At 72.8% G+C, this 55761-nt stretch carries 56 protein-coding genes (1 of these 56 only partly in view); 23 read left to right on the plus strand and 33 right to left on the minus strand.

Annotated elements, in window-relative coordinates; all coding sequences use genetic code 11:
• Window positions 1-109 precede the first annotated feature (109 nt).
• Window positions 110-3685: an NACHT domain-containing protein gene (locus ACFSHS_RS18465; RefSeq protein ID WP_376879247.1), complete on the plus strand. Its 3576-nt coding sequence runs from the start codon at window positions 110-112 to the stop codon at window positions 3683-3685.
• Window positions 3686-4642: 957 nt separating this feature from the next.
• Here the strand turns inward: ACFSHS_RS18465 and ACFSHS_RS18470 are convergent.
• From ACFSHS_RS18470 to ACFSHS_RS18480, 3 genes are all read right to left on the minus strand, one after another.
• A complete protein-coding gene (locus tag ACFSHS_RS18470) occupies window positions 4643-4981 on the minus strand; it encodes a hypothetical protein (RefSeq protein ID WP_376879249.1) in 339 nt (112 codons plus the stop codon).
• Window positions 4982-5005: 24 nt separating this feature from the next.
• Window positions 5006-5764, minus strand: coding sequence for a GAF domain-containing protein (locus tag ACFSHS_RS18475; RefSeq protein ID WP_376879251.1), 759 nt, complete (start codon window positions 5762-5764; stop codon window positions 5006-5008).
• A gap of 61 nt (window positions 5765-5825) precedes the next feature.
• Window positions 5826-6554 carry an ANTAR domain-containing protein gene (locus ACFSHS_RS18480; RefSeq protein ID WP_376879253.1) on the minus strand — a complete coding sequence of 243 codons (729 nt, stop codon included), beginning with the start codon at window positions 6552-6554 and terminating at the stop codon, window positions 5826-5828.
• A 226-nt stretch (window positions 6555-6780) separates the two neighbouring features.
• Between ACFSHS_RS18480 and ACFSHS_RS18485 the strand changes: the two genes are divergently transcribed.
• Window positions 6781-6909 carry a hypothetical protein gene (locus ACFSHS_RS18485; protein WP_376879255.1) on the plus strand — a complete coding sequence of 43 codons (129 nt, stop codon included), beginning with the start codon at window positions 6781-6783 and terminating at the stop codon, window positions 6907-6909.
• Window positions 6910-6953: 44 nt separating this feature from the next.
• Here the strand turns inward: ACFSHS_RS18485 and ACFSHS_RS18490 are convergent, their stop codons facing one another.
• Both ACFSHS_RS18490 and ACFSHS_RS18495 read right to left on the minus strand, forming a co-directional pair.
• On the minus strand, window positions 6954-7220 hold the full coding sequence (locus tag ACFSHS_RS18490; RefSeq protein ID WP_376879257.1) for a hypothetical protein: 267 nt from the start codon (window positions 7218-7220) through the stop codon (window positions 6954-6956).
• A 176-nt stretch (window positions 7221-7396) separates the two neighbouring features.
• Window positions 7397-8152 carry an ANTAR domain-containing protein gene (locus tag ACFSHS_RS18495; protein ID WP_376879259.1) on the minus strand — a complete coding sequence of 252 codons (756 nt, stop codon included), beginning with the start codon at window positions 8150-8152 and terminating at the stop codon, window positions 7397-7399.
• Window positions 8153-8680: 528 nt separating this feature from the next.
• Between ACFSHS_RS18495 and ACFSHS_RS18500 the strand changes: the two genes are divergently transcribed.
• Window positions 8681-10522, plus strand: a complete 1842-nt coding sequence (locus tag ACFSHS_RS18500) for a GMC family oxidoreductase (RefSeq protein ID WP_376879261.1) — start codon at window positions 8681-8683, stop codon at window positions 10520-10522.
• 395 nt (window positions 10523-10917) lie between these two features.
• Here ACFSHS_RS18500 and ACFSHS_RS18505 read toward each other — a convergent pair whose 3' ends face one another.
• The 4 genes from ACFSHS_RS18505 to ACFSHS_RS18520 form a co-directional block, all read right to left on the minus strand.
• Window positions 10918-12828, minus strand: coding sequence for a tetratricopeptide repeat protein (locus tag ACFSHS_RS18505; RefSeq protein ID WP_376879264.1), 1911 nt, complete (start codon window positions 12826-12828; stop codon window positions 10918-10920).
• Window positions 12829-13080: 252 nt separating this feature from the next.
• Entirely contained in the window at window positions 13081-14460 is a 1380-nt protein-coding gene (locus ACFSHS_RS18510) for a TRAFs-binding domain-containing protein (RefSeq protein WP_376879266.1), read from the minus strand.
• Window positions 14461-14467: 7 nt separating this feature from the next.
• Window positions 14468-14941 carry an SLATT domain-containing protein gene (locus ACFSHS_RS18515; RefSeq protein ID WP_376879269.1) on the minus strand — a complete coding sequence of 158 codons (474 nt, stop codon included), beginning with the start codon at window positions 14939-14941 and terminating at the stop codon, window positions 14468-14470.
• A complete protein-coding gene (locus ACFSHS_RS18520) occupies window positions 14938-15468 on the minus strand; it encodes a DUF4231 domain-containing protein (RefSeq protein WP_376879272.1) in 531 nt (176 codons plus the stop codon). Before ACFSHS_RS18520 ends, ACFSHS_RS18515 begins: the two co-directional genes overlap by 4 nt.
• Window positions 15469-15811: 343 nt before the next feature.
• Between ACFSHS_RS18520 and ACFSHS_RS18525 the strand changes: the two genes are divergently transcribed.
• The 3 genes from ACFSHS_RS18525 to ACFSHS_RS18535 all read left to right on the plus strand — a co-directional run bounded on the left by ACFSHS_RS18525 (window position 15812) and on the right by ACFSHS_RS18535 (window position 18716).
• Window positions 15812-16372 carry a gluconokinase gene (locus tag ACFSHS_RS18525; RefSeq protein ID WP_376879274.1) on the plus strand — a complete coding sequence of 187 codons (561 nt, stop codon included), beginning with the start codon at window positions 15812-15814 and terminating at the stop codon, window positions 16370-16372.
• Between the two features lie 89 nt (window positions 16373-16461).
• Window positions 16462-17886 carry a protein kinase domain-containing protein gene (locus ACFSHS_RS18530; RefSeq protein WP_376879277.1) on the plus strand — a complete coding sequence of 475 codons (1425 nt, stop codon included), beginning with the start codon at window positions 16462-16464 and terminating at the stop codon, window positions 17884-17886.
• A gap of 80 nt (window positions 17887-17966) precedes the next feature.
• Entirely contained in the window at window positions 17967-18716 is a 750-nt protein-coding gene (locus ACFSHS_RS18535; RefSeq protein ID WP_376879279.1) for an MIP/aquaporin family protein, read from the plus strand.
• Window positions 18717-18731: 15 nt separating this feature from the next.
• Here the strand turns inward: ACFSHS_RS18535 and ACFSHS_RS18540 are convergent, their stop codons facing one another.
• The 4 genes from ACFSHS_RS18540 to ACFSHS_RS18555 form a co-directional block, all read right to left on the minus strand.
• On the minus strand, window positions 18732-19064 hold the full coding sequence (locus tag ACFSHS_RS18540) for a flagellar FlbD family protein (RefSeq protein ID WP_376879281.1): 333 nt from the start codon (window positions 19062-19064) through the stop codon (window positions 18732-18734).
• A gap of 134 nt (window positions 19065-19198) precedes the next feature.
• The gene (locus tag ACFSHS_RS18545; protein ID WP_376879283.1) at window positions 19199-20500 is read right to left on the minus strand and encodes a hypothetical protein; all 1302 of its coding nucleotides are present in this window, start codon (window positions 20498-20500) and stop codon (window positions 19199-19201) included.
• Window positions 20497-20943 carry a cupredoxin domain-containing protein gene (locus tag ACFSHS_RS18550; RefSeq protein WP_376879286.1) on the minus strand — a complete coding sequence of 149 codons (447 nt, stop codon included), beginning with the start codon at window positions 20941-20943 and terminating at the stop codon, window positions 20497-20499. Before ACFSHS_RS18550 ends, ACFSHS_RS18545 begins: the two co-directional genes overlap by 4 nt.
• 32 nt (window positions 20944-20975) lie before the next feature.
• On the minus strand, window positions 20976-22817 hold the full coding sequence (locus tag ACFSHS_RS18555; RefSeq protein WP_376879288.1) for a hypothetical protein: 1842 nt from the start codon (window positions 22815-22817) through the stop codon (window positions 20976-20978).
• Window positions 22818-22834: 17 nt separating this feature from the next.
• On the opposite strand from ACFSHS_RS18555, the gene ACFSHS_RS18560 reads away from it, so the two are divergent.
• Window positions 22835-23752: a MerR family transcriptional regulator gene (locus ACFSHS_RS18560; RefSeq protein ID WP_376879291.1), complete on the plus strand. Its 918-nt coding sequence runs from the start codon at window positions 22835-22837 to the stop codon at window positions 23750-23752.
• Here ACFSHS_RS18560 and ACFSHS_RS18565 read toward each other — a convergent pair.
• Together ACFSHS_RS18565 and ACFSHS_RS18570 are read right to left on the minus strand one after the other, a co-directional pair.
• The gene (locus ACFSHS_RS18565) at window positions 23676-23876 is read right to left on the minus strand and encodes a hypothetical protein (protein ID WP_376879293.1); all 201 of its coding nucleotides are present in this window, start codon (window positions 23874-23876) and stop codon (window positions 23676-23678) included. The two genes, ACFSHS_RS18560 and ACFSHS_RS18565, sit on opposite strands and share 77 nt — an antisense overlap.
• Window positions 23877-24014: 138 nt before the next feature.
• A complete protein-coding gene (locus ACFSHS_RS18570; RefSeq protein WP_376879296.1) occupies window positions 24015-24953 on the minus strand; it encodes a siderophore-interacting protein in 939 nt (312 codons plus the stop codon).
• Between the two features lie 145 nt (window positions 24954-25098).
• On the opposite strand from ACFSHS_RS18570, the gene ACFSHS_RS18575 reads away from it, so the two are divergent.
• Window positions 25099-26055: an ABC transporter substrate-binding protein gene (locus ACFSHS_RS18575; RefSeq protein ID WP_376879298.1), complete on the plus strand. Its 957-nt coding sequence runs from the start codon at window positions 25099-25101 to the stop codon at window positions 26053-26055.
• Between the two features lie 70 nt (window positions 26056-26125).
• Here ACFSHS_RS18575 and bfr read toward each other — a convergent pair whose 3' ends face one another.
• Window positions 26126-26590, minus strand: a complete 465-nt coding sequence (gene bfr / locus ACFSHS_RS18580) for a bacterioferritin (protein WP_376879300.1) — start codon at window positions 26588-26590, stop codon at window positions 26126-26128.
• 7 nt (window positions 26591-26597) lie between these two features.
• Complete coding sequence (locus ACFSHS_RS18585; protein ID WP_376879302.1) at window positions 26598-26831, minus strand: (2Fe-2S)-binding protein; 234 nt, start codon at window positions 26829-26831, stop codon at window positions 26598-26600.
• A gap of 141 nt (window positions 26832-26972) precedes the next feature.
• On the opposite strand from ACFSHS_RS18585, the gene ACFSHS_RS18590 reads away from it, so the two are divergent.
• Window positions 26973-27755 carry an isocitrate lyase/PEP mutase family protein gene (locus ACFSHS_RS18590; protein ID WP_376879304.1) on the plus strand — a complete coding sequence of 261 codons (783 nt, stop codon included), beginning with the start codon at window positions 26973-26975 and terminating at the stop codon, window positions 27753-27755.
• 139 nt (window positions 27756-27894) lie between these two features.
• On the plus strand, window positions 27895-28596 hold the full coding sequence (locus tag ACFSHS_RS18595; RefSeq protein ID WP_376879306.1) for a response regulator transcription factor: 702 nt from the start codon (window positions 27895-27897) through the stop codon (window positions 28594-28596).
• 57 nt (window positions 28597-28653) lie between these two features.
• On the opposite strand, the gene ACFSHS_RS18600 is transcribed toward ACFSHS_RS18595, so the two are convergent.
• The 11 genes from ACFSHS_RS18600 to ACFSHS_RS18650 all read right to left on the minus strand — a co-directional run bounded on the left by ACFSHS_RS18600 (window position 28654) and on the right by ACFSHS_RS18650 (window position 37973).
• Window positions 28654-29328, minus strand: coding sequence for a response regulator (locus ACFSHS_RS18600; RefSeq protein WP_376879309.1), 675 nt, complete (start codon window positions 29326-29328; stop codon window positions 28654-28656).
• The gene (locus ACFSHS_RS18605; protein ID WP_376879311.1) at window positions 29322-29795 is read right to left on the minus strand and encodes a hypothetical protein; all 474 of its coding nucleotides are present in this window, start codon (window positions 29793-29795) and stop codon (window positions 29322-29324) included. The genes ACFSHS_RS18600 and ACFSHS_RS18605 overlap by 7 nt, the downstream gene beginning before the upstream one ends.
• Window positions 29792-30421: a signal peptidase I gene (locus ACFSHS_RS18610; protein ID WP_376879314.1), complete on the minus strand. Its 630-nt coding sequence runs from the start codon at window positions 30419-30421 to the stop codon at window positions 29792-29794. Before ACFSHS_RS18610 ends, ACFSHS_RS18605 begins: the two co-directional genes overlap by 4 nt.
• A gap of 32 nt (window positions 30422-30453) precedes the next feature.
• A complete protein-coding gene (locus ACFSHS_RS18615) occupies window positions 30454-31077 on the minus strand; it encodes a TasA family protein (protein ID WP_376879317.1) in 624 nt (207 codons plus the stop codon).
• A 280-nt stretch (window positions 31078-31357) separates the two neighbouring features.
• The gene (locus tag ACFSHS_RS18620; RefSeq protein WP_376879320.1) at window positions 31358-33142 is read right to left on the minus strand and encodes a sensor histidine kinase; all 1785 of its coding nucleotides are present in this window, start codon (window positions 33140-33142) and stop codon (window positions 31358-31360) included.
• Window positions 33139-33567, minus strand: coding sequence for a response regulator transcription factor (locus tag ACFSHS_RS18625; RefSeq protein WP_376879322.1), 429 nt, complete (start codon window positions 33565-33567; stop codon window positions 33139-33141). Before ACFSHS_RS18625 ends, ACFSHS_RS18620 begins: the two co-directional genes overlap by 4 nt.
• A gap of 202 nt (window positions 33568-33769) precedes the next feature.
• The gene (locus tag ACFSHS_RS18630; RefSeq protein ID WP_376879324.1) at window positions 33770-34474 is read right to left on the minus strand and encodes a DUF3618 domain-containing protein; all 705 of its coding nucleotides are present in this window, start codon (window positions 34472-34474) and stop codon (window positions 33770-33772) included.
• 37 nt (window positions 34475-34511) lie between these two features.
• Complete coding sequence (locus ACFSHS_RS18635) at window positions 34512-35018, minus strand: phage holin family protein (RefSeq protein WP_376879327.1); 507 nt, start codon at window positions 35016-35018, stop codon at window positions 34512-34514.
• A gap of 3 nt (window positions 35019-35021) precedes the next feature.
• Entirely contained in the window at window positions 35022-35870 is an 849-nt protein-coding gene (locus ACFSHS_RS18640; RefSeq protein WP_376879329.1) for a hypothetical protein, read from the minus strand.
• Window positions 35871-36387: 517 nt separating this feature from the next.
• The gene (gene ypfJ, locus ACFSHS_RS18645; RefSeq protein ID WP_376879331.1) at window positions 36388-37305 is read right to left on the minus strand and encodes a KPN_02809 family neutral zinc metallopeptidase; all 918 of its coding nucleotides are present in this window, start codon (window positions 37303-37305) and stop codon (window positions 36388-36390) included.
• Window positions 37302-37973 carry an SIMPL domain-containing protein gene (locus ACFSHS_RS18650; protein ID WP_376879334.1) on the minus strand — a complete coding sequence of 224 codons (672 nt, stop codon included), beginning with the start codon at window positions 37971-37973 and terminating at the stop codon, window positions 37302-37304. Before ACFSHS_RS18650 ends, ypfJ begins: the two co-directional genes overlap by 4 nt.
• Before the next feature lie 125 nt (window positions 37974-38098).
• Here ACFSHS_RS18650 and ACFSHS_RS18655 point away from each other — a divergent pair, with 125 nt between their 5' ends.
• Both ACFSHS_RS18655 and ACFSHS_RS18660 read left to right on the plus strand, forming a co-directional pair.
• The gene (locus tag ACFSHS_RS18655; RefSeq protein WP_376879336.1) at window positions 38099-38509 is read left to right on the plus strand and encodes a hypothetical protein; all 411 of its coding nucleotides are present in this window, start codon (window positions 38099-38101) and stop codon (window positions 38507-38509) included.
• A 26-nt stretch (window positions 38510-38535) separates the two neighbouring features.
• On the plus strand, window positions 38536-39780 hold the full coding sequence (locus ACFSHS_RS18660) for a glutathionylspermidine synthase family protein (protein WP_376879338.1): 1245 nt from the start codon (window positions 38536-38538) through the stop codon (window positions 39778-39780).
• A 59-nt stretch (window positions 39781-39839) separates the two neighbouring features.
• Here ACFSHS_RS18660 and ACFSHS_RS18665 read toward each other — a convergent pair whose 3' ends face one another.
• Window positions 39840-40676 (minus strand): alpha/beta fold hydrolase, encoded by an 837-nt coding sequence (locus ACFSHS_RS18665; RefSeq protein WP_376879340.1) that lies wholly within the window; start codon window positions 40674-40676, stop codon window positions 39840-39842.
• Between the two features lie 196 nt (window positions 40677-40872).
• On the opposite strand from ACFSHS_RS18665, the gene ACFSHS_RS18670 reads away from it, so the two are divergent.
• Window positions 40873-41313 (plus strand): VOC family protein, encoded by a 441-nt coding sequence (locus tag ACFSHS_RS18670; protein ID WP_376879342.1) that lies wholly within the window; start codon window positions 40873-40875, stop codon window positions 41311-41313.
• Between the two features lie 227 nt (window positions 41314-41540).
• Here ACFSHS_RS18670 and ACFSHS_RS18675 read toward each other — a convergent pair whose 3' ends face one another.
• Complete coding sequence (locus tag ACFSHS_RS18675) at window positions 41541-42605, minus strand: winged helix DNA-binding domain-containing protein (RefSeq protein ID WP_376879344.1); 1065 nt, start codon at window positions 42603-42605, stop codon at window positions 41541-41543.
• Between the two features lie 39 nt (window positions 42606-42644).
• Here ACFSHS_RS18675 and ACFSHS_RS18680 point away from each other — a divergent pair, with 39 nt between their 5' ends.
• The 4 genes from ACFSHS_RS18680 (at window position 42645) to ACFSHS_RS18695 (ending at window position 45925) form a co-directional block, all read left to right on the plus strand.
• Window positions 42645-43256 (plus strand): class I SAM-dependent methyltransferase, encoded by a 612-nt coding sequence (locus ACFSHS_RS18680; protein WP_376879346.1) that lies wholly within the window; start codon window positions 42645-42647, stop codon window positions 43254-43256.
• 127 nt (window positions 43257-43383) lie between these two features.
• Window positions 43384-43809: a DUF1801 domain-containing protein gene (locus ACFSHS_RS18685; protein WP_376879348.1), complete on the plus strand. Its 426-nt coding sequence runs from the start codon at window positions 43384-43386 to the stop codon at window positions 43807-43809.
• 165 nt (window positions 43810-43974) lie between these two features.
• Window positions 43975-44184: a three-helix bundle dimerization domain-containing protein gene (locus ACFSHS_RS18690; RefSeq protein WP_376879350.1), complete on the plus strand. Its 210-nt coding sequence runs from the start codon at window positions 43975-43977 to the stop codon at window positions 44182-44184.
• A 121-nt stretch (window positions 44185-44305) separates the two neighbouring features.
• Complete coding sequence (locus ACFSHS_RS18695; protein WP_376879352.1) at window positions 44306-45925, plus strand: ABC-F family ATP-binding cassette domain-containing protein; 1620 nt, start codon at window positions 44306-44308, stop codon at window positions 45923-45925.
• Window positions 45926-46064: 139 nt separating this feature from the next.
• Here ACFSHS_RS18695 and ACFSHS_RS18700 read toward each other — a convergent pair whose 3' ends face one another.
• Both ACFSHS_RS18700 and ACFSHS_RS18705 read right to left on the minus strand, forming a co-directional pair.
• On the minus strand, window positions 46065-47282 hold the full coding sequence (locus ACFSHS_RS18700) for an MFS transporter (RefSeq protein WP_376879354.1): 1218 nt from the start codon (window positions 47280-47282) through the stop codon (window positions 46065-46067).
• Between the two features lie 211 nt (window positions 47283-47493).
• A complete protein-coding gene (locus ACFSHS_RS18705) occupies window positions 47494-48675 on the minus strand; it encodes a zinc-dependent alcohol dehydrogenase (protein WP_376879357.1) in 1182 nt (393 codons plus the stop codon).
• Between the two features lie 288 nt (window positions 48676-48963).
• On the opposite strand from ACFSHS_RS18705, the gene ACFSHS_RS18710 reads away from it, so the two are divergent.
• The 5 genes from ACFSHS_RS18710 (at window position 48964) to ACFSHS_RS18730 (ending at window position 54116) form a co-directional block, all read left to right on the plus strand.
• Window positions 48964-50577 carry a M23 family metallopeptidase gene (locus ACFSHS_RS18710; protein ID WP_376879359.1) on the plus strand — a complete coding sequence of 538 codons (1614 nt, stop codon included), beginning with the start codon at window positions 48964-48966 and terminating at the stop codon, window positions 50575-50577.
• A gap of 103 nt (window positions 50578-50680) precedes the next feature.
• Window positions 50681-51598: a cation diffusion facilitator family transporter gene (locus ACFSHS_RS18715; RefSeq protein ID WP_376879361.1), complete on the plus strand. Its 918-nt coding sequence runs from the start codon at window positions 50681-50683 to the stop codon at window positions 51596-51598.
• Between the two features lie 115 nt (window positions 51599-51713).
• Entirely contained in the window at window positions 51714-52697 is a 984-nt protein-coding gene (locus ACFSHS_RS18720; RefSeq protein WP_376879364.1) for a cytochrome c oxidase assembly protein, read from the plus strand.
• A gap of 61 nt (window positions 52698-52758) precedes the next feature.
• Window positions 52759-53268, plus strand: a complete 510-nt coding sequence (locus tag ACFSHS_RS18725; RefSeq protein ID WP_376879367.1) for a metallophosphoesterase family protein — start codon at window positions 52759-52761, stop codon at window positions 53266-53268.
• On the plus strand, window positions 53265-54116 hold the full coding sequence (locus tag ACFSHS_RS18730) for a putative RNA methyltransferase (protein WP_376879370.1): 852 nt from the start codon (window positions 53265-53267) through the stop codon (window positions 54114-54116). The genes ACFSHS_RS18725 and ACFSHS_RS18730 overlap by 4 nt, the downstream gene beginning before the upstream one ends.
• Here ACFSHS_RS18730 and ACFSHS_RS18735 read toward each other — a convergent pair whose 3' ends face one another.
• A complete protein-coding gene (locus tag ACFSHS_RS18735) occupies window positions 54117-54395 on the minus strand; it encodes a GlsB/YeaQ/YmgE family stress response membrane protein (protein WP_376879373.1) in 279 nt (92 codons plus the stop codon).
• 227 nt (window positions 54396-54622) lie between these two features.
• On the opposite strand from ACFSHS_RS18735, the gene ctaD reads away from it, so the two are divergent.
• On the plus strand, window positions 54623-55761 hold the 5' portion of the coding sequence (gene ctaD / locus ACFSHS_RS18740; RefSeq protein WP_376879376.1) for an aa3-type cytochrome oxidase subunit I. 619 nt of this gene lie beyond the right edge of the window; only the first 1139 of its 1758 coding nucleotides appear in the window; it begins with the start codon at window positions 54623-54625; its stop codon lies beyond the right edge, outside the window.

The raw sequence follows: 55761 nt of genomic DNA on the forward strand, positions 1-55761 counted from the left end.
CGCTGGCCAGGATCCCAACCACCGCAACCAGCCGGTGCGGTGCCAGCACCCTGACACTGAGCGGAGTCTGCTGACCTCCGACGCGGCGCGGGCCGCGGCGGAGGCGGCGTTGCTCTTCACCGGTCCCGCGGGCTGCGGCAAGAGCCACTTGGTCGCCGACGGCGCCCGCCGACGCGTCGACCGCGGACGTCCCACTCTTCTGTTGCTGGGACAGCACCTGGGAGCCGGGAACGTCTGGTCTCAGCTGCTCGGCCAGCTCGACCTCGCCCTCAGCGGACGTGACCTGCTCGCCACGCTCAGCGTCGCCGCGCGGGTGCGCGGAGAGGGCCGCGCCCTGCTGATCGTCGACGCGATCAACGAAGGCGCCGGCGCGGACCTGTGGCGGGACCAGCTGGCTGGCTTCCTCGCCGACTTCGCCGCTTACCCGTGGGTCGCGGTGGTACTTACCGTCCGCGACACCTACCGCCGCGAGGTCCTACCGACAGCGGAGTTGCGGGTCACCGAGGTGATTCACCGGGGACTGGCCGGCCACGAGGAGGAGGCGCTGCACCGGTACGCCGCCCACTACGGGCTGCGCCTGCCGGACTTCCCACCGATGCTGCCTGAGCTGACCAACCCGCTGCTCCTCCGAAGCCTGTGCCGGTCGGTCCGAGCCCGTGGGCACGACGCCATCCCGCGGGAGGCGGTCAGCCTCAGCTGGGTCTTCGACGGGTTGCTGACGGCGGCCAATGCGGCTGTGTCCCGCCGCCAGCGACTCGACCGGGACCTCAGCGATCAGATCGTGCAGCGCGCGGTCACCGCCCTCGCCGAAGCACTTCTCGAGGCAGACGACGAGCACCTGTCGTACGAAACGGCTCGGGACCTCTGCCAGACCATCCACCCCGAGGTCCGGGCCAGCCGCTCGCTGCTCAACGCGATGGTCGCCGAGGGCCTCCTGCTCCGGGAACGGGTCAGCCACGGAGCTCAGGCTGAGCCAACGGATCGGGTCCGCTTTACCTACCAGCGCATGGCCGACCACGTCAGAGCCGAGGCCCTGCTCGCGCGGCATCCCGACGACGTCGATCTGCGCGCCGCCGTACTGGACCTGTGCGCGGGTGGGGTCCCGTGGCGCCGCCGAGGCCTGCTGGAAGCGCTCGTGTTGCTCACCGGGGAGCGACGCGACGTCGAGCTGGCGGTGTTGCTGGAGCTGGACCCGTCCCGCGACCCGGGAACGGATGAACAGCGACTGCTGTCGGGCCTCCTTGCCGACGCCTTCTTCGCCACCCTCGTGTGGCGCGACCCGGCCACGCTCGACGACGGCGCGCTCGAACTGCTGCAGGGCTACCTCGACGCCCGCGCCATCGACGGCATCCAGTGGCTCACCCTGTTGCTGACGGTCGCCTGCGTCCCTGGCCATCCGCTCAACGTGCACCGACTCGACAAGGCCCTGCGCAGCATGCGCCTCGCCGAGCGCGACCTGCATTGGTCCCGCGACGTCCTGTTCATCGCCGACGAGGACGGCAACCCCGTCTCCCGCACGATTGACTGGGCATGGTCGTGCCCCTCGACGGTCGGCGCCGACGTCGTCGAGCTCACCGCCGCCCTGCTGTCCTGGCTGCTGACCAGCCCGAACCGACGCTTGAGGGACACCGCCACGAAGGCGCTGCTGCACGTGACCAGTGGTCACCCGATGGTGCTGACCCGCCTGGTCCGCGGTCTCGACGGCGTAGATGACCCGTATGTCATCGAGCGTGTGATCGCCGTCGCCTGCGGCCACGCCGTGCGCCACGCCCACGACCGGCTCGACACGGAGGCGCGGGGCGGGCTGCTCGAGCTCGGGCGCGCGGTCTTCGACGTCGTCTTCGGCTCGGCGGTCCCGACTCACCTGCTGACGCGGCACTACGCCCGAACCGCCGTCGAGGTCATCGACGCGACGCTTCGCGGCACCGGCGAAAGCCTTGACCGGGACCTGACGGCGGCGCGGCCTCCGTATTCCACCCCGTGGCCGCTCGTCGCTCCGTCACACCGTGCCCTGGCCAACGCGTACGAGCGCCGGCCAAGCCGGTACCTGAGCGCCGTGAGCGAGTTCGGCATGGACTTCGAGGAGAAGACTATCCGGCACCTGGTGGACGACTTCGTCCTGCCGGACCAGGGTCGCTTGCGGGCCGCGCGGCGCGCCGGACTGACCCGTCGCCGCAACCGCACTTTGGAGCAGCTCAACCCCGCGCTGAGGCAGCACACGGACCTGGCGCGCCGGGTCGACGCGGCGCTGGACGAGGCCGACGCCCGGCGGCAGATCCGCGGCTGGCAGGAGCTCATCCCGCTGGCCCCCGAGGAGCTGCGGCCCCAGCTGCAGGACCTGGAGCGCCTGGGGCGGCAGGCGGCCGGCGCCCGGGACAAACCGGTGCGGCCCGATGCCGACCTTGTCGGCCGGTGGATCGCTCGCCGTGTGCTGGAGCTGGGCTGGAACCGGCAGGAGTTCGGCAGGATCGACCGGAACCTCGCAGCGGTCGGCAGCAGGCGTGCCGCAGAGGTCGAGCGGTACGCCGAGAAGTACGCGTGGATCGCCCTCTTCGAGTTCGCCGGTCACCTCGCCGACCACTGCACGGTGCAGCAGTTCTGGTCTGACACCCCCGTTGCGTACGACGGCCCCTGGCAGCTCGGCTACGTCGAGGACCTGGACCCCACCAGCACGTTGCGGGGGGACCAGCCGCCGGACGACAGTGCGGCCGGTCGCCTGCGCGCGCAGCAACTCAGCACTGTCCGGCGCGAGGCCTGGTGGCTTGCGGGAGACCGCCACGAACTGCACGTGGGGGGAGTGGACGAGGACTGGCTCCGCGACACCACCGACATGCCGGACCCCATGTCGCTGGCGTCGGTCACCGACGGTTTTGGCGATGCCTGGACTGTCCTCGAGTTCGCGACCACCTGGCGGGTACCGATGCAGCCGGGGGCGCCGGGATCCTCGTGGCACCAGGACCGCAGGCAGTTGCCCGTCCACTTGAAGTCGATGCTGGTGCCTGCGTCCCAGGTCGACCTCGTGCTGGGCTGGGCGGCGCGGCAGCGCTGGGACAACGTCCGGCAACCGGAGTCGGTTCATCCGCACGCGCCCTTCCTGAAGGGCTACCCCGACATCGAGCGGTGGCCGCGCCTGCTGCAGCAGGTCTTCGACGAGTACGGCACGCCGGGCGGCTGGACGACGCTGGACGTCGGCGGGGCAACGGTCGAGGTCGCGCCAGCCACGGTGTCCTGCGCCAACCGGGCGGACAACGACTTCTCCAACCGGGACTACGGGGCCGTGCTCTTGCCGGCCCTACAACTATGCACGGCGCTGCGGGCCGGATGGTGCGCGAGTCCCGGCGCCGACGCGGATCGACTGCGCCTCGGCGTCTACGAGGCCGAGCACGCGTGGTGCGCCGATGGGCAGGTCGTGGCTTTCGCCTCCGATACGCCCAGCTTCAGAGGCACGGCGGGCATCTTCGTCCGGCAGGGCGCGCTGCAGGCCGCGCTGGCCGCAATGGACGCCGCGCTGGTGACAACCATCTACGCCGAGAAGATCTTCTGGCGCGGCCACGACCCGAGCCATGATCGCGGGGAGCTGCACGCCGTTCTTGCGCACACGTCGATGGGTCCGCGAGTGATCTCCGTCGCTCGGGTGGCGCAGGTGTGGCGTGACCACGAACGGGTCGAGGAGTCGATCGGGTAGGGCAGGGTCCCTGCAGCTGCGTCGTCAAGGCGGTGCGCAGGTTGTCCGCGGTAGTGCGGATCCCGCTCAGCGCGCGCTCGGCGGCACCGGTGTGCTTCGTGACCTCGTCGAAAGCTGGACCCCATTACCGATCGCGGTCTGGGCCCGACCCAGATCGACGGCCGGATCACCGTCGCTCTGTGCGGTCGCCAGGAGGGTGAGCTCCCGGACGACGGCGAGCACCAGCCGCAGCAGCTCCGGATCGTCGGCGGAGACGCCCCAGGCGTTCGGCTCGACCCGGTGGAACGGCCCGGCTCCGGCATCTGGTCCGGCGTCGGAACGACCGCACGGGATGCCCGCACGTGGCGGACTCGCAAGCCTCGGCCGGACCCTCCCGTTGCTATCGCGCCGCGAGAGCCTTCGCCCGCCGTGTTCGACAGTCGCCGGTGGGCTTCGCCCACTCCTCGACGATTTCGGCGACGGCGTCCTCCAAGTCCTTTCGCCGCCACGCTGCACGTGCTCCTCGCCGCGCGGCGCGGGCCTGATCGGCCTGAACCCGCTGGCTCCGACCCAGCGCGGTCCGACGGCAGCTGGACAGGTCGGCATGGTTGCAAATCTGGTTGCAGTTCGCCGCGTTCGCGGTCATTCATAGACGTACGCGGCCGTATTTATCCGCTGGTCGCGCGACTTATGGAACTGTAACGAACCGCCGTGAACGCGATCATGACGGCCTGGCAGTGTGCGTGGCGGAGCGGGACGTTCTGACGGGCGCGGATTGCAGCGACTCTTGCTACGGGCAACCACCGCAGACCGGATTCGTCCGGGAGTGGCTTTTAATCTTCAACTAGTGGATCCTCGGTTTCAGGCCGTCGGGGTTCCCGGGGATCACAGCGACTTAGGCGCCGCCAGTTCACGCTCGAGCTGGCGGCGTTGTCGCATCCTCAGCGGCTTACGTGCGAGGTGTCCAGTGGGCCGTGGTCAATCAGGTTCTCCGGTGGCACCGGAGCTCGACTGGTACCTGTCGAGTAGCTCCTCGATGAGTCCTGGTGACGGGTTGGTGCCGGAGGCGTCGGGCATGGCGCTCGCGACGGGCCCCCGGGCGGCCCGGTAGATCTCGTCGAGTCGCTCGTTCAGAGCGACGGCGAGGATGTCCTGCTCGAGCGTATTCAGGGGGAGGACGCCCTGGAGGTAGCCGTCGACGTCGAACTCGTCGTGGAGACCGCCGAGCGCCAGGTAGCGCAGCCAGAGCTCCTGCACGGTCAGTTCCCCCCGCACTCGTGCGTTCTCGCAGAGGCGGTGCCGGTCGTCGGTGTCCATGGCGATGGGAGCGCCTGCTTGCCGTCAGGCTCGGGAGCGGTCGGCGTCATCGGAGGCCGTCGCGGTCAGGACTTCGCGCGCGACCTCCTCGACGGTCCGTCCCGACCGGCCGGCGGTGTCGGCGAGCAGCATGAACGCGGCGTGCCCGTCGGCCGCTCCCCGTGCCATAAGGATGCCCGTCGCCCGGCTGATGGCGTCTCGGCTGCCCAGCGCATGGGTGAGCTGGCGGCTGAGCTGGCGGGCATGCTGGAGGCTCTGGGTGTTCGTGAGGAGGATCGCCGCCTGCTGGGCGAAGAGGCTCATCACGCGCTCGGCGTGCGCGTCGTAATTGTCCGGCCGGTCGGAGTAGACCTTGATGGCGCCGATGGCTTCGTCGTCGACGACGAGGGCGGCACTCAGCACCGAGCGCACGACCGTGGGGTTGACCGCGCTGGTCCACGCGGGCCATCGGGTGTCGGTGGTGGTGTCGTCGAGTCGCACCAGATGCCGTGAGCGCCACGCGGTCAGACACGGTCCCTCATCGAGTTTGTACTGGAGGCCGTCGGCCTCTTCCACGGCATGGTTGGAGGACGCTCGCGAGCGCTTGCCGTGCTCGTCGACGAGGGTGACGCCGGCGCCGATCGTCCCGGGGATGGTGGCCTGGGCGAGCGTCGTGACCAGCCGAAGGGCGCTGTCGACCGTCTCCCGGGACAGGACCAGACCGGCCATCTGCCTCAGGGCGGGCGACAGTTCGGCAGGCTCCGCCTCGAAGCGGTCAGCAGGTCGGCCGGCAGGGTCGGTCATGACGTTCCCCTCAGGAATGGGATCGGCGTCCGTGAGAAACGAGAGCCTCGGCTCGGCCGCATCACTGGGGCCGTTCCGTGACACCGGCGACGATCGCGGCGGCGATCTCCCGAAGCTTGCGGTTGGCGCGTTGGGAGGCCGCGGCGAGGATGTTGAAGGCCTCGGCCGCGTCGCAGCGCCGTTGGGCCATCAGGATGCCTTTGGCCTGCTCGATGACGGCACGGTTCTGCATGGCGATCTCGAGGTTCTCGGCTCGCTGGCGCGTGGTCTCGTAGAGATGCATGTTGCCCACGGCCACGGCGGCGTAGGAGGCGAACTCGCGGGCGACGTCTGCGGCCTCGGGGCCGAAGGCGTGCGCTTGGACGGCGTAGAGGTTCAGGGCGGCATGGACGGTCTGGTGGACCGGGATGGGGACCGACATGGAACTCAGCGAGCCGCGCTGGACGCAGACCTCGGCGTAGTCCGGCCAGCGGGTCTCGCTGCGGGCGTCGCTGATCTCCCGGAGTTCTTCCCCGACCGCGGCCTCCAGGCAGGGGCCGTAGCCACGGCCGTACTGCGTCTCGTCTAGTTGCAAGGCCAGTGCGCCGGTGTAGACGGCAGTCGTGGCTTTGTCGTTGACGACCACGCTGACGGAGGACTCCGCGACGCCGGGTATGGCCTGCTTGGCGAGCTCGGCGACGCGCTGCAGTACCGACTGAATCGATTCCTGGCCGAAATCGACTCGGGCCAACTGAGCGAATGCCTGCTGGGGATTGGTGACGGGTGCGGCCGATGGTTGATCGGTGCTCACGGCGGTCCGGCCTGTCTACTGGGCCGAGGGCGAGAGGGGGGTCTCGTCGACGACGGAGATTGCGCTGGGCGCATCTCCCGTGGTCGCGAGGCCGCTGCATGACGCCGCGATCGCCGCTCGTCGCAGCGTGGGGCCAACCGTACGCCACGGCGCTGCATCTTCTGAGGCCCGTGACCGCGAAGAGGTGACCGCTGACCCGCAACAGCGACCTCGACGCCCTGACCTGATGGCCCGCCGGCCTGGGGCGATCACCGACGAGCCTGGGCGGATCGGACTCCTGTTCGCCAGCCACGCGGCCATCGCGGTAACCGACGCCCGGGACCTCCACCACGTCACCGCCGCTCTGGCCAGCTGAGACGTCATCGCCACGGGGTGGAAGCGGTGGAGCAACTGTCGCTGCTACGTCGCAGCGGGATCGTCGAGGCCGTACCGGATCGGGACGAGGCTCGGGCTGCCGACGTCCCACAAGGCTTCGTTCAAGGCCTGGGACAGGGCGTTGTGCTCCCCGTCCGGCCAGAGAGCGGTGCCGCCGAGGTAACCGTCCATGTCGATGCGGGAACGGTTTCCGCCGCACTCGAGATAGGCCCACCACAGCGCGTTCGACGACAGGTCTCCGAGCCGATGGGCGACGAGGGTCAAGGGGCAGGCGACGGCGGTGCCGGTCATGTGAGTCCGTTCGGGAAGGACGATGGGTTGCAAGACGCAACCGGGGCTCCGGTGACGCGTGGAACGGGAGGGCGCCCCGTTTCCGGGGGGCGGTGGGGACGTGACCGTCGCGGTGGACGGGCCGGCGATGACGGTTACCGTGCTGCGGCTCTCCTCCGCGGAGCAGCCGCCTCGGCTCAGGGACGACCGCGGTCGTCGGACCGGGGAGCACCAAGCAGCTCGCCGGTGCGCACGAGGTGATCGGCGATGTCGCGGACTTTCCGGTTGCTGTGCATCGATGCGCGAGCCAGCAGCTGGAACGCCTGGTCGGGTGTCAGCTTGTACCGCTCGATGAGCACGCCCTTGGCCTGGTCGATGACCGCGCGGGACTCCAGGGCGAGCTGCAGGTGGTCGGCCATGTCGCGGGCGTTCCGGTAGGCGTGCAGGTTCCCGACGGCGACTGCGGCGTACGGGCCGAACCGGGTGGCGGCCGATCGGCTGTCCTCGTCGAAGGCGTGGCTGCTGCGGGCGTAGATGTTCAAGGCCCCGGTCACCTGTGCGTCCCCGTCGATGAGCAGAGGGACGGACAGGGAGCTGAGGCACCCTTGTTCGGCCGCGCGACGCGTGTACTCCGGCCAGCGGGTGTCGGTACGCGTGTCGGGGATCTCGATCAGCTCGCCGGTCCCCGCCGCGTGCAGGCAGGGGCCGTGGTCGCGCTCGTACTGCGTCTCGTCGAGGGTCATGGCGAGCTGCCCCGTGGACACGACCGTGGTGGGCCGGCCCTTGATCAGCAGCGTCACCGAGGTTTCGGGGTTCCCGGGCATGACCCCTGTGGTGAACTCGGCCACCGTCTGCAGCAGGCTCTCCATCGACAGCTCGCGCAGGCACAGCTGCCCGAGATGCTCCAGCGCCTCGGTAGCGGTCGCCGGGCGAGGGGTGTGCTTGCCGTTCACGGCAGGGCCTCCGGTAGTGACACCGGGGGTGGGTGGCCTCGGCAGCGGGACCCGTTCAAGAGGCTCGCATCGCGGGTGCGCCGTTGCTGGACGCAGTGTCGACGCACGTGCACATCGCCGCTGGACGCGACAGTACGCGCCCGTGGGGCATCAGGACAGCGGGAGCGTGGCTGCAGCGGGTGAACGCATCGCCGGCCACTTCTGGTTGCAGTTCTGGTTGCAGTTGGCCCAGATCGATCTTGGTTCGGGGTCGTTCGCCATTGTCCGGTAGGGAGGCGAACGCGCTGCTCAACGGGCCTTTTTCGAACATCGGCGAACGGTGGCGAACGCCGTCAGGTCGGCCTGGCAGTGTGGGGGTCAGGGGTTCGAGTCCCCTCAGCTCCACCCATCGGGCGAGGGCCTTCATCAGGATGGCGGGCCCGAATCGTCGCTAGCAACGAGGGACCTGGCGGCCGTCGGTCACCGTGACCGTCTGTCCCGCCGCTTGGCCTGTTCCGTTCGTGACCAACCGCCACTACGTTCCCGCCCGTGGCGACCAACGTGGACTTCGTCGTGGTCGGGGCCGGCTCCGCGGGGGCGGTGATCGCTGCGCGGCTGTCGGAGGACCCGGACGTCCGCGTCGCGTTGATCGAGGCGGGCGGCCGGCCGCCCGCGGCTGAGCTGATGCCCGCCGCCTGCCCGGTCCTGCAAGCGGACCCCGAGACCGACTGGATGCTGACCGCCGACGCGGGCGGCTGCGGGAAGGGCCTACGCAACGGCCGGATGATGGTGCCGCGCGGCCGGATGCTCGGTGGCTCGTCCGGCATCAATTACATGGCCTACGTGCGGGGGCACCCGAGCGACTTCGACGCCTGGGCTGCCGGTGGTGCGAGCGGCTGGAGTTACGGCGAAGTCCTGCCCTACTTCAAGAAGAGCGAGGGCCTGGTGCCAACCGCGACCATCCCGCTCGACCTGTCCGCACACGGCATGGACGGGCCGCTCGGCGTTTCCGTACGGTCCCCGGTCCTCCCTGGTGCACAGGCCTTCGTCGACGCCGCGGTCGCCACCGGCATCCCGCTCGGCGACTACAACGGCCACGACCGGGGTGGCCCGGCAGGTGTCGTCTCGCTGTTCCAGACGACAACCAAGCAGGGCAAGCGCTCGAGCACCTACCACGCGTTCCTCGAGGGTGAGGTCGAGCAGCGGCCGAACCTGACGGTGATCACGCACGCCCAGGCCCGGCGGGTACTCCTCTCGGGCGAGCCCGGCGCTCTCCGGGCGACCGGCGTCGAGTACGTCGACGCCGACGGCGCCACCGAGGTGATCGAAGCCGACCGCGAGGTGATCCTCAGCGCCGGCGCAGTCGGGTCGCCGCAGCTCCTCATGCTCTCGGGCGTCGGGCCGCGTGAGCACCTGGAGTCGCTCGGCATCCCGTGCTCGCTCGACGCCCCCGAGGTCGGCCGTCATCTCAAGGACCATCTGCATCTGGGCCTGATGTTCCCGGCACCGGGGCTCGGTGTCTCGATGGCCAGCATGGGTGTGGCCATGGGGCCGGACGCGCTGCGGGCGCCGGCCGGTCCGCTGCCGGCCGACCCGGCCGACGACGCGTCGCTGCCGCCAGAACTGCAGGCGCTCAAGGCCGAGGCCGAGCGACAGCTCGCCGAGTGGTTCACGACGGGCAGCGGGCTGGTGTCGTCGTCCCTCTACGACGCCGGCGCCTGGTTGTCGACGGGGCTCGGCGACGAGCACACGCACGATGCGCAGATCGCGATCTTCGTCTGCGGCTACAACGTCGACATCTGGAACTCCTGCCTGCACGTGGACGCAGCGGAGTACTTCGACGACCCGGCCGTCGACCTGTCGCCGACGGCCGAGAACATCTTCGTGCTGGCGAACCCGGTGCAGCCGCACAGCGAGGGCGAGATCCGCCTGGCCAGCGCCGATCCGCTGGCGGCCCCGGACATCCGGATGAACTACTTCGCCGACCCGCACGACATGGCCGTGATGACGGCGGTGGTGCGCCGCGCGCTCGACATCGTGACCGAGATGGGGCGCAAGCACGAGATCGGCGACCTCATGGTCCCGCGGCGGCTGGCCGAGAAGCACGGCTTCACGCGCGGCGACGTTCCGAGCGACGAGCTGATCGCCGATCTGGCGCGTCACTACGCGTTCACCGTCTACCACCTCACGAGCACCTGCCGGATCGGATCGGTCGTCGACCCCCAGCTGCGCGTCCTCGGTGTCGGCGGGCTGCGCGTCGCCGACGCGAGCGTCATGCCGAACGTGGTCAGTGGCAACACCAACGCCGCCTCGATCATGATCGGCGAGAAGGCGGCCGAGTTGGTCGCGGCGGACCACGGCGTCACGCTGGCGGAGTTCGTCGGCACGTGAGGCGGCGGGTCGCGGTTCGACCGATTGCGGCTCGACCAAGTGCACAGGCAAGTTCCGGTGTCTCGCGCTGGAGCCCGCGATCCTGGTCTCACTGTCAGACCGGTGAGTACCGCCTGTGGTTCCCGTGCACTGGTTGAAGTTGTGGCTGCAGTTCATGGCGTTCCCGCTCGTGCGTCGACGTCCCTCCCGTCCCAGACCGCCAGGTCACCTGCTTGCAGGAGGACAGTGGACCGCCACGAGACGCGGTGATCAGGGCCTGGCAGCGCGGGGGTCAGGGGTTCGAGTCCGCTCAGCTCCACCCTCGCAGCCAGGCCGTCCTCCCTGCGGGAGGGCGGCCTGAGTCATGCTCTGTGCCATCGTGGTGGCCATCGGGGTCCGGTCGCCGACGGGCGTCCTCAGCGGCGTTCCTCGAACACGGCGCGGGACACGGCCTGGAGGACCTGTGCGGCGTCAGCGACGCCCTCGATGACGTCCCAGGGAATGGCCGCCTCGGTGATCACGAGGGGGAAGCCGGCGAGCTCGGGACTGTGCCTGCTCAGCCGTGGAAGCGCATCCTGCTGCACCCCGAACCACGCACCGATCGAGTCGCTCAGCCCCGAGTCGGGAACGGTCAGGACGACGACGGTCTCCTTCTCGCGTAGCTGTGCACGGATCACCTCGAGTTCCGCGTGCAGGCCCGGCGTCAGGTGGTGTGCCGCAACGACGACGAGCGCAGCGTGCGTCACCAGGTCGGTCACGCGGTCCAGCCACTCCTCGCCGGCGATCTCGAGGCGGGGCATGATGTCGGCCTCGAAGCCGAGCTGCCGGTCCAGGAGGTGCTCGGGGTTGGACACCCCGAGAAGAGGCAGGCGCGGGGCCAGGCGCCGCATGAGATGCGTCTCCACGGTGGAGGGTCCCTGCCCACCGAGCGCCAGCAACCGGCCCTCGCCGCCCTCGGCGACGTAGCTCTCGAGATCGAAGTTCCTCAGGAGGAGCCCGAAGGGGCGGCCCCGGTCGCGGAAGTCCCACAGGACGGCGACCGCGGCGTCGTGTGCGGCTTCGTTCACCTCGTCGTACTCGTGGAGCAGCCGCCGTTGGACGGCGATGTACTCCTCGGCTACCTCCCTCGAGACCTGCTCCCCCGACTCGGGGTCGATGCCGGTATCGAGCCACGTCCCGTAGAGCGCGGCGAGCGAGCGTTCGAAGGCGTTCGACCGGACGTGCCCGGGGCGGAGCCGCATGGCCTCGATCCAGTCCACCTCCTCCTGTGCCGCGGCCGCGACCTGGTCCATCGGTGCCCCTCCGGTGATGTCCGCCTGCGCCAGTGAGCGCCACGTGGTGAGGGCCTCCTCGAGGACGCCCAGGCGGACCTGTGCGCGTGCCACGTTGAACGACGACCGCGCCACCCAGCCGGCGATCTGCTGGTCGTCCGACTCCGCGAACCGCTGACGGACCGCGGTGAAGCACGCGACTGCGTCCTCGACCCGGTCGATGTCGTAGAGCACGACGCCCTTGTTGAACAGGATCCGCGCGACCATCGCCGGCAGGGGTGGTTCGTCGTCCTCACGCAGGAGGGCGAGCGCCCCGTCGAACTCCGCCAGGGCCTCCTCGGTCCGTCCGCCGTCCCGGAAGGCGACGGCCCGGTTGTAGTGGGCGACCGCGACCCGGTACCGCGACGTCACGTCCTCGAAGCCGCTCCACACACGGATCGACTCGCCGAACACGGACACCAGGTCCTCCGTCCGGCCCTGTTCGGCCAGGGTCGTCCCGCACCGGGTCACCGTCTCCTGTGTCAGGTCGACGATCGACCGGTCACGGTCGTCGCCGAAGCGCGAGACGAGCTCACGGACGGCCTGTGCGGCGGCGGTCGGACGTTGGTCGCAGAGGACGTCGACCTTGTCGGCGAGTGCCTGGGCGGACCGCCATCGCAGCGCCGGATCGTCCTCGTCACGGGCATGTGCGACGACCTGGTCGAAGGCGGCTACCGCCTCGTCGAGCCGCCCGGCGGTCGCGAGCAGCACGGCCTTGTTCTGCAGTGCGATCGCCACCTCACCGCGGACCCACGGATGCTCGTCCGCGCCGAACCGCTCCACGACCTCGTCCAGCGCCTCCATGGCGCTGCGCGGATCGCCGAGGGCGTGATGGGCGAGTCCCTTGTTGAGGACTGCGGCGGCCACACCGGTGCGGGCCTCGGGTGAGGGATCTCCGGAGAACCGCCGGGCCGCCTCGTCGAAGGCGGCGATGGCTTCGGTCAGCCGGCCTTGCTGGCCGAGCCGGACGGCCTCGTCGATCGCGCTCCGAACAGAGGTCAGGGTGTCGTCGGCCATCGCTCGTCGCTCCAGCGTCCGGTCATCACCAGGCCGTCATGCTGTGGACCCGGGCTCCCGGCTACCGAGTCGTCACGTCCCGGCGCCGAGGCTACGTCCGACGGGAGCCGCGGGGAACCGTTCTCGCTCCCTGTACGTGCCGTCCCGGTCCGCCGGCTGCGGCACGGTCCCCCGGCACGGCCGGCGTTCTGCAGCCGGACCGCAGGTCCGGGACCACGACCGGGAGGCCGACCTCCCGGGCCGCGTGGCGCGTCAACCGGCGGACGACCGGCCTGCCCGCCGGAGGAGCTCCTGTTCCGCCGCCTCCGCCCAGGGCACGTCGTCCCCCCGGCGGCTGCGGGCCTCGCGGATGAGCCGCAGATTGCCCGCGGTGGACTCGGGCTCCCAGTTCTCGCGGACCATGGCGAGCGCCCGTCCCAGGGCGCGTCGCGTCGCGGCCTCGTCCTTGGCGAGGACGGCCAGCTCGAGGCGGGTGGCATGGTCCCAGTAATCGGACTGGCCCGAGTCGAGCCGGCGGTCCACCGCGTAGGCCACGACGGGCAGCAGTTGCTCCCGGCGGGGGTCGGGGGGCTCCTGGAACTCCATGAGGCTGACGGCGTTGATCCCGGGGTACGCGTCGCGCCAGTCGGCTTCGAACCCGGCGAGGTAGGCCTCGACAGCCTTCTCCAGCAGACCCTCCGCGAGGAGCTCCTCGCCGGCCTCCCGTGCGTCGCTCCACATGTCCTTGTAGACCCGGCCGAGGAGCCCGTACGTCTCGCTGCTCGGGCCGCGCTCCCCGATCAGCGCCAGCAGCACCCGTTCGGCTTCCTCCCGGCGACCCAGCCGGTTCAGCGCGAAACCCAGCTGCTCACGGACGAGGGGCGTCCTGGCCAAGGGGCGCGGCAAGCGAGCGGCCAGGGAGACCATCTCTTCGTGGCCGTTGACGGCGCGGTAGGACAGGTAGACGTCGACGAGGATGCCCGCCTCGACGTTCCGCAGGTCACCGAGCTCCCGCTCCGCCGCGCGGACCGCCTGCAGGCCCTGTCTGCGTGCCCGTTCGAGCCGCTCCTTCCACATCGTCGAGTACCGCACCTGGTCCCGGAAGACGTCGGTTTTCAGCCGGTCGATCTCCGGGAACCCCTCGATGAGCTGGAACACCGGACTGTCCACGGAGGCGTCCCGTGCGGCCATGAGCCGCTCGGACAGACGTCTCCGGGCCGCGTCGAGATCGGCCGGCGCGCCCGTCGGAGTGAGCGCGTAGGGGATTCCCCGGTCGAGTTCGACGTCGAAGGGCAGCCGCGTTCCGGCGGCGAACAAGAGCACGGTCGAATACGGCCGGACGGCGTGGCGCACGCCCAGTTCGTAGAAGACGTTGGCGTTGGCGAAGGTCAGATCGGCGACGGCGAACTCGCAGAGGATCAAGCGCTCGAACATGGGCTTGTGCACGATGCCGCCGGTCACCTCCTCGTCGGCGCGGAGGGGCTCCAGGTCGGCCGCGCGGACGGCCGGCGCGATGAGCTCGCGGTAGACCGCATCGAAGTCGATCGTCGCACCGGTCACGTCGGACTTCCGCCCGAACGGCATCAGCACGAAGCACAACGGGTCGGGTGCGCCGGCCGCCCCGGCGTCCCGTACCGCGTCGAGTTCACTCATGTCGTCCTCACCTCCCGTTGTCTTCGGGGAACCGGATCTGCGACGTCAGCTGCCCCCACTGGGCCTGTTCCTGGCGGAACACGGCCTCTGATCGCTGCACCCACTCGGCGGCATCCTTCTCCGCGGACCGCGCTGCGGCGGATGTCGCGGGATCGGGACGAGCCGCCGCTCGTACGGCACGGATGGCATCCGCGTAGATCTTCGACTGCTGCTCGAACGCGTAGAGCGTGCTGTATGCGGTCACGGCGGCGGCCGCCGCAGGGAGCACCGTTGCCAGCACCGGCCAGAGCCACGTGGGTCCCACGTCGGTGCCGCCCAGGGCTCCCGCCGCGGTCGCGCTGCCGAGGATGACCGCTGCCAGCGCCATCACCTGACCGGTGGCGCGGTCGAACAACGTCCGTCTGCTGCTGTAGAAGCGGAGCTGGTCAGCGATCCGGTGCTCCCCGTAGAACGCCCGCAGTTCCTCGGTCCGCTCGCTCACCGGGCCCCCTCCACGTCCGCGATGTCGTCCACCGTGAGCCGCAGACGGTCCAGCCCGTCGGCGCCCGCGTAGTCGCCTGCTCTCGCGAGGTACAGGAAGAACTCGCTCTTGATGCGCTCCGCCCTCAGCCGGGCGTCCAGGTAGCCCTCCTGCGCCCGACTTCCGCCCAGCAGAGCCGCCACCCCGGTCAGCAGTCCGGTGACCAGCGCCTGGGCGGCGGCGAGGTACTCGTTGCCCCCTCCCTGGGCAGTCTGGACTGCGCCGAGTGTGGTGGCCACCAGCCCGCCGAGGATGAGCGTCGTGCGCTGCCGCCAGAATCGCTGCTGGAGCAGCTCCGCCCGGTGGTCCAGCCGCCGGAACCGGTGCTCCAGTTCCTGCTGCCACACGCGGAGGTCAGGGGCGAGTCGCGGGTACAGCGTCTCCGCGTCCGTGGGGACGACCGGCCAGTCCTCAGGCCAGGGGGTGTCCGGGTCGGGGCGCCACCAGAAGGGCTTGGGGAACCTGACGAGCAGCGCCGGGCGGGCCATGGAGGGATCCTGCACCGCGCGCGACCGGACAGGACCCTTCCAGTTGCCGGCCCGTCGTGCCCGCCGGACGGCGACCGCGGGACGCGATGGCTGGTGCGGCAGTGGGTCGCCCCGTGCAGGCCGGGGGACATCTCCCGCCGTGGTGGGGTCGGGCCCGGTGACCTGCCACCGACCGGTCTGCCGACGTACTCCTGCGGCTCGACGCCGTCCCGCCCGGTCCACCCACTGGTGCCGCCGAGCACGGCCTCGGGACGTGCGCGGCCGTGCGCCCTGTGTCGTTGCGGGCGGGCTCGCGATCCGCGGGGAACGTGTCCCGGCCCGGCGCCCGGGTTATGGGTCCGGCATGGCTGCCGACGACTCACCGAGGACCACGTCGATCGTCGTCATGGGGGTGTCGGGCTCCGGGAAGTCGACGGTCGCCGCGGGCCTGGTGGACCGGCTCGGCTGGGACTTCGCCGAGGGCGACGAGTTCCACCCGCCGGCGAACGTCGAGAAGATGCGCAGCGGCCGGCCGCTGGACGACGAGGACCGGTGGCCGTGGCTGCGCAGGCTGGCCGGCTGGATCGGGGAGCACGAGCAGGCGGGACGATCCGTCGTCGTCACCTGCTCGGCCCTGAGGCGCAGCTACCGCGACCTGCTGCGCGACGGGCACCCGTCGGTGTGGTTCGCCCACGTCACGGCCGACGCCGACCTCATCCGCGACCGGATGGAGCGGCGCACCGGCCACTACATGCCCGCGTCGCTCCTCGACAGCCAGCTGGCGGCGCTCGAACCGCTGCAGCCGGACGAGCCCGGAGCGAGCATCTCAGGCGCCGGCCAGCCCGACCAGGTGGTCGCCGAGCTGCTGTCGACCCTGGAGAAGGAGCGGGGCTCCGCCGCCCGCCCGTCACCCGAACGGGGCTGACGGCGGTCGCCCGCGGTTGCCGTGGGCGGCACCTGGCAACCTGGTGGGGTCGCGCCCGTGTCGGGGCGTGCGGACAGTGGGGAGCGTGCGTGGAAGGGCGAGGCCGCCTGCTCGGCAACCGGTACGAGCTGCTCGTGCCCCTCGCCAGCGGCGGGATGGGCCGGGTGTGGCGAGCCCGCGACACGCTTCTCGAACGACCCGTCGCGGTGAAGGTGCTGCGCAGCGAGTTCACCGGCGACGCCACCTTCCGGGCCCGGTTCCGGGCCGAGGCGCAGCACACCGCGGCGCTGCACCATCCCAACATCGCCTCCGTCTTCGACTACGGCGAGCTCGAGGAGGACGGCGAGCAGCACGCCTATCTGGTCATGGAGCTGGTCGAGGGCGAGACGCTCGCCGCCCTGCTGGAGCGGGAGGGGCGCCTCGACGCGGCGCGCACCCTCGACGTGCTGCGGCAGACCTCCGCCGCCTTGGCCGCCGCCCACGCCGCCGGCGTCGTCCACCGCGACATCAAGCCCGGCAACGTGCTGGTGGGCACCGACGGGGTCGTCAAGATCACCGACTTCGGCATCGCCTGGTCGGCGTCGAGCGTGCCGCTCACCGGCACCGGCCAGGTGGTCGGCACCGCCCACTACCTCTCACCGGAGCAGGCGGGAGGCGGCAAGGCCACGCCCGCCAGCGACGTCTACGCCCTCGGCACCGTGGCCTACGAGTGCCTGACCGGCCGGAGGGTCTTCGACGGCGAGAACCCGGTGCAGATCGCCCTCAAGCAGCTGCGGGAGGAGCCGGCGCCGCTGCCCCCCGACGTGCCCGCCGGGCTCCGCGCCGTGGTGGAGCGGGCGATGGCCAAGGACCCCGCGGCCCGGTTCCCCGACGGCGCCGCGCTGCGCGCCGCCCTCGACGCGGTGCCCGAGGTCCGCTCCACCGCGCCGATCGGCACGGTCGGGCGGAACGGGACCGCCGTCCTCCCGCTTCCGCTCGCACCGGCCGCACCCGGCGCGGAACCCGCACCGGCATCGGTCGGGCGGTCGCGGCGGGTGCCGATCCCGCTGCTCCTCGGCGCGCTGGCCGCTCTGCTAGTCATCGCCGTCGTCGTCGCGCTGGCGCCGAGTGGTTCCGGGACGGCGGTGGGCGACCCGACGGCCACCGAGACCCCGACCACGACACCGGCGACCCCGACCGCGCCGCCCACCGTGGCGGTCGTCGCCGACGACCTGCTCGGGCGCCCCGTCGAGGAGGTGCAGGCCGAGCTCGTCGCCAGGGGACTCCAGGTGCAGCTCACGCCCGTCGAGACCGCCGACGTCCCGGCCGGTCAGGTGACGGCCGTGTCGCCGGAGGGCGAGCTGTCCCCGGGCGCGGTCGTCACCGTCTCCCATGCCGTCGCGCCGCCGCCACCCCCGCCCGCGGAGGGGCGGGACGAGGGCCGCGGGAACGGGAACGGGAACGGCAACGGGAACGACAAGAAGGACGAGGACGAGAAGAAGAAGGACGAGGACGAGAAGGAAGAGGACGACTGACCGGTGCTTCCCGTGCGTCCTCGGTGGGCATGCACGGCCCAGCTGCGGAGGACGCAGCCGGACGACGGGGAGAACTGAGCATGAGCTCCATCGGCTCGGCACGCGGTTCCACGTCGGTGGGGCTGTACGGCAGCAGGGTGGGGCAGCGCCCGATCCGCGCGGCCGTCACCGAGTTCATCGGGACGGCGGTGCTGGTCTACGTCGGCACCAGCGCGGCCGTTGCCAGCGCCGCGCGTGGGGACGACGTCTACGACACCCTGGCCGTGGTGCTGGCCTTCGGCGTGGCGCTCGTGGCGCTCGTCGCCGCCTTCGGGCACGTCTCCGGCTGTCACCTCAACCCGGCCGTCACCGTCGGGCTGGCGGCCACCGGCCGGTTCCCGTGGTCGGCCGCCGGTGTCTACGTGCTGGCGCAGCTGGCCGGTGGCGTGGCCGGCGCGCTCGCGACCTGGGTCAGCTACGGCGGCCGGGCACGCAGCGAGGCAGCCCTCGGCGCCACCCTCCCGGCGGCCGACGTACCCGCTGGCCGGGCCTTCGTCGTGGAGCTGCTGGTCACCTTCGTGCTGGTGCTGGTCGTCGTCTCCGTCGCCACCGACGAGCGTGCGGAAGGGGCGATCGCGCCGGTGGCCGTCGGTTTCGCCCTAGCGGCCGGCATCTTCGTCGCGGGACCCCTGACCGGCGGTGCGGTCAACCCGGCGCGCGCGTTCGGCCCCAACCTGCTCGCCGGGGAGCTGGCGCCGCTGTGGCTCTACCTGCTGGCACCGACGATCGGCGGGGTTCTGGCCGCCGTCCTCTACGACCGGGTCCTCGCCCCCGCACAGCCTCCCGAGTAGGTGCGTGGCCGGGGCTCAGCTCTCGTCGCGGTCCCGGGCAGAGGCGCCGGCGGAGTTCGCGTCGCCGTCCCGGCGGTACTGCCGTCGCTCGACGCGGAGGGCGCTGTCCCGGACGGTCGAGGCGTGGTCGGCGAGCTCGGCGGTACCGCCGGCCAGCCGCTTCTGCAGGAACAGCGCGGCGGCCCGGTGGTCGCGGATGGTGAGCAGCAGCCGGTCGAGACTGTCCGACACCACGTACTTGGTGCCGTCGACCAGGTGGATGACCGTGTCGGGGTCGCACTCGACCCGCTCGATGTGACCGGGGTCCAGGGTGAAGTGCTCGCCGTTGCGACAGGTGACAGCGATCATGGGAGCGGCCCTTCCGCTCGGGCGGGGCAGCGGACCCCGTTGGCGCCGGTCACGGCACTGTCCCATCGGCCGTCCCGGACCGTAGCTGTAGCCGAATCACCCCTGGGGTGAGGCCGCCCCGCTGCCGGCCCGGGTCAGAAGCCGAAGAGCAGGCCCAGCCCACCGACGGTGAACAGCACCATGACGACCACCAGCGGAAGCTGATCGGACGCGCGGGCGCGGCGGGCCGACAGCAGGGCCCGTTCGTGGGCCAGGGTCACCCCGACCACGTGGCCGAGCACCACCGCGCCGACCTGGACGAGCGCGATCGCGTCGGAGCTGACGGCGGTCAGGTCGAGGGTGTGGCCGTAGGTGCCGAACAGGTCGACCCCCGCCAGCCCGAACGGGTTGCTCGCCAGGATCCAGGTCCGCTGCCCGTCGAGGACGAGCAGGCTGAAGTAGTGGGCCACGGTGTACCCGAGGGCGATCGGGATGACCGTCGCCGCGTACCGCCGCGGTTGCTCGCCCTCCGGCTGGCCGGCCAGCCGGCCGGACAGCCGGGTGCCGAGCACGTACAGGCCGCCCACGAGGCCGATCATCACCGCCAGCCCGACGGTGCCCGAGAAGCTGTCGTTGGCGGCCCCGGGGCCGGTCTGCCAGAAGACGGTGCGGGACAGCCCGTCGAACGCCGTCGAGCCGAGCAGGACGACGACCACCGCCGCCAGCCCCGGCACGGCGGGCACCGCGGTCGCGTTGGCCAGCGGGTTGCGCAGCACCAGGCGGCCGTCGTCGCGTCGTCCCCACGGGGACAGCCGGGCGATCAGCGTGGAGTAGACCTCGAAGCCGTCGCCGTGGGCGAACCAGTCCTCGCCGTACCGGAGCGCCAGCCCCAGCTGCAGGACGGCGTACCCCAGCAGGAAGGCGGCCACCGTCGACGGCTCCGCGCGGGCGGGGTGGACCAGCTCCAGCCAGAGGAAGGCGACCAGGAACCCCGCGGCCGGCCACAGCCCCAGCACGGGGAGCCGCGCGGAGCCGGCCGGAGGGGGCGCGAGGTGGCGCAGTCCCCGGTGCAGCAACCGCAGCGGGTTCGCCGCCCGCCAGACCGGCCCGAGCAGCAGGCTCGCCGGCACCAGCCCCACCCAGAACGTCACGTACAGCACCCAGGGGGCGAGGTTCCGCGCCGTCTCCGCCGGACCGGTGAGGGCGCCCGCGACCACCAGCGCGGACAGACCCAGGGCGATCACCTGCAGAGCGGTCCGTACCGCACTGCTGTCGACCGCTCGCTGCAGGCCCGCCGGCAGCGGGCGCCCGGAGTCCGCGCCGCCGAGCCGGGGCGTGCGCCAGAACAGCAGCAGGACGGCGAAGCTGATCAGGATCGCCGCCCCCGCGCCGTAGAGGGCCAGGCCCAGCGGGATGGGCAGGTCGGTCCGCGACCCGACCCCGTGCGCGAGGCTCACCCGACCTGCAGCGAGAGCAGCACGGTGCCCGCCTCGTGCAGCTCCACCTCGAACACCCCGGGGATGCTCGCCGTGAACGACAGCTCGGCGGGCTGCCCGGGCGTCAGGTCGGCCGTCAGGTCGTAGCCGTGCAGGTGCACCTCGTCGGCGACGTCGGAGGTGACGGCCAGCGTCAGCTGCTCGCCGGCCGGGACCGGGATGCGCCCGGTGTCCCCGGTGACCTGACCACCGGCCACGGTCACCTCGATCCGCTGCCCCTCGGCTGCGGCGGTCGGCGCGGCGGACGCGGGGCCGCCCGACGTCGTCGCCGTCGCCGTCGGGGTGCTGACGGTGGCGCCGTCCGGCGCAGCGGCGGAGTCGGTGCCCGCGCAGCCGGTGAGGACGACGGCCAGCGACAGGCCGGCCAGGGCGGCGGGGGATCGGCCGGGACGGAGGAGCGGCACGAACGGAACTCCGGGGGTCGGGGACGGGCGGATCAGTGGGCGTGGAGCTCGCCGGTCACGGGTGCCGGGTCGCCGCGTCGATCGGCCGGGATGTCCGGAAAGGGCTCGTGGATGCTCGCGCGGCGGGAGTACCGGCCGACGCCCCACGAGATGGCGGCGACGAGCGCGAGCGTGCAGGCGAGGACCACCAGGTTGGACACCGCCCAGAGTGCGCCCTCGGCGTCCTGGAGCTCCCGCTGGAGGATCTCGATCTCCGGGATGGCCGCGCGGGTCATGCCGTCCTCGGCCGGGACCTCGCCCTCCCCGAGGGCCTCGTCGGCGGGCAGGTAGACGGGCACCGCGGTGAGCATCCGGCCGTCGTGGATGCGCAGCAGCGTCTTCCAGGTGCCGTGCAGGGGAACCGGCTCCGTGGTGCGGTAGGCACCCTCCCCCGTCCGCTCGAGGGGGGTGACGACGAGGCCGTCGCCCTGCCAGGACGTGATCTGCACCCAGGCCGGGTCGTCGACGACGTCGGCGGGGTCGAGCTGGACGGTGATGTCCGCCGTCCGCGGGTCCCTCTGCACGTCCTCGATGCCGAAGGTCGCCTCGACGTCCTCCGGCACGGTGGCGAGCAGGCCGTTGGCGACGGCCGCGGCGAGGGCGACCAGCGAGCCGGCGAGGACGGTCCGTGCCACGGCGCGGCGGGGGAGCCGGCGCCGGAGGCCGGCGGCCAGCAGCGCGCCCAGCAGGCCGCCGGCCACCCCGCCGACGAGCGCCATGAGGGTGCCCTCGACGAGGACGTCGCCGTTCCACGCGAGCGTCTGGGTGAACCGGGTCCAGACCGCCTCCGTCGCGTGCCCGACGGTGCCGATGGCGATGCCCGCGACGGCGCCGAACACCAGCGGACGGCGGGCCAGCGTCACCGACAGGGCCAGCAGCTCCACGAGGATCGCCGATCCGAGGTAGAGCGGGAAGGTCGGCAGGATCTCCCCGAAGCCCGGCCCGACGATCACGGCGATGCCGCCCCGGACCACGAGGAAGAAGGCCACGGCCGCCAGAGCTCCACCGCGGCCCATGAACAGCCGGGCGGCGACCAGGGCCATGCCGGCGGCGCCGGCGATCATGAGCGGCTCCAGCACCAGCCGGAACTGCGGGACGTCGAAGTCGTACTCCCCCTGGAACACCGACAGCCCCAGCAGCAGGCCGCCCATCGCCGACGCCTGGCGGACGAAGCGCGCGGTGCGACCGACCTTGCGGTCGCCGTCGTCGGTCGACAGCCCGCCGTGGCCCTCCTGCTCCAGGAGGAGCAGTCCCACGATCGAGAGACCGGCGCCGGTGATGAGCATCAGGTGGGTCGGGCCCCAGAGCGTCACGTCCTGCCCGAACATCCGGTGCCAGACGTCGTCGAGGGGGAATCCCAGCAGGGCGTAGAAGCCGGCGGCGGTGAGCACGATGCCGCCGACCGGGACGTCCCAGCCGCGCAGGAAGCGCACCGCGGCCGGGCCGGGCTTCTCGTCGAGGGGCATCGCGCAGGCCAGCACGCCGCCGGCGAAGACGCCGAACAGACCGAACAGGATCAGGAAGTGCGCAGGGTTGGCCAGCGGGCCCTCGTCCCGGCCCACGCCGATGTGCAGGCTGATGTCCCAGAGCATGCCCAGCAGCGCGACCAGCAGCGAGACGGTGGTCAGGATGGTCGGCAGCGCCACCCAGGCCGGCACGCCGGTCGCCGCGCCCAGGCGCGTGCCGATGCGGGTGAGCACGGCCGAGCGGCGGGTCCGGTGCACGAACACCAGGCCGAGGAGGGCGGCGGTCAGCACCAGGCCGATGCCGGTCGCCAGGATCACCTCGCCGATCGCGGCGCCTCCGGCGGGACGTGTGTCAGCGGCGAGCAGCACGGGAACCTCCTGGAGCCATGCGGGTATGGAACACCCGTGACCGTGACATCGACAACTGGTACATACAACGAGCGCACTACCGTGGACGTCACGACGAGGAGGAGGTGTCCGTGGTCACCCCGGGGCAGGCCCAGCGCGGGGACGAGGACGGCGATCGCGAGCTGACGGTCGACGAGCTCGCCGCCCGCGTCGGGGTCACGGTGCGCAACCTGCGCGCGTACTCCGCCCGCGGGTTGCTGCCTCCGCCGCGCATGGTGGGCCGCACCGGTTACTACGGGCGGGAGCACGTGGCCCGCCTGCTCCTGGTCCGGGAGATGCTCGCCGAGGGCTACTCGCTGGCGATGATCGAGCGGACCCTCGCCTCGGCCCCCGCCAATGCCAGCAGCACGACGCTGGCCCTCCACCGGGCGCTGCTGGCGCCCTGGCTGCCGCCGGAGCCGGAGACGATGACCGGCGCGGAGCTCGCCGCCCGGGCCGGTGTTCCCGAGGACCCGGCGCTCGTCGACCGGCTGGTGGAGCTGGGCCTGGTGCAGCGGCTCGGCGACGGCGACCTGCGGGTGGTGGACCCGGCGCTGCTGACGGCGGGGCTGCAGGTGGTGGCGCTCGGCATCCCCCCGGACGAGCTCATCGACGCCCAGACCCGGGTGAACGCGCACGTCCGCGAGATCGCGGAGACGTACGTGCAGCTGTTCGTGCGGACGGGCTGGCAGGCGTTCGTCGACGCGGGCGCGCCGCGCGACCAGCTGGACGCCGTGCGCGACACCGTCGCCCGGCTGCAGCCCGCCGCGGCGCAGGCCGTCCTGGCCGCCTTCCGCACCGAGATGGCCGCCGCGGTGGGAGCCGCGCTCGAGACCGTGCTCAGTCGGCTGGACCAGGAAGCTGCTCCCGCCGCATCCCCTCCTGCGCCGCCTCCGCTGCCTCCTCGCGGGCGCTGAGCCTGCGGTCGCGCACGACGGCGCCGGCGACGAGCCCGATCAGGACCGCGGCGGGCACGAAGAAGCCCACCGTCCCGATGAGGCTCAGGCCGTCGGTCGCCACGACGTCCACGACACCGGTCACGCCTCCATGTGACACCGCTGGCTGACACGGCGTCAAACGGGGGATCCGCCGGGAGGGCCGGTGCGCCGTGAGATCGGGGACATGCACCTTCGGCCGGGCGCGGAGCGGGGCCCTTCACCGCGGTCGCCGGCGGGCGCGTCAGCCGGAGGTCCTGCCCTCGCGCCAGTAGCCCATGAACGCGACCGAGTGACGGTCCACGCCACGCTCCTGCACCAGGTGGCGGCGCAGGCCCCTCACCACGGCCGCCTCGCCGGCCAGCCAGGCGTAGAGGCCGGAGGAGCGGCGGCGCTCCGCCTCCTCCTGGGGGACCTCCCACAGGATGCCGGCGTCGACGTCGACGTCGTCCAGCACGGTGCCGGGCGTGGGGGAGAGGACGTCGCCCAGCTCGTCGACCGCGGCGACGACGGCCGCGGTCAGCAGGGCGCCGCGGGGAGCCGCTGCCGCGCCGTCGTCGGGCCGGCGCGGCAGCCAGGTGATCCGCACCCCCGCGGGCGCCGCCGTGTCGAGCACGTCGGCCGGGGTGGGGACCTCCAGGAGGACCCGCGCGTGCCGACCGGCGGGCAGGCTCTCGACGATCGCGCAGATGGCCGGCACCGCCGTCTCGTCACCGGCGAGGAGGAGGCACGACGCGTCGGCCGGGGGGTGCCACTCGTAGCCGCCGGTCGGGCCGGGGAACCGGGCGTTGGGGCCGATCAGCACGACCTCGTCGCCGGCCGTGGCCGTCTCCGCCCACGCCGACGCCGGCCCCGTCGCGCCGTGCAGCACGAAGTCGACGTCGACCTCGCCGACCTCGGGCCGGAGCGCGCGGACGGTGTACGTCCGTATCGGCATCCGGCGCTGGGCCGGCAGCTCCCGCCACGCGCCGTACCAGTCGGGGTCGGTCGGGCAGTCGCCGATGCCGCGGCCGGGCAGCGGCAGCATCACCTTGATCCGCTGGTCGCGACCGTTCGAGGTGAACGCGGCCATGTCGGGGCCGGTGAAGGTGACCCGCAGGAAGCTCGGGCTCAGGCGCTGCAGCCGGGCGACGCGGACGGCGAACGGGCGGTACGCGGGGATCTGCAGCGTCTCGACCGTCATGCGCCCTCTCCCGGCCGGCCGCCGGCGAGGCGGCGATCTACTTAGGTTAGCCTTCCCTAGCTTTGCGGCGGAGTGTGGCACACGGTCGCGGAGCGATCCAGCGGCGCGGCCCACCGGGGGACGCGCCCCACGCCGAAGGAGAGCGATGAGACGTCCCACCGTGTCCGCAGCCGGCCTGGCCCTGGCCGCCGTGCTTCCCCTGACCGCTTGCGCCGGCGCGGACGCCGCCTCGTCCGACGCCGCGGCGACGGCGTCGACCGATGCGTCCTTCCCGCGCACGGTCGAGCACGCCATGGGGACGACGGAGATCGCGGAACAGCCCGAGCGCGTCGTCGTCCTGGACACCGGCGAACTGGACTCGGTGCTGTCGCTGGGCGTCACGCCGGTGGGCGCGGTGACCACGGCCGTGTCCGACGGCTTCCTCAGCTACCTGGCCGAGGACGCGGCGGACGTCGAGGTCGTCGGCACGATCGCCGAGCCGAACCTCGAGGCCATCGCGGCGCTGCAGCCCGACCTCATCCTGTCCAACAAGGTGCGGCACGAGGACGTCTACGAGCAGCTGTCGCAGATCGCGCCCACGGTCTTCGCGGAGAAGGTGGGGGCCGTGTGGAAGGAGAACTTCCAGCTGGCCGCCGAGGCGCTCGGGTTGGAGGACGGGGCGCGGGACGCCCTGGACGAGTACGAGCAGCGGGCAGCCGAGCTCGGCGAGACCCTGGGCGACCCCGCGGAGACGACGGTCAGCGCGCTGCGCTTCGTCGAGGGCACCATCCGGGTCTACCAGGCGCAGTCGTTCATCGGCACGGTCCTCGCCGACATCGGTCTCGACCTGGTGGAGCTGCCGACGGGGGAGACCGCGACGTTCGCCGAGCTGAGCGCCGAGGAGCTCACCACGGCCGACGCCGACGTCGTCCTGTACTCGTCCTACGGCCCGGTCGAGGACTCGGGGGAGGCCGCCGTCGTCGGGGGCCCGCTCTGGCCGCGGCTGTCCGCCGTCGCCGACGGTCGGGCGTTCGCCGTGGAGGACGACGTCTTCTACACCGGCATCGGCCTGGGGGCGGCCACCCTGCAGCTGGAGTCCCTGGAGGAGCTGCTGGCCGGCTGAGTCGGCGGCACGCGACGTCGCGGGGACGACGAGGGCCGCCTCCCCTCAGGGGAGGCGGCCCTCGTCGTGTTCAGGGGGTCTCGCCGGTGACGATCTGCGTGGCCAGGTACTGCGGCGCCCCGACCCGCTCGATGGCGGCCAGCTGCGCCTCGAACCAGTCGGCGTGCTTCTCCTCGTCGCGCACCATCTCCTCGAAGACGGCGGCGGTGCCGTGGTCGCCGAGGGTGTGGCACTCCTGGGCGGAGGCGTTGAACTGCGCGACGGCGGCCTTCTCGCTGTCGAGCGCCAGCACCAGCATCTCCTCGGCGGACTCGCCGACCCGGATGGCCCCGAGGCGCTGCACGTTCGGGTGACCGTCGAAGAGCAGCACGCGCTGGATGAGGGCGTCGGCGTCCCGCATCTCGTCGATCGAGAGGTCGTAGAAGACCTTGCCCAGCTTCGACAGCCCCCAGGAGTCGAGCATCCGGGCGTTGAGGAAGTACGTGTTGGTGACGGTGAGCTCGAAGGTCAAGGCGTCGTTCAGGAGTTCGACCACACGGGGACTAACGGGCTGCACCAGCCACACCTACTTCTCGCTCGGCCGCGTGCTGCTCGGTACGGCGCTCGGCTCGGACCGGGCAATGCTGACACACGAGGTCACGCAGGGAGCTGATGCAGTTGCCGCAGGTGCGCCCTGCTCCGGTCTCCCGGGCCACGTCGGCCACGCAGCGGGCGCCGTTGGCGATCGCCTCGATGATGTCGCGGTCGGTCACCACGTTGCAGTGGCACACGTACATGGCGGTCGCCTCACCGGTAGCGCGAACAGTGTCTGCCTCCCAGAGGCTCGACCCTGGGCACCGGGTGCAGGTTAGCCTTACCTGAGTGGTGCCCGTCAAGTGGGCTGGTCAGCCGCCGCCGCGGTGTCTACGTTCAGCCGCATGCCGGACCTCGCCGCTCGCGCCCGCACCCTGACGGATCTGCACACGGCTCCGGAGATCCTCGTCCTCGCCAACGTGTGGGACGTCGTCTCCGCGCGGGTGGTCGCCGCGACCGACGGCGTCCGGGCCCTGGCGACGGCGAGCCACTCGATCGCCGCGACCTTCGGGTACGAGGACGGCGAGAACATCCCGCTCGACCTCCACCTGGACATGGTGGGCCGGATCGTCGCCGCCGTGGAGCTGCCGGTGAGCATGGACATGGAGGCCGGCTACGGGGACCCGGGGGAGACCGCCCGCCGCGCCATCGAGCGGGGCGTCGTCGGCGGCAATCTCGAGGACCGGATGCAGCCGCTGGACGACGCGGTCGCCGCCGTGGAGGCGGTGCTCCGCGCCGGCCGGGACGCCGGGATCGACTTCGTCCTCAACGCCCGTACCGACGTCTTCGTGCAGGCCCCCCGGGACGCCGACCGAGGCCGCCTGGTGGACGAGGCGATCCGCCGCGGACGGGCGTTCCTGGACGCGGGCGCGCCGGTGGTCTTCGTGCCCGGCGTCGTCGCGCGCGAGGAGATCGTGGCCCTCGCCGACGCCCTGGGACCGCGGCGGCTCACCGTGATCAGCGTGCCGCGGTACTCGCTGCCCGCCCGCGAGCTGGAGGAGCTCGGCGTCGCCCGGGTGTCGACCGGCCCGTTCACCCAGCGGGTCGCACTGACCGCGCTGCAGGACGCCACGGCGGAGATCGTGGCCGGCGGTGTGCTGCCCGAGAGCACCCGCACCCTGAACTGACCGACCCCACCCCTTCGAGGGAGCGGCGCCCGTCCGCAGGCGCTCGACTCAAGCCCGCGGTCGCGACTGCCGATCACCCGGTCAGGTGAGCGGAGGAGTCGTCCTCCGCACCTGCGCCCGCCGGTGAGGAGGAGAGGTCGTGCCCGCACAGTCCGTGCTCGTGGTGGAGGACACCGACGAGATCCGTGAGCTCGTCACCACGGTGCTGCACCGGGCCGGGTTCGACGTCCGCGAGGCGGCCTCGGGGGCCGCGTGCCTCGAGGAGGTGCGGCGGAACCCTCCCGACCTGATCGTGCTCGACCTGGGGCTCCCGGACGCCGACGGCACCGAGGTGTGCCGGCAGATCCGTGCCGAGACCCAGTGCTACGTCCTGATGCTCACCGCCCGCGCCGAGGAGGTCGACCTGCTCATCGGGCTGGCGGTCGGCGCGGACGGCTACATGGCCAAGCCCTTCTCGCCGCGCGAGCTCGTCGCGCGGGTGCAGGCGATGCTGCGCTTCCCCCGCAACGGAGCCCCGGCGCCCGAGCCGGCTGCCGCGGAGTCGGTGCGCCGGCTCGCCGAGCTCGAGGTGGACGAGGAGAGCCGTGAGGTCCGGGTGGACGGCGCCGTCGTCGACCTGACCCGTACCGAGTTCGACCTGCTCGCCGCGCTGGCGTCCCGGCCCGGCCGGGTGCTCCAGCGGGAGACACTGCTGCGCGAGGTCTGGCAGACCGACTGGGAGGGCAACCTCCGGTTGGTCGAGGCGCACATGTCCAACCTGCGCCGCAAGCTCGTCGCGGCCGGCCTGAACTCTCCCGAGATCCGGACCGTGCGCGGAGTGGGTTACCGGCTCGTCGCCTGAGGAAGGACCTCCTCCTCCCCACCGCCTCGCGAGCTCGGCGGGACCCCTGGCGATGCCTCAGGCGCGGGCCAGCTCCTGCAGCCGGACGACGCTTGCGTGGGCCATGACGCCGCGGCGGGCGTCGGCCGCGATGGCCCGGCAGACCGAGGCCACCTCCGGATGCCCGAGCTGGCCGCTGGTCCCCGCGAGGGTGTGCGCGGCGGAGACCACGGCCGGTGCGTCGCCGGACCGGGTCCCGGCGGCGATGGCCCTCAGCCGGCCGGGCAGTGCGGCGAGGTACATCTCGTGGAGCCGGTCCATCAGTTCCGCGTCGACGTCGTCGTCGTGGAGGTCGGTCCACTCCTGCACGTGGGTGAGCTGGTCCTGCGCAGCCGGCCCCGTGGTCCGGCTGCGCAGGAAGTCGAGGAGGATCCGCGCCTCGACCGGCTTGGCCAGGCAGGCCATGGCGCCCGCGGTGACCGCGGCGGCGCGGATCTCGTCGGTGGGCTCGGCGGTGACGACCAGGAAGCGCGCGCGGGAGCCGTTGCGGCGCATCCGGCGGAGCATCGCCGGCCCGTCGTCGCCGGGCAGTGCCACGTCGGTGACCACCAGGTCGGGGTCGTCGGCGGCGGCCATCCGGTGAGCGGCCCGCGCGCCGGCCGCCTCGCGGACCTGCCAGCCGCCGAGGCGGAGGAGGCCGGCGACCCGGCGCCGTGCGTCGGCGTCGGCGTCGACGACCAGCGCGGTCAGCACGTCAGCACCGGCGTGCGCGCGGTCTCGGCCGTCCAGCCGTAGCTGGTGAGCGTCAGGACCGAGAGACGGGGCTGGTAGTTCAGGTAGCCACGGTCGACCGTGGCACTGACCGAGCGGGTCGCCGCGTCGGTCTCGGCCATCACGACCGACTGCCCGTTGTTCAGATGCGCCATCACGCGGTAGCCGATGACCCCGCGTGCCGTGGTGCTCGCCGGCCAGGAGACGTCCGCGTGGTACCAGTGCCGGTAGGTGATGACCCACTGGCCGTAGGCGTTCCAGTAGCCCGACGTGGTCGTGTAGCAGTAGTCGTCGACCGTGACCGAGGCCGGCGCGGTGACGGTGCCGGTGGTGACGCTGGTCCCGACGGTGACGGAGTCGGCGAAGGTGGCCGACGCCGGGACGGCCGTGCCGACTGTGACGGTGAGGGTGAGGCCGATGAGGGCCAGCGCCCGTCGGATGCCGGTCATGCCGACTCCTCGTGGTCGTCACGGGCGGGGCGCCAGATGGTCAGCAGCACCCAGCCGACGAGGAGGCTCGGTGCGCCGTAGAGGAGCACCTGCGAGACGACGGGGGCGCGCAGTGCCCGGATCACGTGGCCCAGCTCGGGGATGACGGCGCGCACCTGGTAGGCGGTGTCGCCCTCGAGCGTGGCGGTCCAGGGGTCGATCGCCTCGTTGGCGTCACCCTTGGTCCGGACCTGGACGGAGCCGTCGGGGCCGGTCTCGACCGAGACGACGCGGTGGGTGACGATGCTGTGGTCGTCGACGGGCTTGTGGTAGGTGATCACCATGCCCTCGGCGATCTCCGAGACCGCCATCGGCGTGACGACGATGACGTCGCCTGCGTCGATCTCCGGCGCCATGCTGGCGGTCAGCATCGTCATGGTGCGGTAGCCGAGCACGTGCGGTCCGACGGCCAGCACGAGGAACGCCAGGACGGCCAGGCCCACGACTCCGCGGACCAGCCACGGGGCCACGCGGCCCAGGGTCTGGGCGGCCCGGCCGGCCGCACGGCCGGCGGTGGAGCGCGCGTCCTCGGCCGGGGGCAGCTCTGCGGCTGCCCCCGGGCGACGGACGGGGAGGGTGGCGGTCATGGCGAGATCTCCGGGAGGTCGTCAGGCCGTGATCAGCGGGCGGTGCCGGTGCGCTGGCTGCCCACGAAGGTGAGGCTCAGCGCGGCGGTCTTGCCCTGGAAGGTGTTGTCGGCGGTCGTGGGCAGCGAGACGGAGAACGTCAGGTAGTCCGTCCCACCGGGGGCGAGGGACGCGGCGTTGGCCAGGTTGATGCTGCTCACGACCGGGCCAGCGCCGAGGACCTGCGTGGTCCCGGAGCAGCTGTAGGTGGGGGCGCCGGCGACACCGCCCTGCGTCCACGGGACCGAGCACGACTTGACGGTCAGCTGGAGGCCGTTGGTGAAGTCGGTGGTCAGGACGCTCGCGGCGGCGACGGTCGTGTTGAGGTTCACCGAGCCGAGCGCCGCGGTTCCGCTGTTCACCAGGTTCACCGCCCGGGTGAGCGAGTCGCCGGGCACGAAGCCGGCGGTGGTCACCGGGATGCTCTCGCCGACCGCGGCGGCGTTGATGTCCAGGGTCGCGGTGTCGATGGTGGTGTTGGCGGGGGTGCTGCTGTCGGTGAAGGTACCGAAGGTGCCCACGCCGGCGACGGCGGCAGCGGCGCCGATGACGCCGAGCGAGCCGACGACCTTGCGGGCGGTGCTGCTGGCCGCGATGGTGGCGAACTTCGTGCTCATGTCCGTGGTTCTCCCTGTGTCCGGTTCGTCGACCGGTCGTCCCGGTGACAGGGAGAACTCTGGAGGCCGTACCGCAGGCCACCCGCGAGCGTTCCGCAAGGAATCCGCAAGAAAACGGACCCTCTCCCACTCACCGCTCGCACGCTCGCGGCGAGCCTCCGGACGGGGCGACACGCTCCCGGACGGCGCCCCGAAGGCACGGCGGAGCGGTAGGTCGGACGGCCGGGAGGGCTCATTCCCGCGGTCGGTGCTCCGGAGCCACCCGGACGGGACGGTGGGGTCAGACCCCCGGGCGGGGCAGGGTCATGGTGAAGGTGGTGCCCTGACCCTCGGCGCTGACGAGCTCCAGCGTGCCGCCGTGCGCGGTCGTGATCGCCTTGGTGATCGCCAGACCCAGCCCGACTCCGGGGACGGCGTTGCGCTGGGCGGTGGACGAACGGAAGAAGCGGGTGAAGAGCTTGCCCTGCTCGCCGGTCGGGATGCCCATGCCGGTGTCGCTGACCGCCAGCTGTGCCACCGGGGTCGAGCCGGGGCGCTCGTCGGTGCTCACCGTTCCATCGGCCGTCGCCCACCCGCTGCGCAGCGACAGGGTGACCCGGCCGCCGGACGGCGTGAACTTCACGGCGTTGGAGACGAGGTTGTCGCAGGCCTGGCCGAGCCGCACGGCGTCGCCCCGGACGACGAGACCGCCCTCGGGGACATCGACGGTCACCTCGACGCCGGCCGCCGCCGCGGTGACGCGGGCGGTCTCCTCGGCCGACCGCACCACCGTGGCCAGGTCGACGTCGCGCGGTTCGAGGCTGAAGCGTCCGGCGTCGACCTGCGCGGTGAACAGCAGGTCGCCCACGAGCCGCAGCAGCCGGTCGGCGTTGCGCTCCACGGTGGTCAGGTACGCGCGCTGCTCGTCGCTGAGCGGCTCGTCGTCGGTGAGCACGAGCTCCAGGTAACCGAGGATCGAGGTCAGCGGTGTGCGCAGCTCGTGACTGATCAGGCTCACGAACTGGTCCTTCATGCGTTCGGTCGCCCGCGCCTCGGTCATGTCGGTGGCGACGAAGTTCCAGCCGGCGTGCTCTCCGCGGTCGTCGGCGCGGGGAGTGATCGCCACCGAGACCGTGCGCTCCGTGCCGTCGGCCGCGACATAGGTCCAGTCCCGGACGTCGCTGCCGTGCTCCTTCGCGGCGTGGACGAGCGCGTCCAGCCCGGTCGCGCAACCCTGTCCCTCGGCCGCGGAATCCAGCTCCTCGGGCAGGTGGAACTCCACGATCGAGCGCCGGCGCACCACCTCCGGACGCGGCAGCCCGAGCATCTTCTCGGCCCCGGGGTTCCAGACGCGGATGACGCCGTCCCGATCGGTGCCGATGATCGCCTGCTCGGTGACCGCGTCGATGACGCTGGTCATGGTCTGCGCCCGGGCGGCGAGCATGCGCGTGGCCACGTCGAGCTCGTCGGCGCGGGTGCGCACCTGCTCCAGGAGGCCGGCCCGCTGCTCGTGCAGCTGGTCGATCTCCGTCGCTCGGGCGCTGAGCGTGCGGGTGGTGTCGTTGACCGCGAGTCCGACCAGCCCGACCGCCAGCGGCCCGAGCACCAGGCCGGCGTGCGGGAGGGACGGTGCTCCCCCGGAGGTGAGCAGGCCGGGCAGCGCCAGGACGGCGGCGGTGCCGAGCGCCGCCACGACGACGCCACGACGGCCGGGTGCGGCCGCGAGCGACAGCACCGGACCGAGCAGGAGGAACAGCACGGCGGGCGATCCGGTGCCGGCGAGGAGCAGCGTCACGGCGGCGAGATGGGCCAGCGGCACCACGGCCGTCCCGTCGACGCCCCGCGAGGGACGGACCACGAGGTGGGCGACGAGCGTGGCCAGGAGCGCGGTCGCCAGGCCGGCCAGCACCAGCTCGGCGTCGGCGACCGGGAGGGCGCCGGCGGCCAGCAGGACCGCAGCCGTGGCGAACCCCACGGTGGACGGCCCCGGCCCCCGCAGGAGCGACGCCGGGTAGGGCAGGGCGGACGGCAGCCGCAGGAGGGGTGCCGGCCGCACGAGGGTCGGGCGCACCTCCGCCGTGGTCATGCCGGCTGCCTGGTGGTGAGCGCACGGATCTGGTGGACCAGGCGGGCCATCCCGAACGGTTTGGCCAGGTAGGCGTCGGCGCCCGCGGCCAGCCCGCGCGCGACGTCGTCGGGGGAGGCGCCCGCGGACAGCAGCAGGATGCGGACTTCCGCGGTCGAGGGGTCCGTCCGGAGTGCGGCGCACACCTCCAGGCCGGTCGCCCCGGGCATGGAGACGTCGAGGACCACGAGATCGGGCACCTCGGCACGGGCGGTGGTCAGCGCGGTGATCCCGTCGGCGACCGAGCTCGTGACCGTGCAGCCGGCCTTGGTGACCGCGAGACCGACCAGGGCGCGGATGTCCTCCTCGTCGTCGGCCACGAGCACGCGCACGGCCGCGGGGTCCGGGGCCACCGGAGGGACGAGAACGGGCACGGCCTCGTCCACGGGCGGGCTCCTGTCGGTCAGGCGGCTCCCGGGAGAGCCGAACGGCGTCGTCCCTCCGGACTTCGACGTCCCGACCAGGCGCCTGCAGAGCCCCGGCCCCCGGCTCACCCCGTGGGGTGAGCCGGCCGGCGAACAGCACTGCGCCCCGCCAGGGGATCCCGGCGGGGCGCAGGCGATGGGGTGGGTCAGGGCGACCCGCGGTTCACGAGCCCATCGGAGCTTGGCTCTGCACCGTCTGCTTCGACTGCTGGGCCTGGCCCTGCACGTCCGCGGCAGCGGACCGGCCTTCCTCGGTCACCGTGGTCGCGGCGTCCTGAGCGGTGGACTTCACCGAGTCCATCGCCTGCTGTGCCGCAGGCTTGAGCTCGTCGCCGATCTCCTGGGCGGCCTGCTTGGCCGGCTCGAGGAGCACGTCCTTGTGCTCCTTGACGGCGCTCTCGGCCTGCTGGGCCAGCTGCCGCTCCTTCTCCGACGCCGGCAGGAGGCTCGAGACCAGCCAGCCGACACCGAACGCGATGAGGCCTGCGGCCAGCGGGTTGCCCTGGGCCTGACGGACGATGGTGTCCGGGGCCTGCTGGACGGCGCCCACTGCGGAGGACGCCGCCTGCTGCACCGAGCCGGCGGCGCTGGACGCCGCACCCTGGACGGTGCCGGCCGCGCTGGACGCGGCCCCCTGCACCGAGCCGGCGGCGTTGGACGCCATGCCCTGCGCCTGCGAGGTGGTGTTCTGCGCGCTGCCCATCACCTTCTCCTTGAGGCTGGTCATGCGCCCCTTGGCCGCCGTCACGCGACGGTCGACGACGCGGGCGGGGTTGACCTTCTCGTTGAGGGCGTCGACGTCGTAGCTGAGCTCGCGCCGCGTGTCCTCGATCTGCCGCCGGATGACGTCCGGGTCACTGCTGGTCATGTCTGCGACTCCTGATGGTCGGGGGGTCAGTCGGGGGTCAGTTGGGCTTCAAGGCGCCGGGGACCTGCTGCAAGGTGTCCACGGTGCGCTCGGGCTTCGGGTTGACCTGCTGGAACTTCTTCCTGCCCATCACGAAGGCCACGGCGCCGATGACGCCCCAGAGGATCGCGACGATGAGCGCGGCCAGGCCGATGTCCATGACGTTGGCCAGTGCCCACCACAGGGCGAAGGAGAGGAACATCAGGACCATGTAGCCGGCGAAGCCGGCGGCGCCGAACATGCCGGCGCCCTGGCCGGCCTTCTTCGCCTCGGCCTTGACCTCCACCTTGGCCAGCTCGAGCTCCTGGCGCATGAGCGTGGAGAGGTCCTTGGTGACCTCGCCGATCAGCTGGCCGACCGAGACGCCTTCGACGTCGGGGCGACCGGCCTCGGTGGTCGGGGTACCCATGCCGCCGCTGTAGTCGGCGGCGTAGTTCTGGGGCGTCGGCTCGGCGTAGCCCTGCGGCGCGCCGGTGGGGGAGGCCCCGGAGTAGGGGGTGCTCATCAGTCAGGCCACCCCACCCGGACGCCGCGCCGGGTCGTCCCATCCGGCCTGGCCGGTCGAGGTCCCCATGCCCGCGGGCGGTGCGGTGCCGTACGGCGGAGGCGGCAGCGGGGCGCCGCCGGTCGCACCGGCGCCGAGGGTCCCACCCGTGCCGGCGGTTCCGGTCGTCCCGGTCGTCCCGGCGTAGGTCCCCGTGGCCGAGTAGTCGGAGTAGGTCGGCGCCGGGTCCACGTAGTTGGACTGCGTCGTCGACTGCCCGGTCGACCCGTTGCCGCTGTGGGCGGCCTTGACGCCGCTGGTCAGGCGGCCGGCGAGCACGCCGGCGGCCGCGGCGCCGAGCAGGAAGAGGCCGGGCTTGCGCCGGGCGAAGCTGCGGACCTCGTCGAGCAGCTCGGCCGGCTCGCGGTTCTGCAGCATCGAGGCGAAGCTCTCGACCGAGCTGGAGGCCTGCTGGAGCAGGTCGCGGGCCGGGCCGGGAGCGCCCTCGCTGGTGCCGTCGGCGAGCGCGCGGAGCTCCTGGGCGAGCGAGGAGAGGCTCTGCCCCGCCTTCTGCTGCTGGGAGACCACCTGCTGCCTGACCTGGGTGCGGCCCTGGTCGAGGAGGTCCCGGGCCTGGCGCTGGGTCTCGTGCACGACCTCCTTGGCCTGGTCGGTCGCGACGGAGGCGACCTGGCTACCGGCCTGGGCGGCGGTCTGGCCCACGTTCTTGGCCTCGCCCATGGCGAGATCCTTGGTCTCCTTGGCCTTCTCGGTCGTCGACGGGGAACCCGTTGTCGTACCCGTCGTCGGCGACGTGGCTCCCGATCCCGCGGTGGCGGGCGGCGGGAACGGGGCGTCGATGGAGTGAGTCATCGGTCCTCCTCGGCATGGATCGTGGTCGATTGAGGCGCTACCCCGGAGCGGTCCCGCCACACCTGCCGCGAGCGGCGAAGAGGGCGGGGGACAGCGGCTTTCCGCCCGGCGCATCCATGCGTCACGGGCGGGCGGGAGACAGTCGGCGGCACGGCGGGCCGCGCCGATCCCTGGCTCTATGGGGAAGCTCCGCAGACCCCCGGTACCCCGGACCGACCATGATCGAAACGGATTCTGCCGGTCGGCCTGCCTTGCCGGACCGGCGGGGCGCCGTCCGGCGAACGTGGCGACGCCCTCGGGGAGCTCGCCGGCGGTGGTCGCCTCCCGGTGCCCGCGGCCGACGACGTCCTCCCCGTCGCCTCCGGCGGCGAGCGCCACGACCCTCTCCCGCGGCCCGCCGGGACAGCGCGCAGCGTCCGGGCGGGACGTCGGCGACGCGGAGGACCTCGGTCTCGAGGTGGTCGGGGCCACGACCCGGTCGACCAGGCCGCCCGCGACACGGGCAGCGAGTCGCGTATCAGCCCAGGTCGTCCGTGGCGAACGTGTCGCAACGGCGCGGGTCCCCGCTCTCGTAGCCGGTCATGAACCACTTCTGGCGCTGCTCGGACGAGCCGTGGGTGAACGCGTCCTGGTCGATGCGGCCGCCGCCCAGGTTCTCCTGGATGAAGTCGTCACCGATGCGGGCGGCGGCGTCGAGGGCCCGGTCGATGTCGTCCCGGGTGATCTCGGCGATCAGGGGCGCCCCGGACTCGTCGGGCACCGTCTCCGCGTGGTGGGCCCAGGCGCCGGCGTAGCAGTCGGCCTGCAGCTCGAGCCGCACCGTCCCGCTCCGCGGTCCGGTCTCGCCGGGTGCCACCCGGGCGTTGGTGCCCAGCAGGTTCTGCACGTGGTGGCCGTACTCGTGCGCGATCACGTACGCGTTGACGAACAGGCCACCCCGGGCGCCGAACTGGCTCTGCAGCTGGTCGAAGAAGCTGAGGTCGATGTAGACGAGCTGGTCGGCCGGGCAGTAGAAGGGGCCCGAGCCGCTCGAGGCGCCGCCGCAGGCGGTCTGCACCGAGCCGGAGAAGAAGACGGTGTCGGTGGGCCGGTAGGCCGCGCCGAGCGCCGACGTCCAGAAGTCCTGGACGGACTCGATGTCGGCGGCGACGGCGCAGTCGACGGACTCGTTGGCGGCTCCGCTGTCCCGGCAGCTCGCCTCCAGCTCGCTGTTGTCGGCTGTCTCCCCGCTGCCGAGGCCGGCGAGCTCGCCGAGCGCCGCGCCCGTGCTCCCGTCGCCCCCGCCGGCCAGCTGGAGGAGGACGACGACGAGCAGGCCGACGATGCCCAGTCCTCCACCGCCCACCGCGATCCCGCGGCCGCCGCCGAACCGGCCTCCGCCACGGCGGTCCTGCACGCCGGACAGGTCGATGTCCCCGCCCTCGCGGTATCTCATCGCCGGAAGACCTCCAGGTCGGGTGCGGACATCGCGAACCGGACCTCCACCGCGCCGTGCACCTCCTGCCGCGGCGGGGTGAGGTCGAGGTCGAGCTCGCTGTCCTCGAACCGTGCCATCGACGCCGAGGCGACCGCGACCCGGAGGCCACCGCCCAGCCCGGCGTCGCTCACCTCGAGCAGCTCGGTGAGCTCGGCGCCGAAGGCCCGGGCGTACTGGCGCGCCCGGTGCACGGCGTCCCGCACGGCGTCCAGGCGGGCCCGCTCCACGGCGGGGCTGTCGGGCCGCAACCGCCACCGGGGGCCGGACACCTCGACGTCGTCGAGCCGGCCGAGTGCCACGACCAGCTCACCCACGGCGTCCAGCCGGGCGACGGTCAGCCGGGTCTGCACGGTGGCGACCGGTTCCCCGGGGGCACGCCGGTCGCGCACCTCGAGATGGACGGAGACGGCCGTCGTCTCGACCGACTCCACCGCGTCCCCGGCGGCGACGGCCACGGCGGTCACCCGTTCCTGGGCGGCCCGGCAGCGCTCGAGGGCGGTCTCCCGGTCACGCGCGCGGGCGCGGACGGTCACGGCCACCTCGGCCAGCTCCGGCTCGACCTGCAGCAAGACCTCGCCGCGGACGAGCACCTGAGGGGCGGGAACCTGCCGAACCGGACTGCTCACGACGACCTCCCGAGGGCTGTGCAGGGACTGTCGCAGACGGCCGGATGCACCGGTCGGGGCGGGAGTGCCCACATCCGCGGACCGACGTCCTAGGGTCTGGCCCAACCGATGAAGGGGGAGTGGTCGTGGCGGTATCCAACCGCATCCGTGCCGCCTTGACGACGACGGTGCTGACGACGGCGGCCACCGGCTTCATGGCCGGCTGCGGCGCAGGGGGCGAGGAGGCCGAAGAGGTCGAGGAGGAGCAGGTCGCCTACTGCACCGACGAGAACGGCGAGATCGTCGACGAGGACCTGTGCGACGACGACCGCGGCGGGGGCGGCGGGCTGTTCTTCCTCTACCTCGGCGGGTTCCGGCCGGGGCTCCCCGTGGGCACCGTCCTGCCTCCGGGTGGCACCCGGATCGACCCGCGCGACTCGGTCGCACGCCAGCGGGCCGGCCTCCCGGCGACCGGGAAGGTGAGCGCGGGGCAGCGGGTGAGCGGCGGCATCGGCAGCGGCGTCGGCAACCGCGCCGGCACCGGGGCGGGCAGCTGAGTGCACCGGCTCTGGGACGGTCCCGGGTGAGGCGGATCGAGAGCGGGATCGTCCGGCCCGGGTGGGAGGCCGAGATCGAGTCCCAGGGACTGGTCTACAACCGCACCCACCTGCCCGGCGGCGAGGTCCGCAGCTACTGGCGGGAGGGCCCCTTCTACGACTTCTCGATGGCCGAGATCCAGCGGCTGGAGGGCGCGGTCGCGCAGCTGTTCGAGATGTGCGTGGCCGCCGGCGACCACGTCATCGAGAACGAGCTCTTCGACCGGATGCACATCCCCCCGATCGCCCGGCCGCAGATCCGGCGGACGTGGGAGGCCGAGCCCCCGAGCATCTACGGCCGGTTCGACCTGCGGTACGACGGCGAGGGTCCTCCGAAGCTCCTGGAGTTCAACGCCGACACCCCGACCGGCCTGGTGGAGGCCGCCGTCACCCAGTGGAACTGGCACCTGTTCACCGGCCAGGGCAGCGACCAGTGGAACGCGCTGCACGACAAACTGATCGCCGCCTGGCAGCGCAACCTGCTCAAGTGGGAGCGCCGCACGGGCCTGCGCCCACGGGTGCACCTGGCGTGGACCAGCGAGGACAAGTCCGGCGAGGACCGGATGACCGTGGCCTACCTCATGGACACCGTGGTCCAGGCCGGCTACGAGGCGATCGAGCTGGTCGTCGAGGACATCGTCCTGGACGACGGCGACGGCCGCTTCTACGACCCGCAGGGCCGCCACCTCGACGTCGTCTTCAAGCTCTACCCCTGGGAGTGGCTGATCGAGGACGAGTTCGGACCGGCGGTGCTCGCCGACGCCGCCCGCCCCGGGGGGACGACGTGGGTGGAGCCCGCCTACAAGATGCTCTGGAGCACCAAGGCCCTGCTCCCCGTCCTGTGGCAGATGTTCGGCAGCGACCCGGTCCTCGGCGAGTTCCTGCTGCCGGCGTACTTCGCCGACGAGATGCCGTCGTCCTGGCGGGACTACGTGCGCAAGCCGCTGTGGGGACGGGAGGGCGCCAACGTGACGATCGTCCGGGACGGCGCGGTCGCCAGCCAGCTGCCCGGCCGGTACGGGATCGAGGGGTTCGTGGTGCAGGAGCTGGCGCCGCTGCCGGACTTCCCGGGCGTGGACGGGCCCCACCACCCGGTCCTCGGCGCGTGGGTGGTGGACGGCGAGCCGGCGGGCTTGGGGATCCGGGAGAGCGACGGCCTGATCACCGACAACCTGAGCTACTTCGTGCCGCACACGATCGACTACGTGCCGCCACGCGCATCCGGCCGGTGACCGCACCGACGTGTCGCGCGGCCGCCTGCCGATGATCGACTGCGGCCGTCGGGGGTGCGTCAGGCCGGGAGCGGATGTCTGTGGAGGAAGTCGGCCACCACCGCGGCCACGGGCCCCGGGTCGGCGATCTGGAGCAGGTGGCTCGCGACGGGGACGACGGCCCCCTCGGCCCCGGGTACGCCCGACAGCAGGGCCTCGTGCGTCTCCCGGAAGCCGCCCCAGTACGTACCGGTGTTGACCACGCTGAGCGTCGGCGCCCGGACCCTGGCCAGGTCGGGGGGCCCGAACGCCCAGCCCTGCAGCGACGGGATCTCGGAGCCGAAGGCGGCGGGGGCGTCGGCCACCGCCCTCTCCCACGCGCCGGGGAGGGCACGGTCCAGGACGTCTCGGTACCCCGGCCCGAAGGCCCCGAGCAGCCACGCGTCGAGGGCTCCGGCGGAGTCGCCGGACGCGAAGAGCGGCATTGCCGTCGCCGCCGCGTCGGTGACGCCGGCGGCCGCCTCGGGACTCAGCGTGAACCCGAGCAGCGGCTCCATCAGGACCAACGCGCCGACCCGGTCGGGAGCGGCGGCCGCGACCTGCAGCGCCACGTTCGCCCCGAAGGAGTGGCCGACGAGGTGCGCCCGCCGCAGGCCCAACCGGTCGAGGAGCACCGCGACGTCCTCGGCCTGCCGGACCATGGTCACGGGGGGACCGTGCACACGGCCGCTGTCGCCGTAGCCGCGACGGTGGTAGGCGACGAGCCGGAAGCCCTCGAGCTCGGGTGCGGAGAGGAGGAGCTGCATCCCGTCTGCTACGAAGCCCGCGTGCAGCAGCAGCACGGGCTCTCCGTGCCCGCGGATCCGGTAGGACAGGGGCACGCCGTCGACCTCGACGTGGCCGGTCTCGTCGCTCATCAGCCCGCCTCCGACGTGAGAGGTGGGAAGCGTAGTACCGAGCCTGCCGTGGATCCCGGCTCCGAGCTCCCCGTGTGGGCCGGGGCCCGCGCGCCGCGCAGGACCCACCCGAGGTCTGCGACGTAACGCGTCCGCGCGAGCCAGAACGCACGAATGAGAACCTGGCCAGACCGACGAACACGGGAGGACGTACGCGATGTCGCCTATCCGGCGCTTCGATCACGTCGGCATCACCGTCAGGGATCTCCACACGGTGACGGACTTCTTCGTCGGGCTGGGCTTCGAGACGGAGGGCCGGGCGGTGCTCGAAGGGGAGTTCCTGGACACCGTCGTCGGCATGCCGCACTGCCGTACCGAGGTCGTCATGCTGCGGCCGCCCGGCGGAGGAACCGGGCTGGAACTGTCGCGCTTCCTCCGTCCCGACCACGCGCCGGGTTCGCCCGACCCCATGCCGAACGAGCTGGGGTTGCGGAACGTGACCTTCGAAGTGGAGGACCTCGAGGCGATCCTCGACCGGCTCGCCGCGGACGGCTACCACCTGGTCGGCGGCGTCGGTCAGTACGAGGGCGTCTGGCGCATGGCGTCCGTGCGCGGACCCGAGGGATTCATCGTGAACCTGGCCGAGCGAATCGACTGATCCGCGGTCAGCGCGCCGGCGGCTCCGAGGTCCGGCCGGTCCAGCGCGGAGCCCGAGGCCAGCGGGAACACCACGCACACCGCGGCGGTCACGCCGCGCCGGCAGCCGGTCCGCGGGAGAGCGGCGAGGCCGGGGCGAGGCGGGCCGAGCAGTCGGGGGCCACGCGCCGGGCGACGTCGGGGAACGCGGGCCCGCTCCCGTCGTCGCCCGGTCGCCGGACGTGCGCGTCACGGCAGGGCGACCGCCAGGCGGAGAACCGCCGACGTCACGTCGTCCGCGTGCGGGACGAACGGTGAGGCGACCGCGGTCCGCCGGGCCCCCGTGCCCTGCCAGGCCCAGGTGCCGACGATGCGACCGTCGTGCACGACGGTCGGCCGGAAGACCCCGTTCCCGCCCGGGACGATCCGATCGGCGAACGCCGGATCGAGGACGGCGCTGCGATCGCCGTAGCCGAGCACGAACTCGTCGAAGCCGGGCAGCAGGAACGGGCCACGGGCCTCGTCCCGGTGGGCCGCGAGCAGGTCGGGCGTCCCGGGATCGAGGTAGTGCTCGGCGCCGGCCACGTCCAGCGACAGCAGGTGGTCCCGGACGGCGGCCAGCCCGGTCCGGGCGTCACCCAGGGACAGCCCGGCCCACCGTGCGAGGTCCTTCACCGTGGCCGGCCCGTGGCCCTGGAAGAAACGGAGCGCGAGTTCGGCCAGCGCCTCGCCGCGTTCCAGCCGGCGTCGCCGGGGGATCCACTCGTCCAGGAGCACGAACTGCTGGTCGCCGCCGTCCTCCCGGGGGCCGAGGCAGAGCGTGCCCGTCTGCGCGAGATGGCCGAGCAGGTGGTACCCGCGCTGCCCGGCGGTGTCGACGCCGCCGTCGGCCATCGCCGCGACCAGGGCCCGGCGCCCGAGCCGCCTGCCCCCGGACAGGGCCGCGATGACGACGGCGCGGGCCCGCTCGGCGTCCGCCTCGGTGAGCCCCAGCTGGGCCCAGCGGGAGCCGAGGCCGGCCAGCACCCGCGGGGTGCACAGGTCGAGCAGCCAGGGAAGGTCCTCGGCCACGGTCAGGTGCAGGGTGCCGCGCATGGGCCACGACCGGACGAGGACACCCTCGTCGAGGGCCTTGCCGACGTCCTCCCGCGATCGGGAGGCGGTCCGCAGCGCGGTCGAGGTGAGGGCTCCGGGGAGCTCCTGCGCCTGGACGGCGAGGAGCCGCCGGACCGCCTCCACCGGGGTGGCCGGGCGGGGGCCCGCGAGACGCTGGGCGACCAGCCGCAGCAGCCCGATCTCCGACGGTGGCGTCACCCCCTCACCGTGGCAGGCAGGTACGACAGACTCCACCGCGTGCGGGCCGAGGACTGGGACGAGCGGTACGCCGAACGGCAGCAGTGGTCGTCGGAACCGAACGCGCTGGTCGCCGAGCTCCTGGCCGACCTCCCGCCGGGGGACGCCGTGGACCTGGCTGCAGGGGAGGGGCGGCACGCGCTCTGGCTGGCCCGGCGGGGCTGGCGGGTGACCGCTGTCGACTTCTCCACCGTGGGGCTCGCCCGTGGCCGGGGCGAGCCGGATGCCGACCGGGTGACCTGGGTGGCCGCCGACGTCACCACGTGGACGGCGCCGCCGGACAGCGTGGACCTGGTCCTGGTGGCCTACCTGCACCTGCCCGAGGCCGACACCGTCGCCGTCCTCACCCGGGCGGTCGGCTGGCTGCGCCCGGGCGGCCGGCTGCTCGTCCTCGGGCACGACGTGGAGAACATCGCCTCCGGTGTCGGTGGACCGCAGGAGCCGGGGATCCTGCACAGCGTGGCGCGGCTGGCCCCGGTGGCGGAGCTGCTGGCCGTGGACCGGTTGGAGCAGGTGCACCGGGAGACACCGGCCGGCGCCGCACTGGACACCCTGCTGTGGGGGCGACGACCGGACCGCACGGCCGGTCCCGGCGGTAGCGTGCGGCCATGACCAGGACGGGTGGCGGCTCACGGGCCGATCGGCGGAGGCGGATGGTGGCCACGGTCATCGTCTTCATGATGATCCTGGCGGCGGGGGCCACCATGCTCTCGCTGATGCTCGCCTGATCGCCGGCGGCATGCCCGACGACATCGAGGCCTGGTTCGACGCGGCCGGCCCGCGCGCGGACGAACTGCGCCGTGTCGACGCGCTCGTGACGGCCGCCGCGCCGGGCATCGACCGGCAGCTGGTGCCGATGGGCTCCTCGGCGATGCTCGGCTACGGGCTGATGCCCTACCGGCCGAGGTCGGCCAAGGAGCCCAGGATGTGGCCCCTGATCGCCCTGGCGGCGCAGAAGCGGCACCTGTCGCTGTACGTGTGTGCCGTGGTCGACGGCGGCTACCTGGCCGAGACCCGGGCCGATCGGCTCGGCACGGCGTCGTGCGGCAAGAGCTGCATCCGTTTCACCTCGCTGGACAAGGTGGACGCCGGTGAGCTGAGCACGCTGGTGCGCGACGCGGTCGCCGCGACGGCCGCCGGCGAGAACGCCTACGCCGCCGGCTGACGCCGCGCGCCACGCCGAGGGCGAACAGCGGCTGGGACCTTCGTCCCTGGCCGCATCCGGTGTGCCGGGTCACGGTGGTCCAGTACGACATCGGCCGCCCCGTCGGGGGGCCCTCGGGGGAACGTCCACTGCCGCTCCGGCGGCACGCGCATCGAAGGACCGTCCATGACGTTGGCTTGCCCGCCCACCGTCTCCGACCCGTCCGTCCGCTCCGCCGTCGCGCGGCTGCGGCACGAGTTCCCCGAGGTCGGGCCCCGCTCGATCGTGCTCGTCGTCCGTACCTGCCGTGAGGAGCTGCGCGGCTCACCCGACGGCGCGCTGCCCGAGCTGGTCGAGCGCCTGGCCCGCCAGCGGCTGCGGGTCTCCCTGGACTGACGCCCACCGTCCGGCCCGGCCATTGGCCCGGCGGAGTGGACGGCGGAGTCGACGGCGACGACCCGATGGCCGCCCGGACGCGCGTCGAGAAACCGGTTGCCCGGACCGGGAGGATGTCCGGGTGGGCTACGTCGACGTGAACGCGGTGCGGCACACCCTGTCCGACGGACGGGTGCTGCTAGACGACGTCTCCTTCCGCATCGGTGAGGGTGCCCGGGCGGCGCTGGTCGGTGAGAACGGGGCGGGGAAGACCACCCTGCTGCGGATCATCGCCGGCGACCTGACGCCCGAGGCGGGATCGATCGCACGCACCGGCGGACTCGGCGTCATGCGCCAGTTCATCGGGTCGGTCCGGGACGACACCACGGTCCAGCGCTTCCTCGTCGACCTCTCGCCGCCGGCCGTCCGCCAGGCGTGGGACGCGGTGGCGGCGGCCGAGCTGACGCTCATGGAGACCGACGACGAGCCGGCGCAGATGGCCTACGCCGACGCGCTCGCGCAGTGGGGCGACGCGGGCGGCTACGACGCCGAGGTCACGTGGGACACCGTGACCGTCGCCGCCCTCGGCGTCCCCTACGAGCGGTGCAAGTACCGGGAGCTGTCCACGCTGTCGGGCGGGGAGCAGAAGCGGCTGGCGCTGGAGGCGCTCCTGCGCGGCCCCGACGAGGTCCTGCTGCTGGACGAGCCGGACAACTACCTCGACGTCCCGGGCAAGCGCTGGCTCGAGGAGCGGCTGCTCGAGACCCGCAAGACCGTGCTGTTCGTCAGCCACGACCGCGAGCTGCTGGCCCGGGTGGCCGACCGGGTCGTCACCGTCGAGGGCAGGACGGCGTGGATGCACGGCGGGGGCTTCGCGAGCTACTCCGACGCCCGGACGGCGCGGCACGAGCGGCTGGCCGAGCTGCGCCGGCGCTGGGACGAGGAGCACGAGCGGCTGATCGACCTGGTCCGCACGCTGCAGCAGCAGGCGGCCAACTCGCCGGACATGGCGTCGCGGTACCGGGCGATGCAGACCCGGCTGGCCAAGTTCGAGGCGGCCGGGCCGCCGCCGGACCGTCCCCCCGAGCAGAAGGTGGCCATGCGGCTGCGCGGCGGGCGCACCGGCGTGCGGGCGGTCATGGCCGAGCAGCTGGAGCTCACCGGGCTGATGCAGCCGTTCGACCTCGAGGTCTGGTACGGCGACCGCGTCGGAGTGCTGGGCGCCAACGGGGCGGGCAAGTCGCACTTCCTGCGGCTGCTCGCCGGCCAGTCCGTGCCGCACACCGGGCACTGGCGGCTGGGGGCGCGCGTCGTCCCGGGGTTCTTCGCGCAGACCCACGCCCATCCGGAGTGGCTGGACCGCACGCCGGTCGACCTGCTCTGGCACGGGGAGCCGGGGCGTCCGGGGGTGGACCGCGGGCGGGCGATGGCCGCGCTGCGGCGCTACGGGCTCGCCGGCGCGGGGGAGCAGCCCTTCCGCACGATGTCGGGCGGGCAGCAGGCGCGCTTCCAGATCCTGCTGCTGGAGCTGTCGGGCGCGACGCTGCTGCTCCTCGACGAGCCGACCGACAACCTCGACGTCCTCTCCGCCGAGGCGCTGGAGGAGGCGCTGGCGGCGTTCGACGGCACCGTCCTCGCCGTCACCCACGACCGGTGGTTCGCCCGTTCCTTCGACCGGTTCCTCGTCTTCGGCGCCGACGGCCGGGTCTACGAGTCGACCGAGCCGGTGTTCGACGAGGCGAGGGTGCAGCGCGCCCGCTGACGCCACCGCCCGGGCGGCCTCCCGAGCCGATCACCGAGTTCTTGCCGTCAGATGCGGCGTGGCCTCGCGTGTCGGCGGCGGCAACTCGACGAGCGCCGGCCGACGAGCCGGCGGAGGTCGTCCTGCCTGGACCGGTGGGTCAGCCGGCGTCGGCGTGCTGCAGGTCGGCGCGCCGGTCGTGGGTGAGCCGGTCGACGGGAGTCACGTCCAGGGCTGTCCGGCCGTCGGCGGCGCGGGCGAGGACGGCGAGACCGGCCCCGACGAGGGCCAGGACGGCGCCCACCCACATCGGCGCCGTGTAACCGAGACCCGCAGAGATCACCAGGGCCCCCAGGGCCGCGCCCACGGCGTTGGCGACGTTGAAGGCCCCCTGGTTCGCCGCGGACACCAGGCTGCCACCGGGCACCCGGGCCGCATCGATGACGGCGTTCTGCACCACCGGGCCGAGGGCGAAGGAGAGGGTGCCGAAGACCACCAGCAGCGCGACGGCGGCCACGGTCGTCCAGGCGAGCAGGGCGAAGACCACCAGGACGCCGGCCATCGCGACCAGCCCGACGGCGACGAACGAGAAGCCGTAGCGGTCACCGAGCCGGCCACCGACCAGGGTGCCCACGGTCGTCCCGATGCCGAAGAGGGCCAGCACGGGCGTGACCCACTCGGTCGGGATGCCGCCGAGCTCGGTCAGGATCGGGCTGACGTAGCTGTAGACGGCGAACAGTGCCGAGAACCCGACCATCGTCAGACCGAGCACGAGCCATACCTGGGCCCGCCGGAAGGCACGCAGCTCGGCGCGCAGGTCGGTCGGCTCGCCGGCGTCCGAGGGCATCCAGGCCAGCAGTCCGGCGATCGTCGCGACCCCGATGAGGGCGATGGCCCCCAGGACCACCCGCCAACTGGCGTGCTGGGCGACGAAGGTGCCCAGCGGCACGCCGACGACGTTCGCCAGCGTGAGCCCGGTGACCATCAGGGAGATGGCGCGGGTGGCGTGGGCGGGGGGCACCAGGCGACGTGCGGCGACGGCGCCGACACCGAAGAAGGAGCCGTGCGCCAGCGCGGTGAGCACCCGTGCCGCCACCAGCAGCCCGTAGGTGGGGGCGAGAGCGGCCAGCGTGTTGCCGACGACGAAGACGACCATGAGCGCGACCAGGGTCTGGCGCGGCGTGAACCGGAGGCCGACCGCGGTCAGCGTGGGTGCGCCGACGACGACCCCGATGGCATAGGCGGAGATGAGCATGCCGACGGCGGACACCGAGACGTCGAGGCCGTCGGCGATCTCGGGCAGCATGCCCATGACGACGAACTCGGTGGTGCCGATGCCGAAGGCACCGATGGCGAGCGCGAGCAGTGCGCGAGGCACGGGGCGGAACTCCAGGGGACGGGTACGCGGGCGGTGTTCGGGCCGGCGGACGTCGTCGTCCTCACTGGACCGGGCTGGTGCGACTGCCGGGCGGCTGCCCGTGGACGCCACTCTTCCCCAGGGGCAAGGCGGGACAGTCGGCCGCCATGCCCCGTCGGGGACGTGGGTCTGCTCACAGCGGGGGCGCCGGGGGACCGGCGCCCCCGCGCCGTCACGGCTTGAGCAGGACCTTGACGGTGCCTTCCTTCTTGTCGCGGAAGTTCATGTAGGCCTGGGGCGCCTCGACCAGTGGCACGTGGTGGGTCGCGAACTCGTCGACGCCGAGGGGGTCCTCGTCGGTGAGCAGCGGCAGGATGTCGGGCACCCACCGCCACACGTTGGCCTGGCCCATGCGCAGCTGGATCTGCTTGTCGAACATCCGCATCAGCGGCAGCGGGTCGGTGGCGCCTCCGTAGACACCGGACAGCGAGATGGTGCCGCCACGGCGCACGGCCTCGATCGCGGTGTTCAGCGCGGCCAGCCGGTCGACGCCGACCACCTGCATGACCTTCTCCATGATCGCGTCCGGGACCACGGCGGTGGCCTTCTGGGCGATGGTCGCGAGCGGGGAGCCGTGCGCCTCCATGCCGACGGCGTCGATGACCGCGTCGGGGCCGCGCCCGCCGGTGGCGTCGCGGACGGCCTGGACGACGTCGTCCTGCTTCGTGGAGTCGATCACCGTCACTCCGCGGGCGCGGGCGCGCGCCAGGCGCTCGGGGACCACGTCCGCGCCGAAGACCGTGCCCGCTCCCTGGTGCAGGGCGACGCGGGCCGACATGTCACCGATGGGGCCGAGACCGAGCACGAGGACCGTGCCGCCCTTCGGGATCCCGGCGTACTGGACCGCCTGCCAGCTCGTCGGCAGGACGTCGGAGAGGTAGACGAAGCGGTCGTCGGCCGGACCCTCGGGCACCTTGATCGGCAACGTGTTGCCGAACGGCACGCGCAGGTACTCGGCCTGCCCGCCCGGCACATGGCCGTAGAGCTTGGTGTAGCCGAACAGCGAGGCGCCGAAGCCCTGCTCCCGATTCTGCGTGGTCTCGCACTGCGACTGCAGTCCCTGCGAGCACATCCAGCAGGTGTTGCAGGAGATGTTGAACGGGATGACGACGCGGTCGCCCGGCTTCACCTCGGTCACCTCGGGCCCGACCTCGCGGACGATGCCCATCGGCTCGTGCCCCATCACGTCGCCCACCGTCATGAACGGCGCCATGACCTCGATCAGATGGAGGTCGGAGCCGCAGACCCCGCTCGAGGTGATCTCGACGATCACGTCCGTCGGCTCCTTGATGACCGGATCGGGAACCGTCTCGACGCGGACGTCCCCGCGGCCGTGCCATGTCACTGCGCGCATGTCTGGATCTCCCTCGATCGACCGCGATTCGGCCCCTTCCGGGGCACTCCTGCCCGTTCGTGAGCTGGATCGCGCGACTTTCAACGACTCCCCGCGTGCCGTTCACTTTCTGTAGTTTTGTGCTTACGCGTCGCGGAATTCCATGGATGGGTTCTGGTGAGCCACACCACAAAATCGCAGGTCCATACCCAGTCGGCCAGATCACGAACAGATAACGGCATGTTTACATGGGTCCCGCTCCTCTCCCCGGGAGTGCACGTGGAATGCCCGCCAACGGAAGTCAGGTGCATGAGCTCGCTCCACCAGGACCGCCTCCTCGTCGAGGGATCGGACCCCGTCACCGGGGCTGCCCCGATCCTCGCCACGGTTCGCCGGAACTCGCGGCGGCCGGCTGAGGAGAAGGCGATCAGCACGGTTCCGACGCCGCGCCCGGGGACGGCGCAGCGCTCCGGCACCACCCAGACCACCGCCGGAACCGCCGCCCCGGCCGCGCGCGGTCGGCGCACCTCCGCTGCCGACGGGGCGGCCGCCGCCACGAGAAAGGCGGGCGCGCCGGCGTCCCGGACCAAGGCCGCGTCCGCCAAGGCCGCGTCCGCCAAGGCCGCGTCCGCCAAGGCCGCGTCCGCCAAGGCCGCGTCCGCCAAGGCCGCGTCCGCCAAGGCCGCGTCCGCCAAGGCGGAGACGACCACGACGGCGAAGGCCACGTCGGCGAAGGCCACGACGGCGAAGGCGAAGGCCACGACGGCGAAGGCCACGACGGCGAAGGCCACGACGGCGAAGGCGAAGGCCACGACGGCGAAGGCCACGACGGCGAAGGCCACGACGGCGAAGGCCACGACGGCGAAGGCGAAGGCCACGACGGCGAAGGCGAAGGCCACGACGGCGGAGGCGAAGGCCACGACGGCGGAGGCGACGACGGGGAAGGCGACGACCGCCAAGGCCCCCGCTGCCGAGCCGGCCGTCGGGACCGTCACCGCCGCCACGAACCCGACCACCGAGAAGGTGGCTGCGTTCGCCCTCGCCCGTTCCGGCCGGCCCACTCCCCACAAGCGCACGCCCGCCGCCGACGCCGTCACCCCGGTCGCCGACGCCGCGATCCCGGTGGCCGAGCGCGTCGAGGCGGCCACCGAGGTGACCGCGCAAGCACCAGCCGTCGCCGCCGAGGGCCGATGGTCCCGGCTGCTGCGCCGGCGCCCGCCGTCGGTCGCCCGTCGTCCCGCGCTGTACCTGGCCGCCGCCCTCGTCGGTGCGATGGCCGTCAGTACCGTGACGATCGCCGAGCCGTCCGCCCGGGCGACGGAGACGGCCAGCCGATCGGTGAGCGTGGCGCAGGAGCTCGGCATCGAGGCATCGCCGGCCGAGGCCATCACCGACACCGACGCGACGGAGCTGCTCGGCGAGCTGGCGGTCAGCCGGAACGTCCGGGATGCGGAGCAGGCCGCGGCCGCCGAGGTGCAGGCCGAGGCCGACCGGGTGGCCGCCGCGGCCGCCGCGGAAGCGGCCCGCCCGAAGGCGGTCCTCCCGGTCGACGGAGCCCGGCTCACCAGTGGCTTCGGTGCCCGCTGGGGAACGCTGCACGCCGGCATCGACCTCGCTGCCCCGATGCACACCCCGGAGTACGCCGCGATGGACGGTGTCGTCCTCGAGGCCGGCCCCGCCAGCGGCTACGGCCTCGCGGTGTACATCCAGCACGAGAACGGCGACGTCACCGTCTACGGGCACATGGACTCGATCCTGGTCGAGCCCGGTCAGGTGGTCCGCGCCGGCGACACCATCGCCCTGCTCGGCAACCGGGGTCAGTCGACCGGCCCGCACCTGCACTTCGAGGTGCACGTGGGCGGCCTCAACGGCGCGAAGGTCGACCCCATCCCGTGGCTGCGGGACAAGGGCGTCGCGATCTGATCCGCGCCCCCCGTACCCGACGCCCCCTGCCGGCTTCCTTCCGGCAGGGGGCGTCGGCGTTGGAGGACACTGCGCGCAGGAGGCGCGGACAGGGAGGCGGTCGATGGGACACGGGCACACGCACGCGCCGGTGACCGCGGCGGGCGGTCAGCGGCGACGCCTGCTGGTCGTCCTCGTCCTCACCCTCGCCGTGATGGCGGGAGAGATCGTCGGCGGCCTGGTGTCGGGCTCCCTGGCGCTGCTCGCCGATGCGGGGCACATGGCCACCGACGCGGCCGGCATCGCCCTGGCCCTCGGCGCGGTCACCCTGGCCCAGCGACCGGCCCGCGGCCGGCGGACGTTCGGTTGGCAGCGGCTGGAGATCTTCGCGGCGGTAGGCAACGGCCTGCTGCTGCTCGCGGTGGCTGCGTACGTGCTCGTGGAGGCGGTGCGCCGGATCGGTCAGCCGCCCGAGATCGAGTCGAGGCTGATGCTCGCCGTCGCTGCGGTGGGCCTGGCGGTCAACCTCGGCTCGCTGGCCGTGCTCCACCGGGGACGGCGCGCCTCCCTGAACCTGCGCGGGGCCTACCTGGAGGTCCTGGCCGATGCCCTCGGCTCGGTCGCGGTGATCGTGGCGGGGCTGATCATCCTCACCACGGGGTGGACGCCGGCGGACATCGTCGCGTCGGTGGTCATCGGCTGCCTGGTGGTCCCGAGAGCGTGGCACCTGCTCAGGGAGGCGCTGGACATCCTGCTGGAGGCCGCCCCCCGGGGAGTCGACCTCGACGACGTGCGGACGCACATCCTCGGCGTGGACGGCGTCCTGGGCGTCCACGACCTGCACGCCTGGACGATCACGTCCGGTCAGCCGGTCCTCTCCGCCCACGTGGTGGTCGACGACGCGGCGCTGGCCGCCGGGCACGGCGGTCGCGTGCTGGACGCGTTGTGCGCCTGCCTGGGCGACCACTTCGACCTGCAGCACTGCACCTTCCAGCTGGAAGCCGAGTCGCACGCCCGGCACGAGGCGCCGGTCCACGACTGAAGGGCCCCGCTCACCTGCTCACGGCGGGGCCGTCGCCCCTCCACGTCACGCCCGGGGAGGGCACGACGGCCACCCGCGACGCCGGTGGCGGTGGGAGAGTGGAACCGCACGCGCGGTGTCGGTCGAGGAGGAGCAGGTGGAGCACGGGCACCACTCGGGCATGTGGGTGCCCGCCGACCCGCCGACCTGGGGGCGGATGTTCCTCCCGCACCTGGAGCCGTGGTCGGTGCTCGCCGTCCTCAGCGTCGTCGGCCTGCTGCTCTACCTCGGCGCCGTCGTGCGGTTGCGCCGGTCCGGCGTCGTCTGGCCGTGGTGGCGGACCGCTGCCTGGATCGGCGGCACCGGCTCGCTGTTCGTCGTCACCGGGACGTGGCTGAACGGCTACAGCATGGTGCTGTTCAGCGTCCACATGACCCAGCACATGGTGCTGTCGCTCATCACGCCCCTGCTGCTCCTGCTGGCGGCGCCGGTGACCCTGGCCCTGCGGACGCTGCCCCGGGGTCACGGCGCCGCGGGGACGCCGAGGGCGCTGCTGCTCACCGCGCTGCACAGCCGGTTCGCGCGCTTCGTGTCCCACCCGCTGTTCACGATCCCGCTGTTCATCGCGAGCCTGTACGGCGTTTACTTCACCCCGCTGTTCGACGCGCTGATGGGCAACCCCGCCGGGCACCAGTTCATGCTGGCCCACTTCGTGGTCACGGGGTTGCTGTTCTTCGGACCGATCGTTGCCCAGGACCCGTGGCCGCGGACGCTCAGCCATCCGGGGCGGATGCTGGAGCTGTTCCTGCCGGTGCCCTTCCACGCCTTCTTCGGCGTCGCGGTCATGATGGCCGGCTCCCTGGTCGTGGACACCTTCGCCCAGCCGCCGGCCGGGTGGGGTATCGACCCCCTGCGCGACCAGGGCGAGGCCGGCGGCATCGTCTGGGCCTTCGGCGAGCTCCCCACCGTCCTCGTCCTGGCGGTGGTCTTCTTCTCCTGGGCCGGCTCCGACGAGCGGCGGGCCAAGGCGCTGGACCGGGCGGCCGATCGCAGCGGCGACGCCGAGCTCGAGGCCTACAACGCCCGGCTGCGGGCCCTGGCGGGCGAGCAGCACCCCTGACCGGTCGCAGGGCCCGGTCGTGGGCCGAGGCAGGAACCGGGTGTGCTGCGACGATGGGGTCGTGCCGGTTTCGCTCGTGTTGATCTCCGACACGCACGTCCCGAAACGGGCGCGTGACCTACCTCATGCCCTGTGGGCGGCGATCGAAGCCGCCGACCTCGTCGTGCACGCCGGTGACTGGGTCGACGTCGCCCTGCTCGACCAGCTGGAGGACCGCTCGCGGCGGCTGCTCGCGGTGTACGGCAACAACGACCACGGCCCGCTGCGCGAGCGACTGCCGGAGGTCGCCCGGGCGGTGATCGAGGGCATCAGGTTCGCCGTCGTCCACGAGACGGGGGACAGGAAGGGACGCGAGATCCGCTGCGCGGCCCGGTTCCCCGACACCGACGTCCTGGTGTTCGGGCACAGCCACATCCCCTGGGACACCACGGCGCCGTCCGGGCTCCGGCTGCTCAACCCCGGCTCGCCCACCGACCGGCGGCGGCAGCCGCACGGCACCTACGTCACCGCGGTGGCCGACGACGGCCGGCTGCGCGACGTCGCCTTCCACGCCGTCCCTCCCCGGCGGTGAGACCGCTCGACGACCGGGCCGTCGCCCTGCTGGCCTGTCCGGTCTGCGGCGATCCGCTGGAGGTGGTGGCCGGGGGCGCCGGCCTGCGCTGCCCGCGGGGCCACCTGTTCGACCGGGCGCGCCAGGGTCACGTCACGCTGCTGCCGCCCGGCCACCGGCCGCCCACCGGGGACACGGCCGAGATGGTGGCCGACCGGGTGGCCTTCCTCGGCGCGGGCCACTACGCGGGCGTCACGCGAGCGCTGGCCGACGCGGTGACCGCGGACGGGACGCCGGCGTCGCTGCTCGACCTCGGCGGCGGGACCGGGCACCACCTCGCCGGTGTCCTCGATCGGCTGCCGGAGGCGGTGGGCGTGGTCCTCGACTCCTCGACCTACGCCGCACGGCGCGCGGCACGGGCCCACGACCGGGCCGTGGCCGTCGTCGCCGACAGCTGGGCGCGGCTACCCGTGCGGACCGGGGCGGTGGACCGGGTGCTCGTGGTCTTCGCCCCCCGCAACGGGCCTGAGATCGCACGCGTCCTCCGTCCCGGCGGCGGGCTGGTGGTGGTGACCCCGGCCGCCGACCACCTGGGCGAGCTCGTCGGGCCGCTGGAGCTGCTGCGGGTCGACCCGGACAAGGCGGTCCGGCTGGCCGCCGCGCTCGAGCCCCATCTGACGCCGGTGCGCACGACGACCCACCGCGAGCGCATCACCGTGCCCCGCTCGGCCGCCACCACCCTGGTCGGCATGGGTCCGCACGCCCGGCACACGACGCGGACGGCGGTCGAGGCCCGGCTGGCCGGGCTCCCGGAGCCGCTGGGGGTGACGGTCTCGGTCGACGTCACCACGTACCGGCGGGCCGGCTGATCAGCGGCGGACCGACCGTCGACCGCGGCCGGCCACGGAGACGTACACGGCGAGGACGACGATCGCGCCGAGGATCGAGGCCCACCAGCCGCCCAGGTCGAGCTCGGGCTCGCCGCGCGAGACGAGACCGGCGACCAGGTTGCCGACGACGGACCCGACCAGGCCGAGCGCGATCGTGGCGAGGATGCCCAGGTCCTGCTTGCCGGGGACGACGGCCCGGGCGATCAGCCCCGCGACGAGGCCGACGACCAGGGCGAGGACGACGGCCCCGACGGACATGTGCGACCTCCTCGCAGGACTCCTTGCGGCGGGCCCGGCGCCCGCGACCTCCGGACGCGCGGGAGCACGGTGCCCTCCTGTCCATGATCGGAAACTCACGGGGATCGCCCTCCGGTCGCTTCCGGCCACCGTGCTGGCCCCGAGCGACGGCAGATGCGCGCACCGCCATCGGCGCGCCTCCCTCGTCGAGCTGAGGTGCCGTGAGGGCACCGTCTAAGCTCCGATCCGTGACGATTGCACCGGCGCCCATCGTGAGTCGGCCGAGCCCGGCTCACGTGGCCGCGAAGGGTTCGCGACTGTCGAACCTGCTGCGGACCACCGACCACAAGACCATCGGCCTGATGTACCTGGCCACCTCGTTCGCCTTCTTCATCGCGGGCGGGCTGATGGCCCTGCTGATGCGCGGCGAGCTCGGGCAGCCGGGGCTGCAGTTCCTGTCACCGGAGCAGTACAACCAGCTCGTCACGATGCACGGCACCGTCATGCTGCTGATGTTCGCGACGCCGCTGTTCTTCGCCTTCGGCAACCTGATCATGCCGCTGCAGATCGGTGCACCCGACGTCGCCTTCCCCCGGCTGAACGCCCTCTCCTACTGGCTGTTCCTCTTCGGCAGCCTGATCGCGGTGTCGGGCTTCCTGACCCCGGGCGGCGCCGCCGACTTCGGCTGGTACGCCTACGCCCCGCTCTCCGACGCCGTGCACTCGCCCGGGGCGGGCGCGAACCTGTGGTTCGCCGGCCTGGCCGTCAGCGGCCTCGGCACCATCCTCGGCGGGGTCAACTTCATCACCACGATCGTCTGCCTCCGCGCGCCCGGGATGACGCTCTTCCGGATGCCGATCTTCACGTGGAACGCGCTCGTCACCAGCGTGCTGATCCTGCTGGCGTTCCCCATCCTGACCGCGGCGATCATGGGCATGCTGGCCGACCGCAACCTCGGCGCGCTGATCTTCTCCGACGAGAACGGTGGGCCGATGCTGTGGCAGCACCTGTTCTGGTTCTTCGGCCACCCCGAGGTCTACATCATCGCGCTGCCGTTCTTCGGCATCATCACCGAGGTCATCCCGGTGTTCAGCCGCAAGCCGCTGTTCGGCTACAAGGGCATGGTCTTCGCGACGCTCGCCATCGGCGCTCTCTCCCTCGCCGTCTGGGCCCACCACATGTACGCCACGGGCGCGGTCCTGCTGCCGTTCTTCGCCTTCCTGACCTACCTGATCGCCGTGCCCACCGGCATCAAGTTCTTCAACTGGATCGGCACGATGTGGCGGGGCCAGCTGACCTTCGAGACGCCGATGCTGTGGTCCATCGGCTTCATGGTCACCTTCCTGCTCGGCGGCCTGACCGGCGTGCTGCTGGCCAGCCCGCCGCT

The sequence above is a fragment of the Blastococcus deserti genome (assembly GCF_042682525.1).
GTDB classification, from domain to species: Bacteria; Actinomycetota; Actinomycetes; order Mycobacteriales; family Geodermatophilaceae; genus Blastococcus_B; species Blastococcus_B deserti.

What these genes read in the sequence shown, in the direction of transcription:
- ACFSHS_RS18470 (WP_376879249.1), bottom strand. Translation starts at nt 4,981, where the DNA reads ATGGACACCGACGACCGGCACCGCCTCTGCGAGAACGCACGAGTGCGG.
- ACFSHS_RS18475 (WP_376879251.1), bottom strand. Translation starts at nt 5,764, where the DNA reads ATGACCGACCCTGCCGGCCGACCTGCTGACCGCTTCGAGGCGGAGCCT.
- ACFSHS_RS18485 (WP_376879255.1), top strand. Translation starts at nt 6,781, where the DNA reads ATGGCCCGCCGGCCTGGGGCGATCACCGACGAGCCTGGGCGGATCGGA.
- ACFSHS_RS18490 (WP_376879257.1), bottom strand. Translation starts at nt 7,220, where the DNA reads ATGACCGGCACCGCCGTCGCCTGCCCCTTGACCCTCGTCGCCCATCGG.
- ACFSHS_RS18505 (WP_376879264.1), bottom strand. Translation starts at nt 12,828, where the DNA reads ATGGCCGACGACACCCTGACCTCTGTTCGGAGCGCGATCGACGAGGCC.
- ACFSHS_RS18510 (WP_376879266.1), bottom strand. Translation starts at nt 14,460, where the DNA reads ATGAGTGAACTCGACGCGGTACGGGACGCCGGGGCGGCCGGCGCACCC.
- ACFSHS_RS18520 (WP_376879272.1), bottom strand. Translation starts at nt 15,468, where the DNA reads ATGGCCCGCCCGGCGCTGCTCGTCAGGTTCCCCAAGCCCTTCTGGTGG.
- ACFSHS_RS18525 (WP_376879274.1), top strand. Translation starts at nt 15,812, where the DNA reads ATGGCTGCCGACGACTCACCGAGGACCACGTCGATCGTCGTCATGGGG.
- ACFSHS_RS18535 (WP_376879279.1), top strand. Translation starts at nt 17,967, where the DNA reads ATGAGCTCCATCGGCTCGGCACGCGGTTCCACGTCGGTGGGGCTGTAC.
- ACFSHS_RS18540 (WP_376879281.1), bottom strand. Translation starts at nt 19,064, where the DNA reads ATGATCGCTGTCACCTGTCGCAACGGCGAGCACTTCACCCTGGACCCC.
- ACFSHS_RS18560 (WP_376879291.1), top strand. Translation starts at nt 22,835, where the DNA reads ATGCGGGTATGGAACACCCGTGACCGTGACATCGACAACTGGTACATA.
- ACFSHS_RS18570 (WP_376879296.1), bottom strand. Translation starts at nt 24,953, where the DNA reads ATGACGGTCGAGACGCTGCAGATCCCCGCGTACCGCCCGTTCGCCGTC.
- ACFSHS_RS18575 (WP_376879298.1), top strand. Translation starts at nt 25,099, where the DNA reads ATGAGACGTCCCACCGTGTCCGCAGCCGGCCTGGCCCTGGCCGCCGTG.
- ACFSHS_RS18585 (WP_376879302.1), bottom strand. Translation starts at nt 26,831, where the DNA reads ATGTACGTGTGCCACTGCAACGTGGTGACCGACCGCGACATCATCGAG.
- ACFSHS_RS18590 (WP_376879304.1), top strand. Translation starts at nt 26,973, where the DNA reads ATGCCGGACCTCGCCGCTCGCGCCCGCACCCTGACGGATCTGCACACG.
- ACFSHS_RS18605 (WP_376879311.1), bottom strand. Translation starts at nt 29,795, where the DNA reads ATGACCGGCATCCGACGGGCGCTGGCCCTCATCGGCCTCACCCTCACC.
- ACFSHS_RS18610 (WP_376879314.1), bottom strand. Translation starts at nt 30,421, where the DNA reads ATGACCGCCACCCTCCCCGTCCGTCGCCCGGGGGCAGCCGCAGAGCTG.
- ACFSHS_RS18615 (WP_376879317.1), bottom strand. Translation starts at nt 31,077, where the DNA reads ATGAGCACGAAGTTCGCCACCATCGCGGCCAGCAGCACCGCCCGCAAG.
- ACFSHS_RS18620 (WP_376879320.1), bottom strand. Translation starts at nt 33,142, where the DNA reads ATGACCACGGCGGAGGTGCGCCCGACCCTCGTGCGGCCGGCACCCCTC.
- ACFSHS_RS18630 (WP_376879324.1), bottom strand. Translation starts at nt 34,474, where the DNA reads ATGACCAGCAGTGACCCGGACGTCATCCGGCGGCAGATCGAGGACACG.
- ACFSHS_RS18635 (WP_376879327.1), bottom strand. Translation starts at nt 35,018, where the DNA reads ATGAGCACCCCCTACTCCGGGGCCTCCCCCACCGGCGCGCCGCAGGGC.
- ACFSHS_RS18640 (WP_376879329.1), bottom strand. Translation starts at nt 35,870, where the DNA reads ATGACTCACTCCATCGACGCCCCGTTCCCGCCGCCCGCCACCGCGGGA.
- ypfJ (WP_376879331.1), bottom strand. Translation starts at nt 37,305, where the DNA reads ATGAGATACCGCGAGGGCGGGGACATCGACCTGTCCGGCGTGCAGGAC.
- ACFSHS_RS18665 (WP_376879340.1), bottom strand. Translation starts at nt 40,676, where the DNA reads ATGAGCGACGAGACCGGCCACGTCGAGGTCGACGGCGTGCCCCTGTCC.
- ACFSHS_RS18670 (WP_376879342.1), top strand. Translation starts at nt 40,873, where the DNA reads ATGTCGCCTATCCGGCGCTTCGATCACGTCGGCATCACCGTCAGGGAT.
- ACFSHS_RS18685 (WP_376879348.1), top strand. Translation starts at nt 43,384, where the DNA reads ATGCCCGACGACATCGAGGCCTGGTTCGACGCGGCCGGCCCGCGCGCG.
- ACFSHS_RS18690 (WP_376879350.1), top strand. Translation starts at nt 43,975, where the DNA reads ATGACGTTGGCTTGCCCGCCCACCGTCTCCGACCCGTCCGTCCGCTCC.
- ACFSHS_RS18705 (WP_376879357.1), bottom strand. Translation starts at nt 48,675, where the DNA reads ATGCGCGCAGTGACATGGCACGGCCGCGGGGACGTCCGCGTCGAGACG.
- ACFSHS_RS18710 (WP_376879359.1), top strand. Translation starts at nt 48,964, where the DNA reads ATGAGCTCGCTCCACCAGGACCGCCTCCTCGTCGAGGGATCGGACCCC.
- ACFSHS_RS18715 (WP_376879361.1), top strand. Translation starts at nt 50,681, where the DNA reads ATGGGACACGGGCACACGCACGCGCCGGTGACCGCGGCGGGCGGTCAG.
- ACFSHS_RS18735 (WP_376879373.1), bottom strand. Translation starts at nt 54,395, where the DNA reads ATGTCCGTCGGGGCCGTCGTCCTCGCCCTGGTCGTCGGCCTCGTCGCG.